The sequence below is a fragment of the Diaminobutyricibacter sp. McL0608 genome, assembly GCF_039613825.1.
Lineage (GTDB): Bacteria > Actinomycetota > Actinomycetes > Actinomycetales > Microbacteriaceae > Diaminobutyricibacter.
Genome location: NZ_CP154826.1, coordinates 740823 through 798493 on the forward strand (window position 1 = coordinate 740823; position 57671 = coordinate 798493).

The following is a 57671-nucleotide window of genomic DNA, read 5'->3' on the forward strand; positions in this document are numbered from 1 at the left end:
CTCGGATTTTGAGCGGATTGCACTGTCCGATGGGACTATTTCCGCTGCGGAGTTCGCAGAAAAATGGAGAACAGATACATCAGCTGCCTCGAGGCTGGTGGCCTAACCTCAACCGGGACGCTCCCGGCATGATGTTTCCCTTTTTTGACCCTGATATGGGCACGAAGGCACTGACGACATGCAAGGCCGATCCCTTCGACTTGCTGACGACAACACCATGAAGGATCAAACCCGTTCGGCTGTTCAAGGATGTGGCAGGAACCAGTCCGCCGACGGGTTCGAGACCTCGGGGAGGCGTCGTTCGCCCTCGGCTGGCGCCGCCCAACGCACGCCATTGGCCAGCACGCGCCTCACCTGCGGGTGGAAGTACACCGGGTACTCCTGGTCGCCCGGGCTGAAGTAGAAGATCCGTCCGCGGCCCCTCGTGAACGTCACCCCGGAGCGGAACACCTCGCCGCCCGTGAATGAACTGATGAACACGAGGTCGTCCGGCGTCGGGATGTCGAAGAACTCCCCGTACATCTCCTGGTGGTCGATCACGATCGGCTGTTCGACTCCCTGGGCGATCGGATGGGCGGGCGCGACCGTCCAGACCACCTCGCGTTCTCCGTCGTTGCGCCAGGCCAGCGAGCAGGTCGTCCCCAGCAGCCGGGTGAAGATCTTCGAGAAATGGCCGGAGTGCAGCACGATGAGGCCCATCCCACCGAGCACATGCCTGCGCACCCGCTCGACCACCTCGTCGTCGACCTGGTCGTGGGCGATGTGCCCCCACCACAGGAGCACGTCGGTGCCCGCGAGCACCTCCTCGCTGAGCCCGTGCTCCGGATCCGCCAGAGTGGCGGTGCGGATGCGCGCCCCGTCGAGCAGGCCGGCCAGACCATCCGCTATCGCACCATGGATCCCGTCGGGGTAGATCGCCGCGATCTCGGGCTGGGTGGTCTCGTGCACGCCTTCGTTCCAGACGGTCACGCTGAGTGCGCTCATCGTTCTTCTCCCTTCGAGGCCGAGGCCGAGTCCGCTGCCGCTGCGGTTGCGGATGTGGCCGGTGCGGAGCCGAGGACGACCTCGGCTCCCGCGGCGGCGGATTCATAGCAGGCGTCGATCACGCGCGCCCGTTCGAGGGCGAGGGACCCGTCGTACTCTGCCCAGTGCTCCGTGTCGCGGACATGCTCTACGAACGTCTCGACGACCGCGCGGTGTCCGCGCCCGGGGTCGGCCTTCACCACGACGTCTTCGCTCGTCTCGTCCTGGCCGGTGAAGATCGTCAGCTCGCCGACCGGCGCGTAGTCGACCACCCGCAGGTCCGCGCCGCCTTCTGTTCCATAGATCGTGATCCCGAATTCGTCGCCCGCAGGCCGGTACGCCGCCCAGCTGGTCTCGATCATCAGTGATCCGCCCCCCTCGAGCCGGAGCAGCACGCTCGCGAGGTCCTCGACCTCATAGGCGGAGCCCACCTGCTGCTTTCCTGCCACAGCGCCGCCGAGCCCGCGCGTTCCGAGCTCGGCGTGCGTCACCGCAGACACCGCGGTGACCCGGGGTTCGCCGAAGAGATGCAGCGCATAGTCGAGAACGTGCACGCCCAGGTCGATCAGCGGGCCGCCGCCGGCCATCTCTCGGTTCGTGAACCAGCTTCCGAGTGCCGGGATGCCCGCGCGGCGCAGCCAGATCGCCCGGCCGTGGTAGGGGCGGCCGATGGTGCCCGCGTCGATCGCCGCCTTGAGGGCTTCGATGTCGCCGCGACGCCGATGATTGAATGCGATCTCGAGCACGCGGCCGGCCGAGCGCGCCGCATCCACCATCGCCTGCGCCTCCGTCGCGCTGCGGGCGATCGGCTTCTCGCAGAGCACGTGAAGCCCCGCTTCGAGTGCACCGATGGTGATCGGGGCGTGCAGGAAGGTCGGGACCGCCACGCTCACGACGTCGAGGTCGCCCTCGGCGACCAGATCCTTCCAGTCCCGGTGGAGCCGTGTCACGCCGAAGCGTTCGCCGAGCTCCTCACGCGCGTCGTCCTCCATGCCCGCGAGCGCGACGAGTTCGACGCCGTCGAGCGAAGCGAACGCATCCATGTGCTGCTGGCCCGCCCATCCGAGCCCCACTACTCCGACGCGGAGCGCCGGCTTCCTGTCCTGCGGCTTCGTGCTCACGACGAATCCTTCCGTGTGCCTGTTGTGTGATCTGTGCCCGCGGGGCGGCCGGAATACGGCTAGCGCCGGACGGGCGTGGAGTGCGCGACCTCGGGGTCGAGAACGTGCTGGATGACCATGATGGCCGCCCCGAGCACGCCGCCGGTCTCGCCGGCCTTCGACTGGGTGATGGTCACATGCTGGGTCGCCAGCGGCGTCGACCGCTGGTAGACGACTTCGCGGACACCGGCGAGCAGCTGTTCGCCGACGCGGGAGATGCTGCCGCCGACGACGACGACAGACGGATTGAGCAGGTTGACACAGGTGGCGACGACCTCGCCGAGGTCGCGACCGGCCTGGCGGATGGCCTGCAGGACGACGGGATTGCCCGTTCGGGCGAGAGTGACCACGTCTTCGCTGGTCGAGGCCGGGATGCCGGCGGCACTGAGCGTCCGCGCGATGGCCGGGCCGCTGGCGAGCGCCTCGAGGTCCGCATCTTTCGCACTGTGACTCGCGGTCTCGGCGGTGAAGGGCACGCGCACGTGCCCGAGGTCGCCCGCCGAGCCCTGTGCGCCTCGCTGGAGGCGGCCGCCGGTGATGATGCCGGCGCCGATTCCGGTGGCGACCTTCACGAAGAGCAGGTCGGACTGGTCGCGCCACGCCGTCGCCTGCTCGCCGAGCGCGAGGAGGTTGACGTCGTTGTCGACGAGTACGGGCACGTCATCGAAGGATGCGCCGACGAAGGCGGGGATGTCGAAACGGTCCCAGCCGGGCATGATCGGGGGATTGATGGGCATCCCGGTCGAATGTTCGACCGGTCCGGGCACCCCGATGCCGATACCGATGAGGTCGTCGACCGGACGGCCGCTCTCGGCGACCAGCCGCTTCGCCGTGGAGAGCGCCCAGCTGAGCACGGGTTCGGGCCCGTCTTCGATCGCGAGCGCGCGTGATTCGCTGTGGAGGATCGTGCCCGCCAGGTCGGCGATGGCGACGACTCCGTGGGTGGCGCCGAGGTCGATGGCCACGACCATACGCGACTGCGGCCGGAACGCGATGCGCGCCGGTGGTCGCCCTCCGGTCGAGACGGCGTCGCCGGCCGGGCTGATCAGGCCGGAGGCCGCAAGCGAGTCGATGCGGGTCGAGATCGTCGAGCGGGCGAGCCCGGTGAGTTCTGCGAGCTGGGCACGGGTGCGCGGCACGCCGTCGCGCAGGATGGCCAGCAGCGACGCGGCTTCGGGCGCCACGAGGGGCCGTTCCCGCACGATGTCGCTCATGGAGTCATTGAATCACATTGTCTTCGCCGGCACAGCAAAAGATGGCGATCTTCAGGCGACTTTTGATTGACAAGCGACAGAAGTCTGCTTGAATGGAGGAACGCGCAGCGCGCATCCAGCAACACTCGACGAGGAGAATCGTGACGCAGTCCAAACTTTCCGTACAGCTCTACACCGTGCGGGAACTTCTACAAGAAGACACGGCCGGAACGCTCAAACGTCTTGCAGACCTCGGTTTCACGCAGGTCGAACCGTTCGCATTCGTCTCCTTCGGTGACGCACTCGCGCAGGGGCTCGCAGACGCCGGGCTCTCCGCGCCGACCACGCACCAGAGCTTCATCGGGAGCGAGACCGCGCCGGTCTTCGAGGCCGCGAAGGCTCTCGGCATCGAGACCGTCATCGACCCGTATGTCGCGCCCGAGCGATGGACGCAGAAGGCAGACATCGACGACACCGCCGCGAAGCTGAACGCCGCTGCCACGGTCGCGGCCGACTACGGCGTGAAGGTCGGCTACCACAACCACGCCCACGAGATCGAGAACACGGTCGACGGAGTCACCGCCCTCGAGTACTTCGCCGGGCAGCTCAGCGACAACGTCGTGCTCGAAGTCGACACCTACTGGGTCGCCGTCGGCGGCCAGGACCCGGTGGCCCTGATCAAGCGACTGGGTGACCGCGTCGTCGCGCTCCACATCAAGGACGGTCCTGCGACCACCGAGACCAAGGACCAGGTCGCCGTCGGCCAGGGCTCGCTGCCCATCGCCGACATCATCGCTGCCGCACCGGATGCCCTCCGCGTCATCGAGCTCGACGACTCGCGCGGCGACCGCTTCCAGGCCATCGCAGACAGCTACACCTTCCTCACCTCGCAGGGACTCGCATGAGTGCGGCGGCCACCGGAACCGTCGGCGTCGGCGTCATCGGCGCCGGCGTCATCAGCAGTGAGTACCTCAAGAACCTGACGACGTTCCCCGACCTCGATGTGCGGTTCATCGCAGACATCGACGAGGGGCGGGCGCGTAGCCAGGCCGCGGCGTTCGGCGTGCCGGGGGCGGGCTCGGTCGACGAGCTGCTCGCCGACGACTCCATCGAGATCGTCGTGAACCTGACGCTTCCCAAGGTGCACGTCGAGGTGGCGCTGAGGGCGCTCGCGGCGGGCAAGCACGTCTGGAGCGAGAAGCCGTTCTCCCTCGACCGCGAGAGCGGACGGGAGCTGCTCGACGCAGCCCACGCCGCGGGGCTACGCGTCGCCACTGCGCCCGACACCTTCCTCGGCGCCGGTGTCCAGTCTGCCCGTCGCCTTATCGAGAGCGGCGCGATCGGCGCACCGCTCACGGCGCTGACGCTCATGCAGAGCCCCGGCCCGGAGTCCTGGCACCCGAACCCCGACTTCCTGTTCCAGGAAGGTGCCGGGCCGCTCTTCGACATCGGCCCGTACTACATCACGACCCTGGTCCAGCTGTTCGGCCCGGTGGCCAAGGTGAGCGCAGCCGTTTCGAAGGCACGCGAGACGCGGATCATCGGCTCCGGTCCCCGCGCGGGCGAGGAATTCACCGTGACCGTTCCCACGCACGTCAGTGCGCTCTACGAATTCGAGAGCGGCCAGACGGCGCAGTGCGTCTTCAGCTTCGACTCGAAACTGTCTCGGACCCAGTTCGAGGTCGCGGGCGCGGAGGGAACACTGGTCGTCCCCGATCCGAACACATTCGACGGTGACCTCCTCATCCACCGCGGGCGCGACGACCTCGAGACGATCCCGGCCCACGGGTCGACGACCACTCGCGGCACCGGTGTGCTCGAACTCGCCCGGGCGATCCGCGCCGGTCGCCCCGAGCGCGCATCCGGCGAACAGGCGTACCACGTGCTCGACGTGATGGTCTCGACGATCGAGGCCGGAACATCCGGAACTCCCGTCGTGATCGAGAGCACCGTCGACGTCGCGCCCAGCCTGCCCGAGGAGTGGGACCCGCGGGCGTCCACGCTCGCGGGAGCCTGACCCTGATGGGAGCCGACCAGCTCGGCATCGCCATCGTCGGCGGCGGGTTCATGGCGACCGTGCACTCCCGGGCGGCCAGGGCCGCCCGGGCACGGCTCGTCGGGGTCGCGTCATCGACGCCGGAGAAGGCGGCGACGGCAGCGGATGCGCTCGGGATCGCGACCGCGTACGCATCCCTCGACGCACTGCTCGACGACGACGCCGTCGACGTCGTCCATGTGACGACGCCCAACGCCCTGCACGCCGAGCAGACCATCGCCGCGCTCGCCGCGGGCAAGCACGTTGTCTGCGAGAAGCCGCTGGCGACCACGGTCGCCGACGCCGAAAGGATGGTCGGGGCCATCGGCACGAACATCGCGACGGTGCCGTTCGTCTACCGGTTCCATCCGATGGTGCGGGAGGCGCGGGCGCGCTTCCGTGACGGCACGGCTGGCACGGTGCTGAGCATCCACGGATCGTACCTGCAGGACTGGCTCCTCGGCGCGGACGACGACAACTGGCGGGTCGACACGGACCAGGGCGGCCGGTCGCGGGCCTTCGCCGACATCGGGTCCCACCTGGTCGACCTCGTCGAATTCGTCAGCGGCGATCGGGTGGCGCGTGTCGCCACGACGAAGAAGACGGTCTTCGCCGACCGTGCCGCGCACCACGGCATCACCACCGAAGACGCGGTCGCCGTCGTCCTCGAAACGGTGTCGGGTGCCATCGGGACCCTTCTCGTCTCGCAGGTCGCGCCGGGGCGCAAGAACCGGCTCCACCTCGAGATCGCGGGAAGCGCGGAAAGCGTCGCGTTCGACCAGGAGCACCCGGAGACGCTGTGGGTCGGCAGAAGGGGCGGCAGCCTGCTCATTCCGCGCGATGCCGACCAACTCCACGACGACGCCGCGCGCCTGTGCGTCGTGCCGGCCGGACATCCACAGGGCTACCAGGACGCGTTCAACGCGTTCGTCGCAGACACCTATGCCGCGATCGGCGGCGACACCCCCGACGGACTGCCGCAGTTCGCAGACGGACTGCGCGCAGTGCGCGTGACGGATGCGGTCATCGACGCGGCCGAATCGGGCTCCTGGATCGAGATCGAGAAAGGATCACGCTCATGACTGAAGGCTCCACCGAACTGAAGTCCACGCATCCGGTCACGCTGTTCACCGGGCAGTGGGCCGACCTGACGCTCGAAGAGGTAGCCAGGCACGCGAGCGAGTGGGGCTACGACGGCCTCGAGATCGCGTGCTCCGGCGAACACCTCGACGTGTGGCGCGCTGCCGAGGACGACGACTACCTGCAGGGCCGGCTCGACATCCTCGACCGCTACGGCCTCAAGGTCTGGGCGATCTCGAACCATCTCAAAGGCCAGGCTGTCTGCGACGACCCGATCGATTTCCGCCACCAGGCGATCGTCGGCTCGAAGGTCTGGGGCGACGGCGATCCGGAAGGGGTGCGGCAGCGTGCGGCCGAAGAGCTGAAGCTGACCGCGAAGGTCGCCCGGCGCCTCGGCGTGGACACGGTCGTCGGCTTCACCGGTTCGAAGATCTGGCCCTACGTCGCGCAGTTCCCGCCGGTGCCCGCCGACGTGATCGACGCCGGCTACCAGGACTTCGCCGACCGCTGGAACCCCATCCTCGACGTGTTCGACGGCGAAGGGGTGCGGTTCGCGCACGAAGTGCACCCGTCGGAGATCGCCTACGACTACTGGTCGAGCGTGCGGTCGCTCGAGGCGATCGACCACCGCGCTGCGTTCGGCTTCAACTGGGACCCCAGCCACATGATGTGGCAGGACATCGACCCGGTCGGATTCATCGTCGACTTCAAGGACCGCATCTACCACGTCGACTGCAAGGACACGCGGCTGCGGCCGAAGAACGGGCGGGCCGGCGTGCTCGGGTCGCACCTGCCGTGGGGCGATCCGCGCCGCGGCTGGGACTTCGTGTCGACCGGGCACGGCGACGTTCCGTGGGAGGACTCGTTCCGCGCGCTCACGTCCATCGGCTACACCGGCCCGATCTCGATCGAGTGGGAGGACGCCGGGATGGACCGCCTGCACGGCGCCGAAGAGGCCGTGGGGTACATCCGCTCCCTCCTGTGGAAGCTGCCCACCGCATCCTTCGACGCCGCCTTCTCGAACCAGGACTGATCGCCGAGCACAGGGTTGTTCCCGTTATGCGGGCCCGATAACGCGAACAACCCTGTGCTCGCGAACGTGATTGGATGGGCGGATGGACGCCCTCAGCGATACGACGATCAGGGGCGCGGACTGGTACGGACGCGACCTCGATCGCGACGAATACACGAAGGTCGCGTTCTTCGACGTCGACATGACCGAGCTGACCAGCACAGCGGCAGTATTCACTGACTGCTCCTTCACGAACGTGCGGTTCAACGTGTCGAAGCACACCGAGAGCGCGTTCATCAACTGCACCTTCAACCGCTGCAACTTCTTCGACGCGTCGTTCGCCCGCTGCAAGTTCACCGGCAGCGTGTTCGAGGGCTGCGCGTTCGACCTGATGGATGTCGCAGGCGGCAATTGGTCGTTCGTCGGGATGTCCGGCGCGAAACTCAGCGGGACGACGTTCCACGGCGTGAGACTGCGCGAGGCCGACCTCAATCGCGCGCGTTGCGACGGCGCGACCTTCGGCGGCTGCGACCTGTCGGGAGCGTGGATGTCCGGGGTCGACTTCACCGGAGCAGACCTGCGCGGAAGTGACCTCAGCGCCCTCGACCCGCTCACCGCTCAGCTGAAGGGCGCGATCGTCGACCCAGCGCAGGCGGCCGTCCTCGTCGAGGCGCTCGGCCTCACTGTTCGGGCGGACTAGCGAACAACCGGCCTGACGAAAGTCGCCAGAAGTGGTGTTCCGTGCGCGAACAGAACACTTCTGGCGACTTTCGTCGAACAGAGCGGCTCAGGCGACGTCCTTCACCTGGCCGTGCTTGATGTGCAGTCGCCGCTGGGCGCGCTTCGCGATCGCCGAGTCGTGCGTGACGACGATGAGGGTGAGCCCGCGGTCCCGCCACAGCCCTTCGAGCAGGTCCATGATCTCGTCGCGGGTCTCCTCATCGAGGTTGCCGGTCGGCTCGTCCGCAAGCAGCACATCCGGGTTCTTCACCAGCGCCCGCGCGATCGCGACACGCTGCTGCTGACCGCCTGACAGCTCGAACGGCAGGTGGGTGCCGCGGTCGCCGAGACCGACCGACGCGAGCGCCTCCGCAGCGCGCCGCTTGCGCTCGGCGCCGCTCACCTTGAGCGGGGCTAATGCCGTCTCGACGTTCTCCTGAGCGGTGAGTGTCGGAATGAGGTTGAAGCCCTGGAACACGAAGCCGATCTCGGTCGCACGGATCTTCGTGAGCTTGCCGTCGCCGAGCTTCGACAGGCTCGACTTCTCGAGCTCGACCGAACCCGATGTCGGCCGGTCGAGAGCGCCGAGCATCTGCAGCAGAGTCGACTTGCCGCCGCCTGTCGGCCCCTGGATGACCACCATCTGGCCGTCCGGGATCTCGAGGGTCACGTTGTTGAGCGCAGTGACGTTGCGGCGGGACTGGGTGTAGGTCTTGGTGACGTTGGTGAGGGTGTACACGAATGCTCCTGACTGGCGTTCGACGGGTGGGCGATCAGTTGACCGAGCGGAGGGCCGCTGCGGGGCGCAGGCGCGAGGCGCGCCATCCGCCGAATGCGCCGGCGAGCAGGCCGCCGAGGACGGCGAGTCCGACGGCGATGACGATCACCCAGACGGTCACCGGAGCGTGGAGTGCGATGTCGGTGGTGGATGCGGCTGCCTGGCGTGCCGCGGCCCCCACACCGCCTGCGCCGAAGCCTCCGCCTCCGCCGAAGCCGCCGCCGGTGCCCGCACCGCCGGTTCCTCCCGTGCCTGTGACGGCGCGGCCGACTCGCCCGGCGGCATCAGCGAAGCCGTTACTGATGCCGCCGGTGAGGGTGGGTGCCATCGCGTTGACGACGGCGATTCCGATCAGGCCGATCACGATGCCGACCACACCGCCGATGAGCCCCTGTACGACCGATTCACCGGTGACCTGGCCGACGACGCGGCGGTTGCTCCAGCCGATCGCCTTCAGCGTTCCGAATTCCCGGGTGCGCCGGGTGACGCCGGAGATCGTGAAGAGGATAGCGATGAGGAAGGCCGCGGCGAGCACGATGATGGACAGCCAGGTGCCGAGGTTGGAGACGAGCTGGCCCGCGGTCCCGAGGGACCCGGAGACGCTGGATGCGAGATCGGCCTGCGTGCTCACGGTCGCCGTGGGCAGCGCCTTGGTGAGGTCGGTCTTGATCTGGTCGATGTCGCTCGCGGACGCAGCCTTCACGTAGACCGAGCTGATCTTGCCGGTCTCGGTGGAGAGCTTCTGTGCGACGTCGAGCGGGATGTACGCGTTCGACGCCGTGGTCGAGTCTGCGCCGGTCGCGGAGACGATTCCGATGACCGTGAAGTTGGTGCCGCCGATGGTGACCGTGTCACCGCTGACCTTGGACGCCGTCTTGGCGTAGGTCGAGTCGAGCACGACGACGTCCTTGCCGATGTCGGCCTTGGTGAAGGTCCGGCCGCTGGTGAGGGTGACCGACGACAGCGGTCCGACGGCGTCGCCAGACGGGTCGAGGCCGAGCACCGAGAACGAGTCGACGGAGAACGAGCTGCCGCCTGCGCCATCCGCTCCACCGGTCGGAGCAGGGGTCGAACCCGCGCCGCCCGCCTGCCCCTGCTGCCGCTGTTCGCGCAGCTGCTGGAAGTTGGGGAGGACCCCGTCGAACGTTGTGTTCGTGAGCGAGAGCACGCCCGCCGCGGCGGCGACGTTGTGCACGCCCTGGGTCGTGGAGACCGCGGTCGCGTCCATCGTGGTCGCGCCACGCGCCGAGGCGAGCCGCGACGTGTGGATCGTGCGGTTGGAGTCGCCGCTGTCCTGCGTACCCGCTCCGGCCCCGAAGTCGAACCGGGGACCGCCTCCACCGGCCTGCGTCGTCGTTGCGGCCTGGGCGGTGGCGGGTTCCGTGATCGTGATGTCGGTGCCGACGCCGTAGACGGACTGAAGGACTGTCGCTTGCGCGTCCTTCACGCCGGCCGAGACCGCATTGACGATGATCACGAGCGCGATCGCGAGAGCCATACCGACAGCGATGATGATCGTCTGCTTACGGCGGTTCACGAGTTCGCGTCGCAGGTAGGTGCCGAACATTGTTCTCCTCGACGGCAGGCACGTTCGGATGCCGCCCATGGCGGACTACGGCCTGATGATGCGACGCTAGGGATGCGCCTTTTGGCCCCCCTATGGCGAGGCTGTGGTTTGGCTGTGCGCTGTGGGCGCAACCTGAGGCTTCTCGCTCACAGGTTGCGCAAAGCTTTCCCATAGGCCAGTTCGAGGAGCCTCATGATAATGGGAGTGTGACGATCAACTCCCGCGCCAACACGAGCGCCTCCACCCAGCCGCGAACCGTCCTGCGTCGTGCCGACGGCAGTTCCATCCGTGTGCTCGTCGTCGATGACGAGTCCACGCTGACCGACCTGCTGTCGATGGCCCTCCACTATGAGGACTGGGAGGTCAAGACAGCCGCGACCGGACAGCAGGCGCTGGCGATCGCACGCGAGTTCCGCCCCGACGTGGTCGTGCTCGACATCATGCTCCCCGACATCGACGGGCTGCAGGTGCTGTCCCGGATGCGCGCAGACGGCAACGAAGCGCCCGTCCTGTTCCTGACGGCGAAGGATTCGCTCGACGACCGGATCGCGGGGCTCACCGCGGGGGGCGACGACTATGTCACCAAGCCGTTCAGCCTCGAAGAGCTCGTCGCGCGCCTGCGCGGTCTGCTCCGCCGTTCCCGCAGCGCTGTCGCCGATGCGAGCGACCCCGTGCTGGTCGTCGGCGACCTCGTTCTCGACGAGGACAGCTATGAGGTGCACCGCGACGGTTCCCCCATCGCGCTGACCGCGACGGAGTTCGAGCTCCTTCGCTTCCTCATGCGCAACCCGCGCCGCGTGCTCAGCAAGACCCAGATCCTCGACCGGGTCTGGAGCTACGACTTCGGCGGTTCGTCGAGTGTCGTCGAACTGTACATCTCCTATCTCCGCAAGAAGATCGACTCCGGCCGCGCCCCGATGATCCACACCGTCCGCGGCGCCGGCTACATGGTCAAGGCTGCGACGTGACCCAGACCGCTCCGGCGGCGGGCGTGCCCGGCACTCCGCAGCGGCGACGCAGGTGGGGGTGGGTGCCGCGCATCCGCCCGTTCCGCTCCTGGACACTGCGAAGCAGGGTCGTCCTGGTCGTCGTAGCGATGCTCGCTGTTCTCGGCGCAGCCATCGGGGCGGTCAGCGTGTTCGCCCTGCAGAGCTATCTGCTCAACCGGCTCGATACCCAGCTCACGAGTGCCGTCGAGCGCGGCCAGCGCGCCGCCGACCTGGTCTACGGATCGTCGCCCACCGGCCCCGACGTGACCCGCATCGTCAACACGCCGGGCCAGCCGGTCGGAACGTTCGGTGTCGTGCGCAGCGGCAACATGCTCATCTACCCGGTCATCCTGGGCAAGCGTCCGAGCGGTTCCGCGCCCGACGGTCCCGTCTCACCGCAGATCGTGCCGGTGCCGACGTCGGAGCTGCTCTCCCTTCCCGCCGACGGCAGGCCGCGCACGGTCAACCTGGGTTCCGAACTCGGAGACTACCGGGTCGCCGCATCCGAACTCGTCAATGGCGACAGCGTCATCATCGGGCTTCCGCTCGACGAGGTGAATGCGACCGTGACCCAGCTCACCCTCGTGATCGCCCTCGTGACGCTCGCAGGCCTCATCTTCGCGTTCCTGATCGCCAGTTTCGTCGTCCGCCTGGCCATGCGCCCGCTCGCCCGCGTGGCAGGCACAGCCCAGGAGGTCGCCGAACTGCCGCTCGATCACGGCGAAGTCGCTCTCTCGGTCCGCGTGCCGGAGAAGGACACCGACCCCCACACCGAGGTCGGCACTGTCGGCGCCGCGCTGAACCGGATGCTCGGCCACATCGGATCCGCGCTGACGGCCCGGCAGGCGAGCGAGAAGAAGGTGCGGCAGTTCGTCGCGGATGCGAGCCACGAGCTCCGGACGCCGCTCGCCTCCATCCGCGGCTATGCCGAGCTCACTCGCCGCAGCCCGCATGAGCTTCCCGAGGATGTCACCCATTCGATCGGACGCATCGAGTCGGAGGCGACGCGGATGACGTCGCTCGTCGAGGACCTGCTGCTGCTGGCGCGTCTCGACGAGGGCCGCGATCTCGAGCGCGAGCCGGTCGACCTGTCGATCCTTCTGGTGGATGCGATCAGCGACGCGCACGCGGCCGGCCCCGATCACCGGTGGAGTCTCGACCTGCCGGACACACCCGTCGAGGTGATCGGTGATGAGGAGCGCCTGCACCAGGTGCTCATGAACCTGCTCGCCAATGCGCGCGTGCACACCCCGGACGGCACGCAGGTGACGGTACGCCTCGGTGTCGACGAAGCGGCTGACCGTGCACGGATCTCGGTGACAGATGACGGACCCGGCATCCCGGAGGAGTTCCAGTCGACGCTGTTCGAGCGTTTCTCTCGCGCCGACAGCTCACGCGCCCGGACGACCGGCAGCACCGGCCTCGGTCTGGCGATCGTGCAGGCCGTCGTCGAAGCGCACGGCGGCGACGTCAGTGTTGTGAGTGTGCCGGGCGAGACGACCTTCAGCGTCTCGCTGCCGCTGGAGCACGGGGTCGCCGGGGCCGAGGTCGCCGCTGCCGACCAGATCGCCGCTGCCGTCCAGGTCGCTCCCGCCGACCAGGTCGCTCCTGTGGAGCCGCTCCGCTGACTGCTGCGTCTCGTCACATCTGCGGTGCGGCGATCGGGGTGCAGGCGTGACGAACAGGCGCAGTCACTGGCCGATGAAGCTCAGCGGGCGGAGAAGGCTCCGCCGGGGCCGAAGACCCGCTCGGCGAAACGGGTCGCCATCAGGGCCTGCACATCGTCGCCGGGGTGCAGGTTGTCGGGCAGCGGCAGAAGCTCTGCGTCGTCCGGTCCGTACAGTTCCAGGCCGTCGAGGTAGCGGATGGCCGGGTCGAGTTGCGCACGCTCCCGCACGATCCGCTCGAGTTCGGCTCGAACGACCCCGAGGCTGAGCTTGCCGGCGTTCACGTCGTCGACGGTCCCCGCGGTGATCGTCCACGGTTCGGTGCGCGCCGGATCCTGGATGGTCGGTCCGGCTGCTACTTCGACCGGACCGCAGAAGATGGGCGACACGACGAGCAGGGGAGTGGTCGGATGACCGTCCCGGATGGTGTCGAGGAACCCGTGGACCGCCGTGCGGAAGATGCGCAGCCGCATCAGGTCGCCGTTCACGATGTTGATGCCGATCTTGACGCTGATCAGGTCGGCAGGCGTATCGCGCATGGTCCGCGCGGTCAGCGGGTCGAGCACGGCGTTGCCGGAGTACGCGACGCTGGTCAGCTCGGCGCCGGTGGCGCGGGCCGTCGCGACCGGCCAGGTCGCACCGATTCCGCTCGCGATGTAGCCGTGGCTGATCGAGCTTCCGTGGTGCAGCCAGGTCCTGCCAGATGCCGCGACCGGGGCCTCGACCGGTGCGTCCGTGCGCAGTCCGAGCAGCTCCACCTGGTCCGTGTACGGCAGCCAGAGTTCGACGTTCTTCGGCCGGGCATCCAGCGCGTCGAACACCAGTGTGTCGGGTTCGCCGTCCACCAGGTAGGCGTTCGGCCGCTCGAACGTGAACACGAACCGGTTCCCGGCGGTGGATGCGCGGCTCTGCACCACGACGCCGTCGACGACGAGTTCGTAGGTCGCGGCCGGCATCGGCGCGGTCTCGCTCTCGATCATCTTCGTCGCAAGAACGGTCAGCTCGATGTGGGTCGCCGCCGAGCGGAACGCCAGCCGGATACCGGCGCTCTGCGACACGGACGCGCGCATGAAGTCGTCGGGGATCTGGCGCCGGGCCGCTTCGCCCAGACGGCGCGGCAGTACACCGCGCGGCGTCCGGTCGACAGCGATCGCCCCGCGGATCTCGACGGGCCCGCCGGCGAGAGGGATCTCGAGGAGCGGGGCGACCGTCATTCGGCGATCACGCTGCCGTCGGCGTGGATGCGGTAGCTGGCGTCCCCGACCCGCACACCGGAGAGGGTCGCGTCCGGGTCGAGGGAGGCGACGCAGCCGTCGTCTGCTGTGATCGTGCCGTCGACGGCGACGCGCATCCCGAAGACGGATTCGAGCACCATCGCGACCCAGGCGCCGGACGACGAGCAGGCCCAGTCGTTGATGTACGGGAGCTGGGGCGGAGCCTTGCGCGCACCGGCGCCGATGGGTGGCATCGCCTCTTCGACGAAGTGCGCCTGACCCGCCGGACCCTGGTTCGTCGAGAGCGCGAGGCCTTGGAGCCAGCCGAGGGCCACATCCTGTGCACCGAGCGCGATCAGCGAGCGTGCCGCATCCGCCGGCCACGCCGGGTATGCGCCGTTCCACTGGTGGTCGGGGCGCACGCTGAAGCTGGCGTCCGGGTCCCAGGGGGACAGGGCGCGCATCCAGTTCGGCGTTTGCAGATCGTGCTGGAAGAACTGCACCATCTCGTCGCGCACCTGCGGGTCGAGGTCGTCTGCGATCGTCGTGCCGACGACGTTGAAGTCGTAGCAGTGCCGCACCGGGATGCGCGTTCCGTCGGGCTGGCCCGCGGCGAAATGCCCGGTTCCGTCGAGGTAGAGGCCGGTGACGTGGGGGAGCAGCTCGTCCGCCCCGGCGCGGAGGCGGGCGGCCTCGTCGGTGTTCCCGAGCAGCTCCTGGTGGGCTGCGGCCGTGCGCATGCTCCAGACGTTCGCTGCGTTGAGACTCGCGACCTCGTGGGTGTACGAGCTCACGCACTCGAGCAGGTTGTCGATCTCGCCGTAGTCGGCCAGGTGCCCGGCGCTGCGGAGCCCCTTCCAGGCCTCCGACCATCCCACGGTGTGGTCGGCGACGGTCTCGCTGTCACGACCGGCGACGCCGATGCGCTCGCCGAGGAATTCGGTGTCGCCGGTGAAACGGACGTAGTCGTTGACCATCCGGGTCATCGCGTAGTCGTTGACCGAATACCACCGGCCGACGGGGCCGCCGGTGAGGGAGGAGGTGCCGAAGTGGGTGTGGATGTCGCTGGCGATCCAGTGGCTCAGCTGGCGCTTCATGACCTGCGGGTCGAGCATCGCATGGACCACGGAGCTGAGGCTGTAGTCCCAGATGAACGTCGTCGTGGACCAGTAGTTCGGCATCAGCGTGTCGTAGCTGCGGCCCAGCACGTTGCCCGCGAATTCGCGGCGGAACCAGATGACGCCGAGCGCACCCCACCAGTAGATGCGACGGAGCGCATCCGACGACGTCTCGAGTGTCGGAAGGTGCCCGGAGTATTCGCTGTTGCCTGGCGTGAAGATCGCTTCGAGCTGGCCGTTCCAGAAGGATTCGGCGGATGCTACGGCGGCGGGCACGTCGGCTGTGACGCGGTCGAAGACGGCCACAGCCTCCTCGCGGGTCGACGCGACCGACTGCACGAAGCCGACGCGCTCGGACCCGCTCGGCTCCACGACGAGTTCGACGGAGAGCTCGCCACCGCGGCCGAGCCCGCCGATGCCGACCTCGAAATCGTCGACCGGTGTGGGGGGCACCGCACTCCGGCGGGCGACGCCGGCGCGGTCGAGTCCCTGGACGCTGAAAGCCGACCCCTCGTCGTCCGAGAAGACGAGCCGGGTGCCCGCCTCGTCGACGACCACCGAGTTGCGGATGCTCGGGGACTCCGCATCCGACCACGAGCCTTCCGCACGGGTCACGCGGGCGTTCGCGGCCAGCGTCAGCGTGACGGTACGGCGCACATCCCCGGTGTTCGTGACCCGGATGTCCACAGCGACCGCCGTCTCGCCCGGCACGCAGACGGTGGTCGTCTCGATCGCGAGCCCGGGGAGTTCCGCCGAACGGACGACGCGGTCAGGGCGCCAGGCGTGCGCGATCGGAACGCCGTACGACTCGAAGACGCGGCCGTCGACGAACAGGACGCCCGTTGCGGCCAGGCCCTGGGAGACCGGCGGGAAAGTGACCGCGTGGAACGCGGTGAGGTCGTGCCCCACCTGCACCGTGCCCAGGAAGTTGGTCAGACCGGACGGGGCGACCAGATCGTCGTAGTGGTGGGTGATGACATCGGCAGCGAGGTCGTCGACGGACGGAATGGTCCGGGGCATGAGGAACTCCAGTGAGTGTGGGTTAGTACTGGCCGAGCGCGAGGCCGCGCGAGAAGAACTTCTGGGTGAAGAGGAACAGCACGACCGTCGGAAGCGAGACGAGGATGCCCGCCGCGAGCACCGTCGACAGCTGCGCGCCGCCGTAGGTGCTCTGCATTCCGGCGAGGGTCGTCACGATCGGCCGCACGCTGTCCGACTGGCTCAGGGTCAGACCGAGCAGCAGGTCGTTCCAGATGAACGTGGCCTGGAGGATGAAGATGGCGATGAGTGCGCTCGACGCCATCGGCAGGTACATCCGGAAGAAGATGCGCACGGTGGATGCGCCGTCCACCACCGAAGCCTCGAAGACGTTGTGCGCGATCCCCGTGAAGAAGTTGCGCATGACGAACGCGGAGAACGGGATGGAGATCGCTGTGTAGACGATGATCATGCCCAGCTGCGTGTCGAACAGGCCGACCCGCGAGTAGCCGTCGAACAGCGGCAGGAGCACCATCTGCAGCGGGAACACCGTTCCGCCGAAGATGAAGACGAACCACCAGAACCCGTGTTTGAGGTTCAGCGCGACGATCGCGAACCCGACCGCTGCGCCGACCACGACCGCGATGAGCGGCGAGACGATGCTGTAGATCAGGGTGCTGACGACGCTGTCGCCGAGGTTGCTGAGCTGCCAGGCCTGCACCATGTTGTCGAACAGGGCCGTACCGTTGGGGATCCACGACTGCTTCGAGTCGTAGTTCGTCGGCGACTTGCTCGCGTTGATGACGAGCAGGTAGACGGGCAGGAGCCAGATGATGCCGAAGAAGACGAGCGCTGTCGTCCGTGCGATGCGTGATGCCATCATCCGCTCCTAGAACTGGTTCTTCCGCGACAACTGCTGGCGCAGATACAGCACGGAGGCAAGGAGCGTGACGACGGTGAGGAACACCGCGATCGCCGACCCGAGGCCGTACTGGCTGTTGACGAAGGTGTCGTTGTACATGGTGAGGGCGAGCGTCTCGGAGACGCGCCCCGGTCCGCCCTTGGTCATTCCGAGGACGATGTCGAAGGTCTTGAGGCTGGCGACGATCGAGAGTCCGATCACCACTGTGGTGAGCGGGCGGAGCATCGGCCAGAGCATGCTGGAGAACATCCGGAACCCGCGCGCGCCGTCGACACGGGCGGCTTCCAGCGGCTCCTTGGGGATGGACTGGAGGCCGATCGTGAAGAGCAGGGCGTTCACGCCGACACCCTGCCACGCCGCCGCGACGATCATCACGATCGTGTTGAGCGGGGCGTCGAGGAGCCAGCGCGGGGTGTCCATGATCCCGAAGAAGTTGAGGGCCTGGTCGAGCGCGCCTCCGTCCTGGAGCACGAACGACCAGATGAGGCCGACGCCGATTCCGGAGATCGCGTAGGGGATGAGGAACGGAAGCCTGAGCCAGACGCCGCCCTTCATGTTGTAGGTCGCAAGCGCGAGGAGCAGACCGAGCCCGACGGGGACGATGAGCGTTCCGACGACCCAGAGGAGGGTGTTGAACAGAGATCCGACGAAGTCGGGATCGTGGAACATGGTGGCGTAGTTCGCCAGCCCTACCCATTTCGGGTCGCCGAGGCCGTTGTAGTCGGTGAAGCTGAGGAACAGGGTCCACAGCAGCGGGAGGTAGAGGAGGACGGCCACCAGGAGGGCGCCCGGGGCGACGAAGCCCCGGGCGGCCCAGCGGTATTGCTCTTTACGTGCGGTCACGTTCTATTTCTGGGTTGCCCAGTATGTGTCAGCCGCGGCCTGGATCTTGGTCAGGTACGGCATCGGGTCACCGGGGTTGGCGGAGAAGGCGCCGAACTCTTCGAGCGCGACGTTCAGGATGGGGGTGGGCGCCGCTTCGAAGTAGCGCGTGACGAGCTGGTACTTGTCACCGGCGATCTCGGTGCCGAGTGTCTTCAGCCCGGCGTCCTTGACGGTGGCCTTCGGGTTGAACGGTACGTCGCCACGTGCGTTGCCCCACGCGGACTGCGCGCCGGCCGTCATCCACCACTTCGAGTAGGCGAGGCCGAGGTCCTTCTGCTTGGAGCTGTTCGCGACACAGAGCGGGCCGGTCTCGACGGGTACCGGGGTCTTGCCCAGGCTCGAGTCGACAGCAGGAATGATGAAGTAGTCGTAGTCCGAGCCGGCCTTCATGCCGACACCGTCGAGCGATGCCCCGAAGAACGTGCCGAAGTTGATCATCGCCGCGTCACCCTGCTTCAGCATCTGCGCGGGGTCGGTCTTGCTTCCAGCGTCGCTGAACCAGCCCTTCTTCTCCTGGTCCTTCCAGGTGTTCATGATCTTCACGATGCGCGGGTCGGTGTACTTGACCGAGCCGTCGCCGAGGCCCTTGTAGAGCGACGGGTCCGTGCCGGCCACCAGGGTCTCGAACCACGGGAAGGTGAAGAGCTGGCTGGTCTGGTAGAACGGCGTGACACCGTTGGACTTGAGCTTCGCGGCGTCGGCCATCAGCTCGTCCCAGCTGGTCGGCTTGTCGATGCCGTACTTGTCGAAGATCTTCTTGTTGTAGTACATGACCCAGTAGGCGATGTTCATCGGGACGCAGTACTGCTTGCCGTTGAACGTGTAGTACTTCTCGAGGTCCTTGCTGACGTTGCCCGAGGCGACGGCCTGCGACCAGATGTCGGAGGTGTCGGCGACGAGCTTCTGGTCGACGAGCTGCTTGAGCGAGTCGCCGGTCGACCAGGTGAACAGGCCGGGGCTCTGCTGGGTGCGGAACGACTGCTTGACGAACGCCTGGTACTGGTTCTCGTCCGAGTAGCCCGTGGTGTTCAGGCTGATCTTCTCGTCCTTCTGCGACGTCGCGTTGAGCGACTGGAACTGCGGCTTCCAGGCTGCCTTGTCCGTGTAGAACTTCAGCGTTCCGGTCGTAGCGTTGCTCGCTCCGCCGCCGGCGCAGCCGGCGAGGAGGAGGCTGGCCGCGAGGAGAGGAGCGACCATCCCGATCATGCGTTTCTTATTCAAAGTTGAACTCCCTTGTTCGTGTGCAGAGTGTTGTTTTTCCCGGCACAACGGTGGTGCGCCCCGGTTTTTGGCCTCGGCCATAGTACGTTGTTTTCCCGACACTATTGGTATCGTTACCAACGCCACAGGCAAAGTTAGCAGGAATGCATTCGACCTGCAAGGCGGGGCGGTGCTGCTGTGTGTTTTCTCAGTTGTCTCGTTCGCGGGTGCCGCGGACGTATGCCTTCACCGTCGCGAAGCGTTCGCTCTGCGACTCCGCCGTGCGGCGGATGATGTACGGCCCGACTGCGGCCGGCACGATGAAGGTCTCTGCGTAGTGGATGCGATAGGGGGCGAAAGCCCCCGTCGGGCTCGCGATCTCCACTTCGTCGCCCTCCACGAGGTTGAGCACGTTGACCGTGCCCTCGGTGTCGTGGTGGACGTCGTCTGTGAACCAGTGGCGCCGGACCTCGATGAACTCGAGTTCGTGCAGGCCGGTGCGCTCCTCGCGCACGCCCTCGCGCTCGGCGACGACCTCGACCTGGCCGAGCAGGTTGCTCTCGACCCAGGCGGTGTCCCGGTCCCACTGGATGTTCCTGGCGCCGTGGTCGACGTGGATCGGGCGCGGGATGCCGTCGATCCCCACTCGCCCCCAGTCCCACAGCTTGAAGGTGAAGATGAACGGCGTCGCCGAGATCTCGAGCACCATCGAGTTGGCGCCGGAGGCGTGCACGGTGCCGGCCGGGATGGCGAAGTGGTCGTGTTTGCGGGCCGGGATGCGGTTGACGTACTTCTCCGCATCGAACGGATGCTCCCCATCCGTCGCCGCCTGGAGGTCCGCGATCATCGCGGCCGGGTCGATGCCCATCTTCAGGCCGAGGTAGACGACCGCATCCTCGTCCGCGTCGAGCAGGTAATAGGACTCGTCCTGCGTGTAATGCATGCCGAACGTGTTCTGGATGTAGTCGGTCAGCGGATGCACCTGGAGCGACAGATTGCCGCCGCCCATCGTGTCGAGGAAGTCGAACCGGATGGGGAACTCGGCCCCGAAGCGCGCGAACGTCTTCTCGCCGAGCAGCTCGCGTGGCCGGCTGAGCACGAGGTCCATCGCGGGGATCTCCACGACACGGCCGTCGGCCTCGAGCAGCAGCGAGTTCTCCTCCGGCACGCAGTCGAAGCACCAGGCGTAGTTCTTGGCCGTGCGGTCGAGGTCGAGGCGGTCCTTCATCCACTGGCCACCCCAGACCCCCGGGTCGAAGAACGGCACGACGCGCAGCGGCGCCGCCGACGCATTCGCCAGGGCGGTGCGGAACGCCTCGCCCGTGATGAGCCCGGCGTCGCGGATGCTCGTGTTCGTGTCGAGCAGGAAGTCGATCCGGTCGAAGAGGTCGCGCTTGTGACGGTCGGCGACGCGCCATTCGACGAAGAAGCCGCGCTTGTATTTGCGGAGATTGTCGTCGTCCGCGTTGTCGGTGCGCCAGTTCGTCGCCCCACGCCGCTGGCGCAGCTGGATCTCCCAGCGGGCCAGGTCGGCGAGCACCAGCACGTCCGGCGTCACCGGCGTCAGGGCCGCTCCCCAGCCGATGAGGATGACCGGGCGAGCGGTGTCGGCGACGGCCGCAGCGAGGGAGGCGAGCTTCCCGGCGTCATAGAACTCGTCGAGCGTGAAGTGGCCCATGACGCCGAACACGCGGTCGTCGGTCAGGTTGCGGCCGATGAGTGCGTCGATCTCCTCGATCGGCCTGGCGGCGGCCTCCTCCACGTCGATCACGGCGTAGTCGGGCAGGCTCGAACCCAGTTCGGCGATCAGGGCCGGAAGGTCGACTCCGGGATACGTGTCGATCGCGATGACCGGGCGGCGGTCTGCGGCAGCGGCGCGGGCGGCCGCGTCGAGCTGGCTCCAGGCCTCGGCGCCGGACCGGATGACACTGCCCGGCGGCAGCGCGACCGACGGCTGTTTGTCGTAGGTCGTGTGCGAGTGCGTGTGGTGATCGGCGAGCGTCACGAAGCGTCCTTTCGGTGGGTGGCGGCGCGTTCGCCGGCGTGCCCTGCGAGTGCCGAGAGGCCGAGCAGGACCGAGAATTCGGGGGCGGAGGGAGTTGCGAAGGCGGGGCGGTGCGATGACGACCAGAGGTGCGCATCCACGTACTCCTCCAGCGACGGGAGGATGACGTCGGCGGAGCGCATGACGCCGCCGGAGACGACGACGATGTCGGGGTCGTAGGCGTGGCAGAGGGTGACGATCGCGGCGCCCCAGGCGCGCAGGTACCGGTCGAAGAGGGGACGCACCTCGGGTGTGTCGCGGGTCTCGACCAGATCCCGGAGGCCGATGGGGCCCCGTGCGGCGCGTTCGCCGAGGGGGGATGCGGCCAGGTGCGGATCGGAGGCGACGTCGCGCTGGAGGGCCCAGGTGCTCGCAACCGCCTCCGCGCATCCCACATTGCCGCAGTTGCAGAGCGGGCCGTCGAGGTCGACCGTCACGTGTCCGCCGAGGATCCCGGCGTGGTCGTGGACGCCGCGCAGGAGTTGTCCGTCGATGAGCGCGGCGGTGCCGATGCCCGTGCCGAGCGTGACGAGCACGGCGTCGCGTGCTCCTGCGGCCACGCCGTAGGTGGCTTCGCCGACCAGGGCCGCGCGCGCGTCGTTCTCGACGACCGCCGGCACTCCGAAGGCCTGCAGAGCCCACTCGCGCAGGTCGCGGCCGTGGGCGTAGTCGTACTTGTCGTGTGCGGCGACGAGGGTGCCGCCCTCGCGGTCGACGACGCCGGGGAGCGCGATACCGACGGCGCTGAAGTCGCTGCGGCCGGCGGAAAGGGTCAGCTCGTCGAGCGCCTCGCGCACCCGGTCGAGGTCGGCATCGGTGCCCGCGTTCGGGCGCGTGGTCGTCGCGAGGATGCGCGGCCCGTCGAGGATGCCGAGCTTGATCTCGGTCCCGCCGAAATCGATGCACAGTGTCGGCATGATTTCTCCTTTCGAACGGCGGACGAGATGCTCGGTGTGGTGCTTGGTATCGTTACCATAGCGCACCATCGAGCACTAATCCAATCGGACTTCGCGCGAGTCAGGCGCGGACGACCCGCACATGGGTGGGCATCTCGATCTCGCGGGCGGGACCGAGCTCCTTGTCGCCGACCAGTCGTGAGAAGAGCAGGCGGGCCGTCTCCCGACCGAGCTCGCGGGCATCGTGGTCCACCACCGTCACGGGGACCGGCATCATCTCCGCCAGCTCGAAGTCGTCGAAGCTGACGATCGCCGGTAGGGCGGCGGACTGCTTCTTAGAACGGGAATTGAGGCGTGCCCCGATCTCCTTGAGCGCGCCGATCGTGTTGCGGTTGTTCGCGCTGAACACGGCGGTCGGAGGGTCGGCGAGGTCGAGGAGCTCACGCATCGCGATCGAGGCCGTCTCGACATCCTGCTGGCCCCGGCGGACGAGCTCGGGGTCCACCTCGACACCGGCCTCCTCGAGCGCGCGGACGTAGCCGTCGTACCGGCGTTGCCCGGTGAAGACGCTGGTCACGTTTCCGAGGTAGGCGATCCTGCGATGACCGGCATCCAGCAGGGTCTTCGTGCCGCGATACGCGCCGCCGACGTCGTCGAGCACCACCGCATCCGCCGAGACGCCGTTCACGCTCCGGGAAGCGAGCACGAGGGGAGTGCCGCGGAGGCTCGCCGGCTGCAGGTGTGCGGCGTAGTCGCCCGATGGGACGACGATGAGTCCTTCGACCTGGCGACCGATGAAGTCGGCGATCAGCTGTCGTTCGCGGCCCGTGTCCTCACCCGTGTTGCCGAGGACGATCCGCCGGCCGTACTGGGCTGCGACCTCCTCGACGCCGAGGGCGAAGTTGCCGTAGTAGGGGTTGCCGAGGTTGGTGATCGCGACTCCGACCAGCCCGCTCGCCTGCCCGGGGCGGATGCTCCGGGCGTTCTCGTTGCGGTAGTAGCCGAGTTCGTTGACGGCCTCGAGCACGCGGTCCTGCACTTCGGGACGCACGTTCTTGCCGCCTGCGAGAGTGCGGGAGACGGTCATCGGGCTGACCCCGGCGAGCTTTGCGACCTCTTTGACCGTCGGCTGCCGCATCGGGCCGGCCTGAGCGGCTGAATCCATGGTCGCTCCTCGGGCTGAGTTTCGTCGCTGGTGATCGACATCAACCTACTACCCGGCCCCTCGATCTGCGCGGATTGCTGTACTCGGGGCCGTGACGATGGTATCGTCGGCGTTTTGGTAACGATACCAGAAATGATATGAATGGAGAATCCATGAGGTTACAGAGTCGTACCCGCCTGGGTGGCGTGGTCGCCGCCGCGCTCGGGGTCGCTCTCGTCGGCGCGGCGGTGCCCTCCGCTGCCCTCGCCGGCGACTGCGCTGTCAGCCACGCGCCGACCGCCGTCACGGCGAGCGCAGCTCCGGCCGAGACGATCACCACCACGGCATCGGTCGACGCTCCGCTGACCCAGCTCTTCGGTCACTACGGTGACACGGCCGGGCGCTGGACCGGAGCGGATTCTGCCTACAGCGTCGCCCTCCCCGGCGGCAAGACGGCCTGGCTCTACTCGGACACCTTCCTCGGTGCCGTGAACGCCGACCACTCGCGGCCCCAGGACGCGCCGTTCATCCACAATTCGATCATCGTCGCCGACCACGGCAAGCTCTCGACCTACACCGGTGGCACGGCCGCTGCGCCTGCATCCCTCGTGGCCGTCCCCGGCGGCGACGAGAACCAGAAGTGGTTCTGGTTCGGCGACGGCACAGTCGAAGGATCGCACCTGCGCGTGACCCTCCTCGAATTCGCCAAGACCGGTACCGGGCAGTGGGACTTCGCATTCGACCACACGGCCGTCGCATCCTTCTCGCTGCCGAGCATGCGTCTCGAGGGCATCACGGACCGGCCCGCCGGCACGGTGGAATGGGGATCCGCGATCTACGAGGATCACGGCTACACCTACATCTACGGCGTGGAAGACCTGGGTGCGACGAAGTACCTCCACCTCGCGCGCGTGAAGGCCGGAAAGCTGACGACCGGCGCCTGGCAGTTCCTCGGCGATGCGGGCTGGAGCGGTGACGAAGCCGCGTCGAAGCGGATCATGGACGGGGTCGCGAACGAGTTCAGCGTGAGCCGGTTCGAGGGCAAGTACACGCTGGTGACGAGTGATGCCACCGAGCCACTGAGCACGAAGATCGTCATGTACCGCAGCGATTCGCTGGAGGGTCCATTCACGAACAAGACGGTGCTCTACACCACGCCCGAGACCTCGGGCAATGTGTTCACCTACAACGCGAAAGCGCACCCCGAACTCGGCTCAGACGGCCGGCTGCTGATCACCTACAACGTGAACAGTTTCGACACGGCCGACGTCTACAAGAATGTGGACAACTACCGCCCGAGATACGTCGATGTGAAAGTGGACATCGCGCGATCGGGCTACCACTGCGCGCCGAGCGGTCACTGAAGCGCTGAGTCGCTGACCTGACGATGTTCACGGGGCGCGCGGATTTGCATCCGAGTCCGCGCGTCCCGTAACCTGTACGAAGCCAAAGACCGCCGGTTATCGGCGTGCGAGCAATCGCACCCGATCGAAGGCTCACCCAGGTGAGGGCCCGCGCAGGTGTATGAAGATGATTTCGCTACCGTGTTTCGACACAGGCAGTGTTTCCAGCTCCGTGCCTCTGCGCCGGAGCTTTTTTCTTTGTGAGCACGAGCATCCGGTGTTCGAGGCGCACACCGCCTCCGCGGTGTGCGACGTAAACATTTAGGAGTAGGCCATGGCGAACAAGGAAGCCGCGGTTGCCGAGCTCACGGAACTTTTCGAGAGCTCGACCGCCGTTCTGCTGACCGAGTACCGCGGGCTCACCGTTGCTCAGCTCAAGACGCTGCGCACATCCATCAGTGAGCACGCAACGTACGCCGTGGTGAAGAACACGCTGACCAAGATCGCGGCCAACAACGCAGGCATCTCGTCGTTCGACGAGGAGCTCGTTGGTCCGTCCGCTATCGCTTTCGTGACCGGTGACCCCGTCGCCGTCGCGAAATCCCTGCGCGACTTCGCCAAGGCAAACCCTCTCCTCGTGGTCAAGGGCGGTTACTTCGACGGTAACCCGCTGACCGCAGAAGAGGTAGGCAAGCTCGCCGACCTCGAGTCCCGTGAGGTACTGCTGGCCAAGCTGGCCGGCGCCTTCAAGGCCTCGCTGTTCGGAGCCGCATATCTGTTCAACGCACCGCTGTCGAAGGCCGTTCGCACGGTCGACGCGCTGCGTGAGAAGCAGGAGTCCGCGAGCTAGTCATCCGTTTCTACGGATGCGTGCAACCGCGGTGAGTAACTAAGAAAACTAAGGAGAAAATCATGGCAAAGCTGTCGACTGACGAACTGCTCGACGCGTTCAAGGAGCTCACGCTCATTGAGCTGAGCGAGTTCGTGAAGAAGTTTGAAGAGACCTTCGAGGTCACCGCCGCTGCTCCGGTTGCTGTCGCAGCCGCCGGCGCCGGCGCCGCAGCCCCCGTTGAAGAGGTCGAGGAGAAGGATTCCTTCGACGTCGTCCTCGAGGCTGCAGGTGAGAAGAAGATCCAGGTCATCAAGGAGGTGCGCGCACTCACCAGCCTCGGCCTGGGTGAGGCGAAGGCACTCGTTGACGGCGCTCCGAGCAACGTGCTCGAGGGCGTCAACAAGGAGACCGCAGAGAAGGCAAAGGCTCAGCTCGAAGAAGCTGGCGCCACCGTCAACCTCAAGTAGTCTGCGCCCCGGCATCGGGGCACTTTCCACTGGCTGACCGGCGCTCGTCTCGAGCCGCCAGACGCTTGCAACGCGGATTCTCCTCACCGAGCATCCCGCGTTTCGAGGGCGTCGCCCCCGCAACGGGGCGGCGCCTTCGTGCGTTTAACGAGCATCCGCCCGTTCGACGCGCGAGGTCGCGGATGCCCGGCACCCACGCACGCGTCTTCAGCGTGCGTTCGCCCAGCAATCGCTACCGGAAAGTACCACGATGAATACCACGAGTAGGTGGCGATCTTTCGCCACGCATGTGCGGCAGGTCTTCCATGCCGCGTTGTCCCGGGGTTCGGGTGTCGCGCACGCCGCGCACCCGCCGGATCTGTACCGCAGTACGCCCCAGCATGGGCCGATCCTGCGGTAGACCCGAACCCTTCGGTTCGCCAGCGATGGCGCTGCCGAACGCACTCGTGCCCCCGACCGCTGTTGCGGGAGGGGGCACGAGTCGTGGGGGCCGCGTTCCACGATCTATCGCGGCCGCCGATCCGGTCAGGCCCGGCGGTGCCTGAGCTGATACGCGAGACTGCCGAGGAGTGCGATCAGGCCTGCGACGACCAGTCCGACGCTCACCACCTGGAGGCCTCCGTCCGCCTGGCCAGTGTTCGCCAGCGCCTTCGCCTGGAACTGCGCGGCATCGGTCACGGCGCGCTCATCGCGGGCGACGGCCGCATTCGCGACCATGTTGCTGGTGTGGTCCGAAGCCGGCACATCGATGGGAGTGTCGACGCCCGACGAAGCGGCGCTGGCGTTCGCCGTGGCCTCGGCGGCCGCGCTGACACCGGCACCCGCCGAGCCTTCGATCGCTGCATTGGCAATCGCGTTTTCCGAACCTTCCGCGGACGCCGACCCGCTCGAAGAGGCCGTTGCATTCGCGGCCGCTTCTGCGCCGGCGTTGCTGGACGAGTTCATCGTCGCCGCTGCCTCAGCGCCGCCCCAATCGAAGCCGGGCACGTAGACACCCGGAGTGACGAACTTCAACATCGGGGTCCCGGTGAAACTGCCGTCGGAGCAGCTGTACATGACGCCAACCGCGTAGTGAGTGCCGGGCTTGATGTTTTCGCCGATCGCCTCGGTGAACGGGAAATCGCCTACGGTCCGCACGTATTGGCCGAGTCCATCCAGGTAGTAGTCGACGTACTCCGGGTGGTTGTCGGGGAGCGTCCACCGGAGCTTGAACCCTGTTTCGGTCAGATCGTAGACCTCGAAATTTTCGAGGAGCGCGGCGCATTCCTTCTCTGTGGGCTCTGCGCCCTCAGTGGCCGCCGAGTCCTGAGCGCCGACGGGACTCTCGTTCGCGGTGCTCGCGCCGTCGTCGACAGCGGCGGCGGCTGCGGCGGCATCGGAACCATTGCCGGCGGTCGACGCTGCCGCATTTCCGCTCGCAGATGCGTCGACAAGACCGTCGACCGACGTGGCGCTGTTCGGGGCGGCCTGTGCGGACAGCGCGCCGGCGCTCGTCACGCCACCGATGCTGAGCGCGATCAGGCCTGCGGTGAGCAGGACACGGCTGTAGGGTCTGGACATTCGAATTGCCTTTCGTTGTGGTTATCTCGTGGAAGCTGCGAAGAACTCGACGCCCGTGACGTACGGGGAGGACATCCTGAAGTCGCTGGTGTCGATGACGCGACCGGCCGCGTCGAGTCGGAATCCGACAGTGTTGCCGTTCGGAACCCGGTATCCGATCACAGGTTTGCCGTCAGTGAAGCCGTCGAGCACGAAGACCTGGTCCTTCGAACTCCAGTAGGACATCGAGGTCAGTTCCTGGCCGGCCGAAGCGAACGGGCTGACAGGCGATCCGGTGCCCCACCACGCCCAGGGGCGACCCGTGCCGGGATGCCGCAAAACCAGGTCGGGCCGTCCGTCGCTGTTCAGGTCAGCGACCCCGACGAGGCGCATGCCTGCGGCGTCCTTCGCGCCCATCAGAGTGCCGGCCTCGCCGAGTGTCGTGCCTTGCTCCGTCTTCGCCCGGATGATGATCGATCCATCTGTGGTCTGGGCCAGGATCGCGGCAATGGTGCCGGGGATGCCGCGTGCATAAGCGAGGGCGACCACGTCGGTCGCCGCGTCTTCGGCGATCACCGTCGGGCCATCGAGCGTGTTCGTCCGGTCGTCGAACTGGCTGTAGAAGATGTCCCGTCCCCGAACGCCGATCAGGCCGTTGGTGCCCATCATGCCGAAATCGTGAACGGCGACAGTTTTGCTGCGGTCTCTCCAACCGGGTGAGAGGTACCGCCCGGCCGAAAGGTCGATCACGCCGCTCTTCGTGGGATACATCGCGACGGTGTTCTTGTCGGCGGCGAGTATCAGCCATTCGGGATGCGCGTCGCCGTCCCAGTCGTGAGCAGGGCGCGCTCCGCGGTCGTTGAGCGCATCGCCAAGCCGGATGCGCGGCGCGACGGTGGCGTGATTGCCCGCGCGAGTATCGGCCACCAGTACTCCGGTACGGCGAAGCCGCCCCAGCAGCTGATCGACGGATGCGTCGGGATATCGAGACCGGAGGACTGCGAACGCTCCCGCGACCTGTGGTGCAGCGAACGAGGTTCCGTGCAGCGGTCCCGTCGTCGGGAGGCCGTTCGGGGTCATCCAGCCACCCCAGATGGCATCAGGGTTGTCGAGCGCGCCGCCCGCTCCGACAGGGGCGAGGAGGTCGACCCGGGCCGATGCATTCGAGTAGTCGGTCAGCGCGCTCTTATCCGTGACACTGGTCGCGCCCACTGCGATGGTCTCGTCTGCGCATGCCCACGACCCGATCGCATCCGTGGCGCCGTCATTGCCGGCGGCGACGACCACAGCGATGCCGGCCGCACGCAGTTGTGCAGCGGGCTCGGCAAACCCCTTGCCTTCTGCCGTCGGACACTCCTCGCCGTCGTGAACCAGTGTGTTCGACGCAGAGATGTTGACAGCGGCGACGTGGTACTTCTTCGCCAGCACGGTGAGTGTGTAGTCCAGTGCTGCGACCACGCCCTCATAGGCCCAACCGTTGCGGTTCCCGACTTTCAACAGGGCCAGTTGCGCCTTCTGCGCTACGCCGGCGGCTGTGACCGCCACCTGGCCGTTGCTCACTGTGCGCGGGGTCCCTGCTGCGATCGATGCGGTCACCGTGCCGTGAGTCTCATGGCAGGTCTGACCGGGACCGGCCACGCACTCCCTGCTGTACTGCGACGTGCCGGGACCGATCGTTCGCACATAAGGAATGCCGGGTGTCGTCTTTGCTGACGACCCGCAGAGATGTCGGTCCCGGGGGTCGACTCCCACGACCTCCCCGAGACCGAAGCACGCTTCTTCGACCACCCGGCCGGCGAGCATCGGATGAGACGTGTCGAACGCTCCATCGATGACGACGATCATCTGCCCGGCCCCGGAGTATGTCTTTCCGTCGTTGCCGAGAAATGTCCCGTCATCGCCGCCGCCGAGGTTCGCGTTCACGGAGGCGACGGCCGCCCAGCCCGCCGCGGCTGCGGTGGTGGCCCCGCTCAGCACGATGAACGCGGTCACCAGAACGCCGGCCGTGAGGCCGAGCCGTCGTCTCTGCCCCGCACCGCGAGATGACGGTGCAATGCGTGGTCGTGTAGCCGGCTGATGCATATAAGACATCTAAGCACAGGGTACATACGCATGAAAACGCTTGCAATTGAATCCGGGCATAATGATCGATGCGAACGTGTTATATAGCTTGGCTCTTGAATTAGATAGTTGAGCTATATATAATGAGAAGGTACCCATGGACACTGCACTGAACATCCCAGCCACACAGAAGGCCACACTCACCATGACGACCGACGCGGAACTCCAGAGAATCCTCGTCGACCTCGTCGTCACCAGTCATCGCCTCGCCCGTCTCGCCGCGCGCGTCACGGGCAGCACGGAGTCGCCGGCCATCTGGCGCACGCTGAGCGTGCTCACCTCGAGTGGCCCCCTGCGTCTCGGCGAACTCGCCTCGCACAGCCGCGTCTCCCAGCCGACGATGACCAAGATCGTCCGCAACCTGGTCGAGACCGAATGGGTCAAGCGCATTGCCGACAGCGACGATGCGCGGGCCTGGCAGATCGCCATCACTGCGAAGGGCGCGGGGGCGCTCGAGGACTGGCGCGACCAGATGTCGAAGGCTCTCCTGCCGATGTTCGCCGACCTCTCCGACGACGAGGTCGATTCACTGCGGCACGCTGTCGAGATCATCGGCTCACGCGTCGAACTGACGGATGCCGCTTCCGCCGCACTACGAGGGAACACGAACTAAACACATGACACACGACAAACCCGCAAGCATCCTCTCCCAGCCCACCGCCGTCTGGGCCGTGGCGTTCGCCTCCGTGATCGCATTCATGGGCATCGGCCTCGTCGACCCGATCCTGCCCGCGATCGCGCACAGCCTCCAGGCCAGCCCGACGCAGACGGAGATGCTGTTCACCAGCTATCTCCTCATCACCGGCGTGGCCATGTTCTTCACGAGCTGGCTGTCCAGCCGCATCGGCGCCAAGCGCACCCTCCTGATCGGACTCGCGCTGATCGTCGTCTTCGCGCTCGCTGCCGGCCTCTCCCAGAACGTCGAATCGATCATCGGATTCCGCGCCGGCTGGGGACTCGGCAACGCGCTCTTCATCTCGACAGCGCTCGCGACGATCGTCGGCGCAGCGTCCGGCGGAACCTCGTCGGCGATCATCCTCTACGAGGCGGCCCTCGGCCTCGGCATCGCGATCGGGCCACTGCTCGGCGGCCTCCTCGGCAGCTGGAGCTGGCGCGGACCCTTCTTCGGCACCGCGACGCTCATGGCGATCGGCTTCATCGCGATCGCGACCCTGCTGCGCAAGGACCCGGAGGGCAAGCTCACTCCGACGCCGGTCTCCGCACCGTTCCGGGCGCTCGCGATCCCGTCGCTCGGCTTCCTCGCCGCGGCCGCCCTCTTCTACAACATCGGCTTCTTCGTGCTGCTCGCCTACACGCCGTTCGCCCTCGTGCCGCTCGGCGTCTCGAGCGCGATCAGCCTGGGCTTCATCTTCTTCGGCTGGGGTGTCTCGCTCGCGGTCACCTCCGTGTGGGTCGCTCCGCTGCTCACCCGATGGCTGCCCCGCACCCGCGTGCTGTGGATCATCATGCCGCTCCTCGCCGTCGACCTGGCCGCCGCGGGCCTCGCCATCCACTCGGTGGTCGGGCTGATCGTCTGCGTCATCGTCGGCGGCCTGCTGCTGGGCATCCTGAACACGGTGCTCACCGAGTCCGTCATGGAGGCGACGGATCTGCCCCGTGCCGTCGCATCCAGTGCCTATTCCGGCGTGCGGTTCCTCGGCGGAGCGATCGCGCCACCCGCTGCGACGATCCTGGCCGCGACCTTCACCGCCGCGACTCCGTTCTACGCTGCGGCCATCTCGGTCCTCGTGGCGACCGCTCTCATCATGATCGGTCACCGCTACCTCAAGCGCGTCGACGGCGTCGACGAGTCGCTCCTCGAAGAGGCCGAGGCGCTCACCGCCGCGAACTGAGGCACGAACAACCGAGCACAGGAAAAAGCTCCCCAAACGACGCGTTTGAGCAGCTTTTTCCTGTGCTCGGCAGGCTCTAGCGCGGGGGAGCGGTGCTCGTGCGCTCGATCAGCGTCACGGGCATCTTGAGGGAGCGGGCGCGCGGCTCACCGCCGTTCAGCTCGTCCAGCAGGATGCGCGCAGCCGCCGCGCCCTGCTCGAACGGGTCCTGCGCCATCGTCGTCAGTCCGAACGACTCGCTGAAGTCGTGATTGTCGATCCCGATCACCGACAGGTCGTCCGGCACGCGCAGTCCGTGGTCCATCGCGGCGAGGATCGCGCCCATCGCCATCTCGTCGGAGCCGGCGAAAACCGCGCTCGGACGTGGACCCGGCCGATCGAGCAGGCTGTTCATCGACGCCCGGCTCACCGGGAGCGAGAAGCCACCCGGGATGATCCAGTCGCGACGAACCGGAATCCCCGCATCCCGCAACGCGTCCTGGAATCCGTGCATCCTCCCGATCGGAACCTGACGGTTGAGTCCCTCCTCGTCCTCGCCGCCGAGATGGGCGATGTCCCGGTGCCCGAGCGCGATCAGGTGCTCGGTGGCGCGCCGGGCGGTTCCGCGCTCATCGATCCCGACACTGCGGAGGCCGCGGACCGGGCCGCCGACGACGATGGTGGGGTGCCCGGTGGAGGCGAGCTGGTGGCGCTCGTCCGACGTGAAGTCCAGGCACAGCGCGAGCAGCGCATCCGTGCGCTTCCGCAGGATCGTGCGATGGAACACCCGCTCACGGTCGCCGCGATGCCCGCCGAGGTTGAACAGGATCATGTCGTAGCTGGCCGAGCGCAGTTCCGCGTCGACGCCCTCGAGCACGGACGTGTAGAACCAGCGGCTCACCGACGGGACGACCACGCCCATCGCGAGCGTGCGACCGCTGGCGAGGCCCGACGCGCTCGACGACGCGACGTAACCGAGTTCATCCGCTGCCCTCCGCACGCGTGCGCGGGTGTTGTCGGAGACGTTCGGAAGCCCGCGAAGAGCGCGTGACACCGTCGCCGTGGACACGCCCGTCGCTCGCGCGACCTCGTCGATGCCAGCCACTGTGAGTCACCACTCCGTCGTCAGGAACCCTTGGAGGGCCGGTCCTGAGCCTGCAGGGCGGCGTCGCGCATGCGGATGCGCGCCCGCCACAGCAGACCGAGGGTGATGACGAGAACGAGCAGCGTCAACGCCCAGCCAAGGGCATCGGTGCCCGTGAGCTCGCTCACGATCGTAACGATAAGGAACACGAAGGCGAAGAACCCGACGAGGCCGATGCCCACATCCACGTAGTAGCGCGGATCCCTGCGCATCGGTTATCCCTTCACGCCCCCGGCGGTGAGGCCGGCGACGATCCGTCGCTGGAAGACCAGCACCAGGATGATGATCGGGATCGTCACGATGGTGCCCGCCGCCATGATCGTCGTGTACGGCTCCTCGTGGGGCTGGCTGCCGGTGAAGCTCGCGATCGCGACCGTCACCGGTTGCGTCGCGTCGCTGGACAGTTGGCTCGAGATGAGGAACTCGTTCCAGGAGGAGATGAACGCGAGGATCGCCGTCGTGAAGACGGCCGGCGCGGCCAGCGGAAGGATGATCTTCCGGAACGCCTGGGCCTGGGTGCACCCGTCGATCCTCGCCGACTCCTCGAGGTCCCACGGCATCTCGCGGAAGAACGAGGTGAGGGTGAAGACCGTCAGGGGCAGGACGAACGAGATCTCGGGGATGATCAGGGCCTGGTAGGTTCCGATCCAGCCGATGTTCGTGAACAGCTGGAACAGCGGCGTGATGAGGGCGACGCCCGGGAACATCGAGGCGCCGAGGACGATGCCGAGAACGATCCCCTTGGCGAGGAAGTCGAGCCTGGCGAGCGCGTACGAGGCGAAGATACCGACTACGAGGCCGACGACCGTCACGCAGACACCGATGATGAGGCTGTTGATGATCGCCTGGACGAGGTGGTTGCCTCCGCTGGTGGACAGCGCAGTCGCGTAGTTGTCCCAGGTGAAATGCGTCGGACCGGGTGTCGTCTCGAACGTGTACCCGACCTCGCGGAACGAGGTCACGATCATCCAGTAGAACGGGATGATGCACCAGAGCACGATGATCAGAGCGCTGACGCTGGTGCGGATGCCCTGGTTGCGGTTGCGCCGGCGGAACTTCTTCTTCGCCTCGACGTCGAGCGTGTGCGAGGGGCCTTTGCCCGAGGTGGCCGTTGAGGGGCTGGCTACGGTAGTCATTCTGCTTTCACACCCTTCTGCTGGTTCTCGGTCGTTCGCACGACGTTCGCTCCGAGGAAGCGTACGAAGATGAATGCGACGAGGAAGATGATGAGGAACGTGATCGTCGACAGGGCTGAAGCACTGTTGAAGCCCTGCCTGATCTGTTTCACGACCAGGATCGAGAGGGTGGTCGTCGCATTACCGGTGCCACCACCGCCACCGGTGAGGATCTGAGGCAGATCGTAGATGCGGAGCGCGTCGAGCGTGCGGAACAGGATCGCGACCAGCAGGGCCGGCTTCACTAGGGGAAGCGTGATCTTCATGAACCTCTGGTAGGTCGTCGCCCCGTCCATCTTCGCGGCTTCGTACACCTCTTCGGGGATGATCTGCAGACCGGCCAGGATCAGGAGCGCCATGAACGGCGTGGTCTTCCACGTGTCGGCGATGATCACCGCGAAGCGGGAGGCCCACTCGTCACTCGTCCAGAGGATCTGAGTGTTGAGCATCACGTTCGCGATGCCGGCGGTCGAGAAGATGAAGAACCAGAGCTTGGCGGTCACCGCGGTGGGGATGGCCCACGGAACCAGGATCGCCGCGCGGACGAGGCCACGGCCCCGGAAGGTGCGGTTCATGATCAGCGCGAACCAGATGCCGAGGATGGTCTCGAGGATGACCGTGGTGACCGTGAAGAAGAAGGTCACGAACACGGCGCCCCAGAACTGCGAGCCGAGGCTACCCGGCGGACAGGAGATGGTGGTGCCGTTGGGACCTGAGCACTGCTGGAACAGCCAGTGCGTGTAGTTCTGGAAGCCGGCGAAGCCTCCCTGGACGAACAGTCCGGTCGCCGGGTCGAGCCCGGCGTCCTTCTGGAACGACATGATCACGGCGCTGACGACCGGGTAGCCGATGACGATGGCCAGCATGACCAACGTCGGTGCGATCAGGTATATCGCCCACCGAGCCTCGCGGCCCCTGGCCTTCTTGGCGCCCGCGCGGAGAGCCGGCTTCTTGGTGGGTGTCTCAGGTGGAGCGGCGACTTTCGAGGTAGACATCGGTGTCTCCTAGAGGTGGGGGAGCAAGTGGTTGGGAGGTGACCCGGGCGGTGGAGGGTTGAGACTCCACCGCCCGGGATCGACCGGTTCCCTGGATCAGCCGCCGGCTGTCGCCGTCTGAATCGCGGCCGCCATGTCCTTCAGCGCCTGGTCAACAGTCTTGTCACCCTTCAGGGCGGCGTAGGTGTTGTCCTGAACGGCGGTGGTGATGGCCGGGTAGAACGGCGAGACCGGACGCGGGACCGCGTTCGCGATCGACGTCTTCAGGGTGGACAGGTACGGCAGCTGCGTGTTCAGCGTCGCGTCGTCGTACAGGGCGGAGAGCACCGGTGCCAGCGAACCCTGGGTCACGAAGAACTTCTGGGTCTCTTCGCTCTGCAGGAACTTCAGGAACTCGAATGCGGTCGCCTTGTGCTTGGAGTACACGCTGATCGCGGCGTTGTGGCCACCCAGGCTGGAGACACCAGGACCGCTCACACCCGGGAGGGGTGCGATGCCGAAGGTGTTCTTGACCGTCGAGCTGCCGTCGGTCTTGGCCAGGTTGTAGACGTACGGCCAGTTGCGCAGGAACAGGAGCTTTCCGGCTTCGAAAGCCATGCGGCCCTGCTCCTCCTGGAAGGTGATGGCGTCCTTGGGAATGTCACCGTTCTTGAACGCATCGGTCAGGCGGGTGAGCCCGGCCTTCGCTTCGGGGCTGTTGACCGTGACGGTCTTGCCGTCGTCGCCGACGACGGTGCCGCCGTTGGTGTTGATCGCCTCAGCCGCATTGACCGTCAGGCCTTCGTACTTGAAGAACTGGCCGGCGTAGCATCCGATGTTGTGCGCCTTGGCGGTCGCGCAGTCCTTGAGCATGTCGTCCCAGGTCGCGGGCGGCGTGGGTACCAGGTCTTTGCGGTAGTAGAGGATGCCTCCATCCGTGGTCTGTGGTGCTGCGTATTGGGTGCCGTTGTACGTGCCGGCCTTGACGGTCGGAGCGAGGACCGCGGAGTTGTCCATCTTCAAACTGCCGGTCAGGGGTTGCAGCCAGCCCTTCGCGGCGAACTCGGCCGTCCACACCACGTCGACATCGACGACGTCGTAATTGGGGTCCTTCGCCTGGAAGTGCTGCACGAGGTCGTCGTGCTGCTGGTCCGCCTGGTCGGTCTGCTCCTTGAACGTGACCTTCTCGCTGGGATGTGCTGTATTCCATTTCTCGATGAGCGGGCGCACGACATTGCTGTTGTCCTTGCCCTGGACGTAGGTGATCGGACCCTTGCCCGTGAGGTTTGCGCCGGCGTCTCCGCCGGACGATCCACCAGATGACCCCCCGCCGGTACATCCGGCGAGTGCGATACCGAGGACGGCGACTCCGGCTATGACGGAGAGACGTGCTGCTTTCATTTCACTCCTCGTTGAGCTGCTTGGTGCAGGCGCGGTTGCGTCTTGGTTCGTCACGCTATACCGTGACCCGGGGATGTGCAAGCGTTTTACGTAAGCGCTTGCATCACGATTTGGAGCCGATGTGACCGAAAAACCAGACGCGCCGTCCTCTCCCCGGATGGGGGTGGCCGAACCGACCGACTGGTGGCGGGATGCGGTCATCTATCAGATCTACCCGCGGTCGTTCGCGGACTCCGACGGTGACGGCATCGGCGACCTCCGCGGCGTCGCCGGGCATCTCGGCTACCTGTCCGAGCTGGGCATCGACGCACTCTGGTTCTCCCCCTTCTATGTGTCGCCGCAGGCCGACGCCGGTTACGACGTCGCCGACTATCGCGACATCGACCCGTTGTTCGGCACGCTGGCCGACTTCGACGCTCTTCTCGCGAATGCGCACGGCCGGGGCCTCAGGGTGATCGTCGACCTCGTGCCGAACCACACCTCGAAGGAGCATGCGTGGTTCCGGGAGGCTGTCGCTGCGGAACCGGGCAGCGCGGCCAGGGAGCGCTACCTGTTCCGCGACGGTCTCGGGAGACACGGCGAGCTCGCGCCGAACAACTGGACGTCCGTGTTCGGCGGCTCCGCCTGGACGCAGGTCGACGATGGCCGCGAGGCTCCCCAGTGGTATCTCCACCTGTTCGACCCGGCCCAGCCCGATCTGAACTGGCGCAACCCGGAGGTGATCGCCGAGTTCAAGGACATCCTGCGGTTCTGGCTTGACCGCGGTGTCGACGGGTTCCGCATCGATGTCGCGCACGGGCTCGTCAAGCAGGCCGGCCTTCCTGACTGGCACATCAAGTCGGCCGAGCTCGAGGGCGGCGGCAACCGCGGCCCGATGTGGGACCAGGACGATGTGCACGACATCTATCGCGGCTGGAACGCGGTGCTCGCGGAGTACGCGGGCGACCGCATCCTGGTGGCCGAGGCCTGGGTCGCACCCGCCGAACGACTGAGCCGCTACGTGCGCAGCGACGAGATGCAGCAGGCCTTCAACTTCGACTTCATGACGGTCGGCTGGGACCCCGTCGGCATGAAGGAGTCGATCGATCGGGCGCTGACCACCAACGCCGCGGTCGGCGCGACGACGACGTGGGTCCTGTCGAACCACGATGTCGTGCGCCATGCCTCCCGGTTCGGACTCAAGGATGCGACGAGCTGGCCACGCGGGATCGGCGCGCATGAAGAGCAGCCGGATGCGGCCCTCGGGCTGAGCCGCGCACGGGCGGCGACGCTCTTCGTACTCGCACTCCCGGGCTCCGCGTACATCTATGAAGGGGAGGAGCTGGGTCTCCCGGAGCACACGACGCTCCCCGACGACGTGCGTCAGGACCCGAGCTTCGCGCGTACGGGCGGCGCCGAGACCGGTCGCGACGGCGCCAGGGTGCCGATCCCCTGGGTGGCGGATGCTCCGGCGTACGGCTTCAGCCCGACCGGCGCGACCTGGCTGCCGCAGCCTCCCGCCTTCGCCGCGCTCGCCGCCGACCGGCAGGAGGGCGTCGAGGGCTCGACGCTCGAGTTGTACCGCGCGGCACTCCGGCTGCGCCGTGAGCACGGTCTCGGGCGCGGTGCGCTCGAGTGGACGGGGGCGGATGCGGCACACCTGTCGTTCGCGAACCGCGGCGTGCGGGTGCTGACGAACTTCGGGGCGCGACCCCTCCCGCTGCCCGTCGGCGCGCGCATCCTTCTCGCCAGCGAACCGGATGCGGTGGTCGACGGGGCTCTCGCCCCCGACCGGACGGTGTGGTTCGCCCAGTAAAGACTGTCGCCCGCTGCGCGTAGGCTCAATCCGTGAGTGGAATGCGTGGGCCCGCCGTCGGACGTGGTGGCCGGGTGAGCGGCGGAGACGTCGCTGCACAGAAGGCGTTGAACGCGACCGCGCCGAAGATCCAGCACCTGATGCGGCGCATCAGCGGCCTGTTCACCCCCCACAAGGGCGCGTTGGTCATGACCGTCATCCTCGTGCTGGTCGGGGCCGCACTGTCGGTGGTGCCTCCGCTGCTGACCCAGCGTGCTTTCGACGACGGGCTCTTCCCGAAGAGCGGGGTGCCCGACATGCCGGTGCTCATCTCGATCGTGGTCGTGATGATCGTCGTCTTCGTCACGTCGGCACTTCTCGGCGTCTGGCAGACATATCTGACCGCATCCGTCGGCAACAAGGTGATGGGCGCGCTCCGCGTGCGCCTGTTCAGTCACCTCCAGTCGATGGAGCTCAGCTTCTTCACCAAGACCAAGACCGGCATCATCCAGTCGCGACTGCAGAACGACGTCGGCGGCGTTGCGAGCGTGCTGACCAACACCGTCTCCAGCGTTCTCGGCAACACCGTGACCGTGATCGCCGCCTTCGTCGCCATGCTCCTGCTCAACTGGCAGCTGACCGTCATCGCCGTCATACTCATGCCGATCCTCGTGATCGCCCAGCGACGGGTCGGGCAGGTCCGGGCCCGCATCGCCACGAAGACGCAGGAATCGCTGTCCGACATGACGGCGATCACGCAGGAGACACTGAGCGTCTCCGGCATCCTGCTGTCGAAGAGCTTCAACCGCCAGGCGACCGAGGTCGGCCGGTACGACGACGAGAACCAGAACCAGATCCGCCTCCAGGTCAGCCAGTCGATGAGCGGCCAGTGGTTCTTCGCGATGGTCAACGTCTTCCTGTCGAGCATCCCGGCCATCGTCTACCTGGTCGCCGGCTGGCTCATCCTCGGCGGGGCGAACGACATCAGCGCCGGAACGATCGTGGCTTTCACCACCGTGCAGGCCCGGCTGCTGTTCCCGCTCCTCGGCCTCATGCGCGTCGCGCTCGACCTCCAGACGTCAGGGGCGCTCTTCGCGCGCATCTTCGAATACCTCGACCTGAAGCCGGCCATCGCCGACCGGCCGGGCGCTGTCCCCGTCGACACCTCGCATGACCTCGGCCGGGTCGAATTCGACCACGTGACCTTCCGGTATCCGGATGCGCGACCCGGCGAGCGCGCGACGCTCGACGACGTTTCGTTCGTCATCGAGCCGGGGGAGTTCGCGGCGTTCGTCGGCCCCTCGGGTGCGGGGAAGACCACGGTGTCCTACCTGATCCCTCGGTTCTACGACGCGACCGCCGGCCGGATCGTCTTCGGCGACACCGAACTGCGCGACCTCGAGCAGGAGTCGCTCGTCTCGCATATCGGCGTGGTCAGCCAGGAGACCTATCTATTCCACGCGACGATCGCAGAGAATCTCCGGTACGCGAAGCCGGATGCGACCCAGGAACAGATCGAGACGGCGGCGAAGCTGGCGAACATCCACGAGACCATCGCCGGGTTCCCCGATGGCTACGAGACGATCGTCGGCGAACGCGGCTACCGCCTGTCGGGCGGCGAGAAGCAGCGCATCGCAATCGCCCGGGTGCTGCTGAAGAACCCCGAGGTGCTCATCCTCGACGAGGCCACCAGCGCGCTCGACTCGATCTCGGAGCGGGTGGTGCAGGCTGCGCTCGACACGGCGTCCAGAGGTCGCACGACGATCGCGATCGCTCATCGGCTGTCGACGATCGTGGCCGCAGACGTGATCTTCGTGATCGACCACGGCCGGGTGGTCGAGCGGGGCACCCACCGGGAGCTCATGGATCGCGGCGGCGTGTACGCGCGCCTGTACGCGGAGCAGACCGAGGGTGCGTCGTCGGCTGTGCTCGACTGACGCAGATCCGATCTTCGGATGCGCGAGCACCGATGTTAGGCTGGTCTAACATCGGTGCCAGTGGTGGGGAGCGGCATGTCAGTCGACGTCGCGGGCCGCACCGGGCGTCGTTCGCCCGGTCGTCGAAGGTCGCGCGCCCGCGTGCTGCTGCTGCTCGGCCCGGCGTTCGTCGCGGCGATCGCCTACGTCGACCCCGGTAACGTCGCAGCGAACCTGACCGCAGGCGCAGAATACGGCTACCTGCTCGTCTGGGTCCTCGTCGCCGCCAACGCGATCGCCGTCTTCGTGCAATACCAGTCCGCGAAGCTCGGAATCGTCACCGGCTCCAGCCTCCCCGAACTGCTCGGTCAGCGGCTGTCGACCGGGCCACGCAGGGCGTTCTGGGTGCAGGCCGAACTGGTCGCCGCCGCCACGGACCTGGCCGAGGTCATCGGTGGCGCAGTCGCACTCAACCTGCTGTTCGGCGTACCGTTGCCACTCGGCGGGCTGATCGTCGGCGTCGTCGCGATCGGCATCCTCGCCGTGCAGTCCCGACGCGGGCAGCGCTCGTTCGAGGTCGTCATCGTCGGGCTGCTCGCCGTGATCGCGATCGGGTTCCTCGCGGGTCTATTCGTGAGCCCGGTCGACTGGCGTGCCGCCGCCGGTGGCCTCGTCCCGCGCTTCGACGGCGCACCGACCGTGCTCCTCGCCGCCAGCATGCTCGGTGCCACTGTCATGCCGCACGCCATCTACCTCCACTCCTCCCTCGCACGCGATCGCCACGGCCACCAGCTCGACGAGAAGGTCGTCTCCCGGCTGCTGCGCGTGACACGCCTCGATGTTTTCGGTGCGCTCGCAGTCGCCGGTGCGGTCAACATCGCGATGCTCCTGCTCGCGGCCGCCAGCCTCGGCGGCCAGAGCGGAACGAACACCATCGAGGGCGCCCACGCGGCGATCACCGCGACCCTGGGTCCCGTCATCGGGGCGGTGTTCGCGATCGGACTCCTCGCATCCGGGTTCGCGTCGGCATCCGTCGGCAGCTATGCGGGCGCGACGATCATGTCCGGGCTGCTGACGGTGCGCGTGCCACTGCTGCTGCGCCGGGTCGTCACTCTCATCCCCGCGATCGCGATCCTCGCGGCGGGCGTCGAGCCGACGTGGGCGCTGGTGATCAGCCAGGTCTTCCTGAGCCTCGGCATCCCGTTCGCGCTGGTGCCGCTCATCCGGCTGACCTCGAACAAAGCGGTGATGGGCGACCGCGCCGACGGCCGCGGGATGCGCATCCTGGGCTGGCTCATCGCAACTCTCGTTGTCGTGCTGAACGCTGCACTCGTCGTCCTCACGATCGTCGGCCTCACATAGCCGCCGTGGCCGTCGCCATCCGGCCGTGGCCGAACCTCGTTTGGTTGCCACAAGGTGCGAGAACCAAGCGATTGGTCGCCAAAAGATCGGCAACCAATCAACCGACGAGCGCCGTCGGACGGGCGCTCAGAATGGTTGCCAAAAGATTGGCGTGCGGGTCGATAGGTTGCCAAAACATTGGCGACCAATCGGGAGAGACTGGCCGGGATGCGCGTGGAGACGGATGCGCGTGAGACGAAGGCGCGGCAGCGCCTACGACCGTGGGGTCACCCAGACGGCGGAAGCGGCGGTCTCGCCGAGGTCGACGGCCGCAGCCGAACCATCCAGGGAGACGGTCGCGTCACCCGCGAAGCCGCGCTGCTCCGTCACGGTCAGCACGGTGTCCAGGTGGATGCCCCGGTCGGCGAGGTAGCGGAGGACGGCCGGGTCCGCATCCGAGATGCGCGTGACCACGAGCGCGACGCCGACCTGCGCCTCGACGAGGGGGAGCGCATCCGGCCGGTGCGGAGTCCCGTCGGGCGTCGGGATGGGGTCACCGTGCGGGTCGCGTGAGGGGTAGCCGAGCCGGCGGTCGATGCGGTCGATGAGCGTGTCCGAGACGGCATGCTCCAGCACCTCGGCCTCGTCGTGCACTTCGTCCCACCCGTAGCCGAGCACCTCGACGAGGAACGTCTCGAGCAGGCGATGCCGTCGCACCATCGCCACCGCATTCGCGCGACCGGCGTCGGTGAGCTCGATGCTTCCGTACGGCTCGTGCACGAGGAGGCCCTGCTCGGCGAGCCGACGGATGCCGTCCGAGACGGTGGCCGCCCGCACGCCCATCCGTTCCGCCAGCTGTTTGACGGTGATGGGGGTCGCCGACCACTCGGTCGCCGCCCAGATCACTTTGAGGTAATCCTGCGCGGTGGTCGACAGGTCGGACACGGGCATGGCCACCATCCTAGAAGGCACACGATCCGGACCTCGCGACGGGCATGGGATGCGGCGGCCGCCCCTGTTAGGTTGTGAGGGTGAAGTATGCGGAGACCGTCCTCGAGCTGGTCGGAAACACGCCCCTCGTCAAGCTCCACAAAGTCGCTGAGGGGACCGCGGCGACGGTGCTCGTCAAAGTCGAGTACCTGAACCCGGGAGGTTCTTCGAAGGACCGGATCGCGTCGCGCATCATCGATGCTGCCGAGCGCGACGGGCTCCTGAAACCGGGCGGGACCATCGTCGAGCCGACGAGCGGGAACACCGGCGTCGGCCTCGCCCTGGTGGCGCAGCAGCGCGGGTATCGGTGCGTCTTCGTGCTGCCCGACAAGGTGGGCGAAGACAAGAGGAACGTGCTCACCGCGTACGGCGCCGAGATCGTCGTGACGCCGACGTCGGTGCCCCCTGAGCATCCTGACTCCTATTACAGTGTCTCCGACCGGCTGGCGGCAGAGATCCCCGGTGCCTTCAAACCGAACCAGTACGCCAACCCGAACGGCCCGCTCAGCCACTATGAGACGACGGGCCCGGAGATCTGGCGGGACACCGACGGCCGGGTCACCCACGTCGTCGCCGGCGTCGGCACGGGCGGGACGATCAGCGGTGTCGGCCGCTACCTCAAAGAGGTGTCGGAGGGCCGCGTGCGCATCGTCGGCGCCGACCCCGAGGGCTCCGTGTACTCCGGCGGCTCGGGCCGCCCCTACCTTGTCGAAGGCGTCGGCGAGGACTTCTGGCCGGCCGCCTACGATCCGAGTGTCGTGGATGTGGTCATCCCCGTCTCCGACGCCGATTCGTTCGCAATGACGCGACGTCTCGCCCGCGAGGAGGGCCTCCTCGTCGGCGGTTCGAGCGGCATGGCGGTGGTCGCCGCGTTGCACGCCGCCGCCGACCTCGGCCCCGACGACATCGTGGTGGTGATCCTGCCGGACGGGGGCCGCGGCTATCTGGGCAAGATCTTCAACGACAAGTGGATGCGGTCCTACGGTTTCAGCGACGTCCCGCACGAGGCGACGGTGCACGACATCATCGGCACCAAGAGTCGTGACCTTCCCGACCTCGTGCACGTGCATCCGAGCGACACCGTGCGGGACGCCATCCAGATCATGGCCCAGTACGGGGTCTCGCAGCTGCCGGTGCTCACTGCGGAGCCGCCGGTCGTCATCGGAGAGGTGGCCGGGGCCATCGACGAGACGGCGCTCCTCGATGCCGTCTTCACCGGGCGTGCACAGATGAACGACGACATCGGCGCGTTCACGGGGGAACCGCTGGGCCTGATCGGTGCGAACGAGCCGGTCTCGGCCGCACGGACGGCTCTCGGCACGGCAAGTGCCCTGCTCGTCACCGACGAGGGCAAGCCGGTCGCCGTGCTCACCCGGCAAGACCTGCTGAACTTCCTGAGCGCCTGACGGCCTCGGGCGAACCGACGTAAGGACACCACTATGGCTGACACCCGCCAGGGCTTCGACACGCGCGCCATCCACGACGGCCAGGAGTCGGATCCGGCCACCGGTGCGATCATCCCGCCGATCTACCAGACCGCGACCTTCGTGCAGGACGGCATCGGGGTGCTGCGCGGCGGGTTCGAGTACGGCCGGTCGGGCAACCCGACCCGCGCCTCCCTCGAGACGCTCGTCGCCTCGCTCGAGGGCGGCAGGCGCGGCTTCTCGTTCGCCTCGGGCCTCGCCGCCGAGGATGCCCTGCTGCGCGCGGTGCTCTCGCCGGGCGACCATGTCGTGCTCGGCAACGATGTCTACGGCGGAACGCACCGCCTCATCAATCGGGTGCACGGCGCCTGGGGCGTGCGCAACACGACCGTCGACCTCGGCGACCTGGGTGCGGTGAAGACGGCGCTCGGCACCGAGGGCACGCGCATCCTCTGGATCGAGACGCCGAGCAACCCGCTGATGAAGATCAGCGACATCGCGGCGCTCGCAGAGTTCGGCCATGGGGCCGGCGCGCTCGTCGTCGTCGACAACACGTTCGCCTCGCCCGCTCTCCAGCAGCCGCTCGCCCTCGGGGCCGACGTGATCGTGCACTCCACGACGAAATACCTCGGTGGCCACTCCGACGTCATCGGGGGCGCGCTCATCATCGACGATGAAGAACTCGCCGAGAAGGTCGGTTTCATCCAGTTCGCCGCAGGAGCGGTGTCGTCACCGATGGATGCGTGGCTCACCGTGCGGGGGATCAAGACGCTGGGGGTGCGGATGGCCCGCCACTCCGCGAACGCGCAGGCGATCGCCGAGGCTCTGGTCGACCATCCCGCGATCGAGGCGGTGTACTATCCGGGCCTGCCGACGCATCCGGGTCACGCGCTCGCCGCGCACCAGATGAGCGCATTCGGCGGGATGCTCTCCGTCGCGCTCGCAGGGGGAGCATCCGCAGCGCGCCGCTTCGCCGAATCGACCACCGTCTTCCAGCTGGCGGAATCTCTTGGCGGGGTCGAGTCGCTGATCGGCTACCCGTCGGAGATGACGCACGCTTCGGTCCGCGGAACGGCGCTCGAAGTGCCGGACAACGTCGTCAGGCTGTCCGTCGGGATCGAGGATGCGGCCGACCTGCTCGCCGACATCGAGGCGGCACTCTCCCGCTGAGGGGCGCTGCGGCGCCGCGTTGAAACGACTTAAGGGCCTCATAGCAACGCCACAGGGCCGAGGTAGGTAGCTCACCGAGAGTGTGGGCATGTCGAACACCTCCCTCCCTCTCGCTCTCGACATCGTCGTGCCCGTGTACAACGAGCAGGCGACGCTCGACACCAGCATCCGCCGGCTCCACGACTACCTCACCGGGCAGATCGACGTCGCCTGGCGCATCACGATCGCCGACAACGCGAGCACGGATGCGACGGGCGTGATCGCCGAGCGGCTCGTGACCGAGCTGTCCGGCGTGATGGCGGTGCATCTGGCCGAGAAGGGACGCGGACGCGCGCTCAAACAGGTGTGGGGCAGCTCGCCGGCGGAGGTGCTCGTCTACCTCGACGAAGACCTCTCGACCGACCTGGCAGCCCTTCCGCCGCTGGTGGCGCCACTCCTGTCCGGCCACTCCGATCTCGCGATCGGCACCCGTCTCGGGCGCAGCGCACGGGTCACCCGCGGAGGCAGACGTGAGTTCATCTCGCGCAGCTACAACCTGCTCCTGCGCCGCACGATGGCCGTCGGGTTCACGGACGCGCAGTGCGGCTTCAAGGCGATCCGCCGCGACGTCGCAGACCGGCTCCTTCCGCTCGTCGAAGACAACGCGTGGTTCTTCGACACCGAGCTGCTGATCCTCGCCGAGCGGGCCGGGATGCGCATCCACGAGATCCCGGTCGACTGGGTCGACGACCCCGACAGCTCGGTCGACATCGTGTCGACGGCGGTCGAGGACATCCGTGGGATGCTGCGGGTCGGCTCCAACATCGCGCGGGGCCGCATCCCGCTCGAAGCGATCTACGCAGAGTTCGGGCGAAGGCCGTTCGAGCCGCCGAGGCCACCGGGGTTCTTCGGCCAGGTCGTGCGTTTCGGGGCGGTCGGATTGCTCTCCACGGCGGCATTCGCGCTCCTCTATCTCATGCTGCAGACCGTGATGGCGGCGCAGGCTGCGAATTTCGTCGCGCTGCTGCTCACGACCGTGGCGAACACCTGGGCCAACCGGCGCTTCACCTTCGGCGTGCGGGGGAGGCCCGGGGCGGTCAGGCACCAGTTCCAGGGACTGATCGTGTTCGGCATCGCGTGGGCGATGACGAGCGGATCCCTTCTGCTGCTGAACGTCACCGCACCGAACGCCTCCGCCGAGGTCGAGCTGATCGTCCTGACCGTGGCGAACCTGCTCGCGACGCTGGTCCGGTTCGCGCTGCTCCGGCTCTGGGTGTTCAGAGCGCAGACGCGGCGCGGCGGGCGGACGTCGGCTCCGATCGAGCGGCCGGCTCAGGCCGGCGGACCGGATGCGAAAGCCGCCCACCAGCCGCATCACCGCGGACAGCCCGCCCACGTTCCCACACCATCCGATCTCAACACGGCCGTCGCGGACGGCCTCCGACAGGAAGCGAATCCCTCATGAGCGCACCGACATCGACGCCTGCGGGCGCGACTGCAACCCTCCCCGTGCCGGCTCCAGGTCCGGCTCCGGTTCCGGCTCCCGCTGGGCCACGGGGTCCGGGAGCCGACGACAGGCGGGCGACCAGTGCGGCCGGCCGCCTCGTCGGAGCCGGTGGTGTCGGCCACCGCATCCGCTCCGCCGGGCGCCGGCTGATCCGCGGCCGAGCCGAGTCGGCGGCCTGGGAGCGCCCAGCGCTCCTCGGCCTGCTCGCCCTCACCGCCGTCCTCTATCTCTGGGATCTCGGCGCGAGCGGCTGGGCGAACTCGTTCTACTCCGCCGCGGTGCAGGCCGGGTCGGTCGACTGGGAGGCCTTCTTCTACGGTTCCAGTGACGCGGCCAACTCGATCACCGTCGACAAGCCGCCCGCGAGCCTGTGGATCATGGCGCTCTCGGTCCGGATCTTCGGTCTCAGCTCGTGGAGCATCCTCGTTCCTGAAGCCCTCATGGGCGTCGCCACGGTCGCCATCGTGTACTGCATCGTGCGACGCAACTTCTCGGCGAAGACCGCACTTCTGGCGGGCGGAGTGCTGGCGATCACCCCGGTCGCCGCGCTGATGTTCCGGTTCAACAACCCGGATGCGCTGCTCGTCCTGCTGCTCGCCGCGGCGACCTATTTCACCCTGCGGGGCATCGAATCCGGGCGTCTGCGCTGGGTGATCTGGGCCGGCGTCGCCGTCGGGTTCGGGTTCCTCACCAAGCAGTTGCAGGCCTTCCTCATCCTCCCGGCGCTGGCCGGGGTTTACCTCGCAGTCGCACCCGTCTCCCTGCGCACACGGTTCGGGCACCTGTTCGCCGCACTCGGCGCGGTGGTCGTCTCGGCCGGATGGTGGGTCGCAGTCGTCGAGCTCGTCCCGGCGACGCTGCGCCCGTACATCGGCGGATCCCAGACCAACAGCTTCCTCGAGCTCACCTTCGGCTACAACGGACTCGGACGCCTGACCGGCAATGAGACCGGCAGCGTCACCGGCGGCGGCGGAACCGCGGCCGGCGGAGGAGCAGGGATGTGGGGTGCCACCGGCATCTTCCGGCTCTTCGAGAACGAGGTCGGCGGGCAGATCGCGTGGCTGTTGCCGGCATCCATCGTGCTCTTCGTCGCGGCGTTGGTGCTCGGCAGACGGGCGAAGCGAACGGATGCGCGCCGAGCGACGCTCCTCCTGTTCGGCGGCTGGTTGATCGTCACCGCCGTCGCGTTCAGCTTCATGGCGGGCATCTTCCACGCCTACTACACGGTGGCGCTCGCCCCGGCGCTCGCCGGTGTCGTCGCAATCGGCGCTGGAGCCGTCTGGGCCGTGCGCGAGCGGCTGTGGGTGCGCATCCTGGCCGCCGCGACGGTGCTCGGGACTGCAGTGTGGGCATACGTGCTGCTGGCCCGGGCTGAAACCTGGCTTCCCTGGCTGAAGTTCCTGGTCGTTGCGCTCGCGCTCGTCGCGGCGGTGCTGCTCCTGCTGCCGCGTCGGGGGCGGATGCTCGCAGCCGCCACGATCGCCGTCGCGCTCTCGAGCACGCTGCTCGCGCCCGCCGCCTATTCGCTCGAGACCGTCTCGACGCCGCACTCCGGGTCGATCGTGACAGCAGGTCCGACCGTGAGCGGGGCGATGGGCGGCTTCGGCGGACGTCCCGGTGGTGGCGCCGGTGGGGCGCCGGGTGGCGCTGGCGGGGCTGGCGGCCCGGGTGCGAACGGCGGGTTCGGCGGCAACGTGGGTGCTGCCCCGGGCCAGCCGCCCGCGCAGGGTACGACCGGTGGTGCGACGACCCAGGGTGGTGCGACGACAGGTGGCGGGACGGCGGCGCAGCCCGGAGGCGGCGGCGCGGGCGGCCTGCTCGACTCGGGTTCGGTGAGTGCGAGCGTGAAAGCCCTGCTGCTGAAGAACGCCGACGCGTACAAGTGGGTCGCGGCAGCCGTGGGGTCGAACAGTGCCGCCGGCTACCAGTTGGCGACAGGCAAGGCTGTGATGCCGATCGGCGGCTTCAACGGAAGCGATCCGTCGCCGACACTGGCCGAGTTCAAGGCCGATGTCGCTGCGGGCACGATCCACTACTTCATCGCGGGCGGTGTCGGTGGGCAGGCGAATGGGGGAAGCAACTCCTCGAGCAGCATCGCGAGCTGGGTGGAGCAGAACTTCACCGCGAGCACGGTCGGAGGCGTGACCCTCTACGATCTGTCGAGCGGCTCTGCGCAGTGAACCGGAGCCCGACGACCGCGTAGCACGATGCGCCGAATGTCGGTGGACCCCACCATGATGGAGACATGACGGAAAACGGGCCACCGACATTCGGCGTGCCGTCTGGTGTGCCGTCTGGCGCATCCCCGACGGCCACGGCCACTCCACCGCACGGCCATCTGGGTCTGGCCGGGGGCACGGCGCTGTACGTGGCCGCGGTGCTCGGCACGGGCATTCTGGTACTCCCCGCGCTCGCCGCCGCTGCCGCGGGACCGGGCGCCATCCTCGCCGTCGCCGCGCTCGCGATCATCTCGATCCCACTCGCGGCGACCTTCGCCGCGCTTGCTCGCCGCTATCCGGATGCGGGCGGGGTTGCCACGTTCGCCCGTCGTGCGTTCGGTCCGACGGCGGCCCGCGTGATCAGTTACTGGTTCTTCTTCGGCACGCCGATCGGCGCCCCGATCGCCGCCCTGATGACCGCCGAGTACGTCGTCGCGGTCATCGGCGGCACCCGCACCACGACCGTGGTGATCGCGATCGCGCTCATCGCGATCCCGGTCGTCGTGACAGCCTTCGGCGTCCGCTTCGCCGGGTGGCTGCAGCTTGTGCTCTCCGCCGCGCTGGTCGCAGTGCTCGTCTTCGTACTGGCTTCCGCCCTCCCGCACGCGGACGCGGCGAATCTCACACCGTTCCTGCCGCACGGCCTCACCGGGGTCGGCGCTGCGATGAGCCTCTACATCTGGGCGTTCGCCGGGTGGGAGGCCGTCGCGGGCATCGGCGGCGAGTTCCGCCATCCGAATCGCGACATCCCGAGAGCGACAGCGCTCGCGCTCGTGATCGTCTCGGTCGCCTACCTCGCCGTCCAGACCACGACGGTCGCCGTGCTCGGTGGCAAGGCCGCCACCAGCGCCGTGCCGCTGCTCGACCTCGTCCTCGTCTCGAGCGGGCGGAGCGGTGGGGTCGTCGTCGCCGCAATCGCCGCGATCGTCGTCACGGGGGTGTTCAACGCCTACCTCGCCGCGTTCAGCAAGCTGGGTGCGGCGATGGGACGCGATGGCGACCTTCCGCGCTGGTTCGGCCGTGGTGTCGAGAACGGCGGAGTGGCCAGGCGCGGCCTGCTCCTGTCGGCCGTGATCATGGCGATCTACTCCGTCTTCGTCATGTCGATCGGCGAACTGCAGCCGGTCATCCTCATCCACACCAGCATCGCCGCCTCCGTCTACGGGGTCGGCGTCGCGTCGGCGCTCGTGCTGCTTCCCCGGTGGTCGATGGGGTGGTGGATGGCCGCAGCCTCCTCGCTGTTCGCGGCCGGGCTCCTTGCGCTGGCAGGTCCGAACCTCGTCTGGCCGTTCGGGATCGCGCTCGTCGCCGTGCTGGTGGGTGTGATCCTGCGCCGACGCGCCCGGTCACGCGAGCGCGTGGCCGGTGTCTCGCATCCTGAGCCCGAAGCGGCGAGCTCGATTGCCGGGCCGACGGCGGAGTCCTGCGAAGCTGCTGATCATGCAGCCGGCGCGCTGTCCGTCGAGCGTCCGTAGCGCCGCAGCGCATTGATACACCGGTTCGAGACTACGGACTCGCCGACGTATGCCGTCGAGCACAGGAAAACGCACCCCGAATCGCAGGATCGGACAGCCTTTTCCTGTGCTCGCGACCTGTGGTCTGCATAATGGAACCCGTCCCAGCCGACCGGCGCTGGTGCGAACGCCGATCGATCGGATTGACCGCGTGACCGAAGAGACGCCGAAAGGCCGCGCGCCGAGCATGCGCGACGTCGCTCGGATCGCAGGGGTGTCGCACCAGACGGTGTCGCGGGTGATCAACCATCACCCGAGCATCCGGGAATCCACCAAGCAGCGGGTTCTCGCCGTCATGGACGAACTGCAGTACCGGCCGAATCGGGCCGCCCGCGCCCTCGTCACCAGCCGGTCCAACACGATCGGGGTTCTCGCGGCCTCGGCGGCGTCGCTCTACGGACCCGCCAGCAGTATCAGCGCGATCGAGGATGCGGCTCGCGACGCGGGCTACTACGTCACCGTTGCGCATCTCGGCAGCCTCGACCACGACGACATCGTCGCAGCGATCGACCACCTGATGGCACAGGCGGTCGAAGGGGTCGTGGTCGTCGCGCCCCAAGCACCCGTGCTGGAAGCGATCTCCGCCGTCTCGATCGGGGTTCCCTACGTCACCATGCAGACGGCCGGTGTCCTCGAAGGCCACGAACTCTCCGTCGACCAGATCGCCGGCGCGCGCAAGGCCACGCGCCACCTGATCGAACTGGGTCACCGGAACATCGTCCATCTCGCGGGCCCCCAGGACTGGCTCGAGGCCAGGGCGAGGATGAAGGGCTTCTACGACGAGCTCGACGTCGCTGGACTGCCGCGCACGGAGGCGATCCTCGGCGACTGGACGGCGGACTTCGGGTTCGAAGCGGGCCACGCACTCTTTGCGGACTCGAGCGTGACGGCGGTGTTCTCGTCGAACGACCAGATGGCCCTGGGCCTGCTTCACGCGATCCGCGATGCCGGACTCGACGTTCCGGGCGACGTCAGCGTGGTCGGGTTCGACGACATCCCCGAGGCGGCCCACTTCTGGCCGCCCCTGACGACGGTCCGTCAGGACTTCGGCGAGCTTGGCCGGCGATGCATAGCGCTGCTTCTCGCGGACATCGACGGAATCACTTCGCCGGTCGACGAGGTCGTGCAGCCCCAGCTCATCGTGCGCGCGTCGACCGCGCGGCTCAACCTGTCCCGTTCATAAAACAGGAGTTCGTGTGACTGGCGTGACTGTTGCGCATCCGGATGCCCGGTTCGGGCCTCGTCTGTCGCGTCTGTCACACGAACTCCTGTTTTGTGAACACGACTGACCGGTGGCGCAGGCTCCGGCCACCCCGCCGCAGCTTGACAGCCTGCCGGAGCCCGCGTGTACCATGGACCACAATGTTACCGTTCACATTAACGAGCGGACCAGCAATCCGACGCGACCTCCGGCCGCGCGACAAAGGAGTCATCGTGACGAACACTGAGCCGGCCGGCGCATCCCCGGATCGCTACGTCATCGGCGTCGACTACGGCACCCTCTCCGGGCGCGCGGTCGTCGTGCGCGTCTCCGACGGCGCCGAACTCGGCTCGGCCGTGCTCGACTATCCGCACGCCGTCATGGACGCGACGCTCGCCTCGACCGGCGCGACGCTCCCGCCGGACTGGGCGCTGCAGGTCCCTGCCGACTACGTCGAGGTCCTCCGCACCGCCGTCCCGGCCGCAGTCACGGCGGCCGGCATCGACCCGGCGCAGGTGATCGGTATCGGAACCGACTTCACCGCCTGCACCGTTCTCCCCCTCACCGCCGACGGCATCCCGCTCAGTGAGCTTGCCGAGTTCGCCGACCGCCCGCACGCCTACGTGAAGCTCTGGAAGCACCACGCGGCGCAGCCGCAGGCCGACCGCATCAACACCCTGGCGGCCGAGCGGGGCGAAAGCTGGCTGCCGCGCTACGGGGGACTGATCTCGAGCGAGTGGGAGTTCGCCAAGGGCCTTCAGCTCCTCGAAGAGGACCCGGAGATCTACGACCGCATGGACCACTGGGTCGAGGCGGCGGACTGGATCATCTGGCAGTTGACCGGCCGTTACGTCCGCAACGCCTGCACCGCGGGCTACAAGGGGATCCTCCAGGACGGCCAGTATCCGAGCCGCGACTTCCTCGCCGCGCTCAACCCCGAGTTCGCAGGTTTCGCCGACGACAAGGTCGCCCACGAGATCGGTCGGCTGGGTGATGCTGCCGGAACCTTGTCCGCGCAGGCCGCTGCATGGACCGGCCTGCCCGAGGGCATCGCGGTCGCTGTCGGAAACGTGGATGCGCACGTCACCGCCCCCGCCGCCCAGGCGGTCGAGCCCGGGCAGATGGTCGCGATCATGGGAACATCCACCTGCCACGTGATGAACGGCGACATCCTGACCGAGGTCCCAGGGATGTGCGGCGTGGTGGACGGCGGCATCGTCTCGGGCCTCTACGGCTACGAGGCCGGCCAGTCGGGCGTCGGCGACATCTTCGCCTGGTATGTCGAGAACCAGGTTCCGGGCGCGTACACCGAGGCTGCGCTCGCGGCCGGGGTGAGCATCCACCAGTACCTCACGTCGCTCATCGAGGACCAGCCGGTCGGCGGGCACGGACTCGTCGCCCTCGACTGGCAGTCGGGCAACCGCTCCGTGCTCGTCGACCACGAACTGTCGGGAGTCGTCCTCGGCACCACACTCTCCACCCGGCCGGAGGAGGTCTACCGTGCACTTCTCGAGGCCACCGCGTTCGGAACGCGCACGATCGTCGAGACCTTTGCGGCGAGCGGCGTTCCGGTGAACGAATTCATCGTCGCCGGCGGCCTGCTGAAGAACGCGTTCCTCATGCAGGTGTACAGCGACGTCCTCCGGCTGCCGATCTCGACGATCGCCAGCGAGCAGGGTCCGGCCCTCGGCTCGGCGATCCACGCCGCTGTCGCTGCGGGCGCCTACCCGGATGTGCGGGCCGCCGGGTCCGCGATGGGCAAGCTCGATCGCGCCGTCTACACGCCGAACGAGGCTTCGGCGGCCGCCTACGATCGCCTGTATGCCGAGTACCGCGAGCTCCACGACTACTTCGGTCGAGGCGGCAACGATGTGATGCATCGACTGCGCGCGCTCCGGCGCGACGCCCTCGCGGGGCGTGGGTCGGATGCGGCGAGCGGCCCCGTGCCGCGCGCGCCCGGCCGACACTCGGCTGAGACGGCCGTCGTCTCCTCAGACACCGAGACCCCTGCCGTCGAAGGGGTCGCCCTGTGAGCGCGCCGGCGTTCACCGCGCAGATCGAGCAGGCGATCGACCGCACCCGCGCCGACGTCTCCGCCCTCCACGCGCAACTCGTCTCGAACGGGCTCGTCGTCTGGACCGGCGGCAACGTCTCCGGCCGCGTCCCCGGAGCAGACCTCTTCGTCATCAAGCCGAGCGGCGTCGACTACGGCGATCTCGCCCCGCACACCATGATCCTGTGCGACCTCGACGGTGCCGTCATCCCCGGCACGCCCGGCAGCGACCGTTCACCCTCGAGCGACACCGCCGCGCACGCCTACGTGTATCGCAACATGCCCGAGGTCGGCGGGGTCGTGCACACGCACTCCACGTACGCGACCGCGTGGGCCGCGCGCGGCGAGCCGATCCCGTGCGTGATCACGGCGATGGCCGATGAGTTCGGCGGCGACATCCCGGTCGGCCCGTTCGCGATCATCGGCGACGATTCGATCGGGCGCGGCATCGTCGCCACCCTGAGCGGCCACCGTTCCCGCGCCGTCCTCATGCAGAACCACGGCCCGTTCGCGATCGGAAGCGACGCGCGCGACGCGGTGAAGGCCGCTGTGATGCTCGAAGACGTCGCGCGAACCGTGCACATCGCGCGCCAGGGCGGTCCACTCATCCCTCTTCCGCAGGATGCGATCGATGCGCTCTTCCACCGTTACCAGAACGTGTATGGCCAGACCACTGAAAAGGAAACCGACTGATGCCGAAGCCCGCGACCACACTCGACCACTACGAAGTCTGGTTCCTGACCGGCAGTCAGCACCTGTACGGCGAGGAGACGCTGCGGCAGGTCGCTGACCAGTCCCGCGCGATCGCCGACACCCTGGGTGCCGCGGCCGACGTGCCGGTGCGCATCGTCTGGAAGCCCGTCCTGACCGACGCCGACTCCATCCGCCGGGCAGCTCTCGACGCGAACGCGGACGACACCGTGATCGGACTGATCGCGTGGATGCACACCTTCAGCCCGGCAAAGATGTGGATCGCCGGCCTCGACGCCCTGCGCAAGCCTCTGTTGCACCTGCACACCCAGGCGAACGTCGAACTGCCGTGGGCGGACATCGACTTCGACTTCATGAACCTCAACCAGGCGGCGCACGGCGACCGTGAGTTCGGGTACATCCAGACGCGGCTCGGCGTCGACCGCACGACGGTCGTCGGGCACGTCTCGGATCCGCGCGTCACAAGCCGCGTCGGCACGTGGATGCGCGCAGCTGCCGGGTGGGCGGCGACCCGTTCGCTGAAACTCGCCCGGTTCGGCGACAACATGCGGTATGTCGCGGTGACCGAGGGCGACAAGACCGAGGCCGAGCTGCGGTTCGGGGTGCAGGTGAACACCTGGGGCGTGAACGAGCTGGTGGATGCTGTCGACGCGGCCACCGCATCCGACATCGACGCACTCGTCGCCGAGTACGAAGAGCTGTACGACGTCGTCCCCGAACTGCGGCGGGGTGGCGACCGCCACCAGTCGCTGCGCGACGGTGCGGCGATCGAGCTCGGGCTGCGGTCGTTCCTCGAAGCCGGCGACTTCGGGGCGTTCACGACGAGTTTCGAGGATCTGGGCGGTCTCAGGCAGCTTCCCGGTCTGGCCGTGCAACGGCTCATGGCCGACGGGTACGGCTTCGGCGCCGAAGGCGACTGGAAGACCGCCGTGCTCGTGCGCGCCGCGAAGGTGATGGGCGCTGGGCTGCCGGGTGGCGCATCACTGATGGAGGACTACACGTACGACCTGACGCCGGGAGCCGAGAAGATCCTCGGCGCGCACATGCTCGAAGTGTGCCCGACGCTGTCGAGCGCGCGGCCGACCCTCGAAGTGCACCCGCTGGGCATCGGCGGCAAGGATGACCCGGTGCGCCTGGTCTTCACGGCCGATTCGGGTCCCGGCATCGTGGTCGCGCTGTCGGACATGCGCGACCGGTTCCGTCTCGTCGCCAATGTCGTCGATGTGGTCCAGCCGACCGCGCCGCTGCCCAAGCTCCCTGTCGGGCGGGCGGTCTGGGAGCCCCGACCCGACTTCGTGACCAGCGCATCGGCGTGGCTGCAGGCCGGCGGGGCCCACCACACGGTGATGTCCACCGCCGTCGGCCTGGAGGCGTTCGACGACTTCGCACGCATGGCCCGCACCGAACTGCTGGTGATCGACGAGACGACCTCGCTGCGCGAATTCACCAAAGAGGTGCGATGGAACGCGGCCTACTACCGCCTTGCGGGAGGGATCTGACACTCGGCCGCGCAGGTTCCTGTGGCTCGCGCCAGACCCCGGCCGGAGTCCTAGGCTTGAGTGCATGAGTGTCGAACCGGATGAGAGCGAACGCGGCGGGTCTTGGCCCGCCGATGCATCCGCCACGTCGACCGGCGGGGTAGCCGCGGCGACCCGGGCCACGCTCGGAGAGATCCCCTCCGGAGGCGTTCTCAGCCCCCGCTACCGCTGGATCAGCATCGGGATGTGTGCGCTGATCATGCTGACGGCGTTCGAGGCGCTCGCCGTGACGACGATCATGCCGACCATCAGCAGGGAGCTGGACGGCGCATCCCTCTACGCGTTCGCCTTCGCGGGTCCGCTCGCCGTCAGCGTGGTGGGGATGGTGCTGGCCGGGGCATGGTCGGATCGCGGCAACCCGCGCAACGCGCTGTTCGCATCCGTCGCCCTGTTCGCCGCCGGACTGCTCATCGCGGGGCTCGCACCGACGATGGGGATCTTCGTGGTCGGTCGCCTCGTGCACGGCTTCGGCGGCGGCGCGATGACCGTCGTGTTCTACGTGATCGTCGCGCGCGTCTACCCTCCGGTGCTGCACCCGCGGATCTTCGCCGGCTTCGCCGCCGCGTGGGTCATCCCGTCGCTGATCGGTCCGTTCATCGCGGGAATCGTCGCCGAGTCGGTCGGCTGGCGCTGGGTGTTCCTCGGCGTCATCGCACTGGTGCTGCTGGCGATGCTGATGGTGGTGCCAGTGATGCGCAAGATGCATGCGCCGAGCGGCAACACGGATCGGCCGCCGTGGAACATCCGCCGGATCGTATGGGCGGTGCTGGCCGCCGTCGCGGTTCTGGCCATCAACCTGTCGGCGGAAGCGCGCGGTCCGGTGCAGTGGATCGTCCCGATCGTCGCCGTTGTGATCGCGGGCTTCGCGCTGCGGCCGCTCCTTCCGCCGCACACGTTGAGCGCCGGGCGGGGGCTGCCGAGCGTGATCCTGTTGCGTGGCCTCGTGGCCGCGACGTTCTTCGGAACCGAGGTCTACGTCCCTTACCTGCTGACCAGCCAGTTCGGCCTCTCACCGGCGATCGCGGGGCTCGCTCTGACGGCGGCAGGGATCACGTGGTCGACCGCGTCATGGGTGCAGGGACGGTTCCCTTCGATCAGTCACCTCGCCAGCATCCGGATCGGCATCGGGTTGGTCGCGATCGCGATCGCGCTGTCGCTGTCGACGGCGCTGCTCGCACTGAATCCCGTCGTGCAGATCGTCGGATGGGCGATCGCGGGCGCTGGAATGGGCCTCATGTACCCGAGGCTCACCGTGATGACACTCGAGTATTCGACGACGGCAGACCAGGGTTTCAACAGTTCGGCGTTGTCGATCGCGGACTCGATCGGATCGGCGATCGCGCTCGCCGCGACGGCGATCGCCTTCGCTGCGCTCCAGCCGGTGGGCGGTGCGTGGCCGTTTGCGGGGTCGTTCGCGGTGACCGGGGTGATCTGCCTCGTAGCCCTGGTGCTCGGCGGCCGGGTGATTGCCGGCCGCGTGATCGCGCCCGGGGCTGCCGCGCTGGTGGCCGACCCGTCGCACTAACTGCTCGCCGGCGGCCGGGCCGGTCGTCGCACTAGCTGCGTCTCACCGCACTGAGTAGACGTAGTGCGGTGAGACGAAACTAGTGCGCCGGGCACCCGGCCGTTTCTGCCACGCTGGACCCATGACGGGATCCTTCACGGTGGTGGTCGCGCCCGACTCGTTCAAGGGGTCGGCGACCGCCGCTGCCATCGCGACGGCGATCGCCGATGGCTGGATGTCCGTGCGTCCCGGCGACGTCGTCCTGCCAACGCCGATGGCCGACGGCGGCGAAGGCACGCTGGATGCGTTCGAGCTCGCGGTTCCCGGAGCCACCCGGATCCCCGTCATGGTGCAGGGCCCCGCCGGCGGAACCGTGT

At 67.7% G+C, this 57671-nt stretch carries 47 protein-coding genes (1 of these 47 only partly in view); 26 read left to right on the forward strand and 21 right to left on the reverse strand.

Annotated features, from left to right (window positions below; genetic code table 11):
* Positions 1–243: 243 nt before the first annotated feature.
* The 3 genes from AAYO93_RS03485 to AAYO93_RS03495 are packed head-to-tail and all read right to left on the reverse strand — an operon-like array spanning position 244 to position 3397.
* Positions 244–984: a ThuA domain-containing protein gene (locus AAYO93_RS03485; RefSeq protein WP_345763628.1), complete on the reverse strand. Its 741-nt coding sequence runs from the start codon at positions 982–984 to the stop codon at positions 244–246.
* The gene (locus tag AAYO93_RS03490) at positions 981–2144 is read right to left on the reverse strand and encodes a Gfo/Idh/MocA family protein (protein WP_434056666.1); all 1164 of its coding nucleotides are present in this window, start codon (positions 2142–2144) and stop codon (positions 981–983) included. Before AAYO93_RS03490 ends, AAYO93_RS03485 begins: the two co-directional genes overlap by 4 nt.
* Before the next feature lie 59 nt (positions 2145–2203).
* Positions 2204–3397 carry an ROK family transcriptional regulator gene (locus AAYO93_RS03495; RefSeq protein WP_345763629.1) on the reverse strand — a complete coding sequence of 398 codons (1194 nt, stop codon included), beginning with the start codon at positions 3395–3397 and terminating at the stop codon, positions 2204–2206.
* Positions 3398–3537: 140 nt separating this feature from the next.
* Here AAYO93_RS03495 and AAYO93_RS03500 point away from each other — a divergent pair, with 140 nt between their 5' ends.
* The 5 genes from AAYO93_RS03500 (at position 3538) to AAYO93_RS03520 (ending at position 8203) form a co-directional block, all read left to right on the forward strand.
* Positions 3538–4281, forward strand: a complete 744-nt coding sequence (locus AAYO93_RS03500) for a sugar phosphate isomerase/epimerase family protein (protein ID WP_345763630.1) — start codon at positions 3538–3540, stop codon at positions 4279–4281.
* Entirely contained in the window at positions 4278–5393 is a 1116-nt protein-coding gene (locus tag AAYO93_RS03505; protein WP_345763631.1) for a Gfo/Idh/MocA family protein, read from the forward strand. The genes AAYO93_RS03500 and AAYO93_RS03505 overlap by 4 nt, the downstream gene beginning before the upstream one ends.
* 5 nt (positions 5394–5398) lie before the next feature.
* A complete protein-coding gene (locus AAYO93_RS03510) occupies positions 5399–6493 on the forward strand; it encodes a Gfo/Idh/MocA family protein (protein ID WP_345763632.1) in 1095 nt (364 codons plus the stop codon).
* Positions 6490–7524 carry a sugar phosphate isomerase/epimerase family protein gene (locus AAYO93_RS03515; RefSeq protein ID WP_345763633.1) on the forward strand — a complete coding sequence of 345 codons (1035 nt, stop codon included), beginning with the start codon at positions 6490–6492 and terminating at the stop codon, positions 7522–7524. The genes AAYO93_RS03510 and AAYO93_RS03515 overlap by 4 nt, the downstream gene beginning before the upstream one ends.
* An 82-nt stretch (positions 7525–7606) precedes the next feature.
* Complete coding sequence (locus tag AAYO93_RS03520) at positions 7607–8203, forward strand: pentapeptide repeat-containing protein (protein ID WP_345763634.1); 597 nt, start codon at positions 7607–7609, stop codon at positions 8201–8203.
* A gap of 87 nt (positions 8204–8290) precedes the next feature.
* On the opposite strand, the gene AAYO93_RS03525 is transcribed toward AAYO93_RS03520, so the two are convergent.
* Together AAYO93_RS03525 and AAYO93_RS03530 are read right to left on the reverse strand one after the other, a co-directional pair.
* A complete protein-coding gene (locus tag AAYO93_RS03525) occupies positions 8291–8962 on the reverse strand; it encodes an ABC transporter ATP-binding protein (RefSeq protein WP_345763635.1) in 672 nt (223 codons plus the stop codon).
* 34 nt (positions 8963–8996) lie between these two features.
* The gene (locus AAYO93_RS03530) at positions 8997–10568 is read right to left on the reverse strand and encodes an ABC transporter permease (protein ID WP_345763636.1); all 1572 of its coding nucleotides are present in this window, start codon (positions 10566–10568) and stop codon (positions 8997–8999) included.
* A 206-nt stretch (positions 10569–10774) separates the two neighbouring features.
* Between AAYO93_RS03530 and AAYO93_RS03535 the strand changes: the two genes are divergently transcribed.
* Both AAYO93_RS03535 and AAYO93_RS03540 read left to right on the forward strand, forming a co-directional pair.
* Positions 10775–11536, forward strand: a complete 762-nt coding sequence (locus tag AAYO93_RS03535) for a response regulator transcription factor (protein WP_345763637.1) — start codon at positions 10775–10777, stop codon at positions 11534–11536.
* Positions 11533–13185: a sensor histidine kinase gene (locus AAYO93_RS03540; RefSeq protein WP_345763638.1), complete on the forward strand. Its 1653-nt coding sequence runs from the start codon at positions 11533–11535 to the stop codon at positions 13183–13185. The genes AAYO93_RS03535 and AAYO93_RS03540 overlap by 4 nt, the downstream gene beginning before the upstream one ends.
* A gap of 80 nt (positions 13186–13265) precedes the next feature.
* Here the strand turns inward: AAYO93_RS03540 and AAYO93_RS03545 are convergent, their stop codons facing one another.
* The 8 genes from AAYO93_RS03545 to AAYO93_RS03580 form a co-directional block, all read right to left on the reverse strand.
* Positions 13266–14438 carry an SGNH/GDSL hydrolase family protein gene (locus tag AAYO93_RS03545; protein WP_345763639.1) on the reverse strand — a complete coding sequence of 391 codons (1173 nt, stop codon included), beginning with the start codon at positions 14436–14438 and terminating at the stop codon, positions 13266–13268.
* A complete protein-coding gene (locus AAYO93_RS03550) occupies positions 14435–16576 on the reverse strand; it encodes a hypothetical protein (protein ID WP_345763640.1) in 2142 nt (713 codons plus the stop codon). The genes AAYO93_RS03545 and AAYO93_RS03550 overlap by 4 nt, the downstream gene beginning before the upstream one ends.
* Before the next feature lie 22 nt (positions 16577–16598).
* A complete protein-coding gene (locus AAYO93_RS03555; RefSeq protein WP_345763641.1) occupies positions 16599–17414 on the reverse strand; it encodes a carbohydrate ABC transporter permease in 816 nt (271 codons plus the stop codon).
* A gap of 9 nt (positions 17415–17423) precedes the next feature.
* On the reverse strand, positions 17424–18299 hold the full coding sequence (locus AAYO93_RS03560) for a carbohydrate ABC transporter permease (RefSeq protein ID WP_345763642.1): 876 nt from the start codon (positions 18297–18299) through the stop codon (positions 17424–17426).
* Between the two features lie 3 nt (positions 18300–18302).
* Complete coding sequence (locus AAYO93_RS03565; RefSeq protein WP_345763643.1) at positions 18303–19562, reverse strand: ABC transporter substrate-binding protein; 1260 nt, start codon at positions 19560–19562, stop codon at positions 18303–18305.
* Positions 19563–19749: 187 nt separating this feature from the next.
* A complete protein-coding gene (locus AAYO93_RS03570) occupies positions 19750–21546 on the reverse strand; it encodes a class I mannose-6-phosphate isomerase (RefSeq protein ID WP_345763644.1) in 1797 nt (598 codons plus the stop codon).
* Positions 21543–22502 (reverse strand): ROK family protein, encoded by a 960-nt coding sequence (locus tag AAYO93_RS03575; protein ID WP_345763645.1) that lies wholly within the window; start codon positions 22500–22502, stop codon positions 21543–21545. Before AAYO93_RS03575 ends, AAYO93_RS03570 begins: the two co-directional genes overlap by 4 nt.
* A gap of 100 nt (positions 22503–22602) precedes the next feature.
* Positions 22603–23646: a LacI family DNA-binding transcriptional regulator gene (locus AAYO93_RS03580; protein ID WP_345763646.1), complete on the reverse strand. Its 1044-nt coding sequence runs from the start codon at positions 23644–23646 to the stop codon at positions 22603–22605.
* A gap of 152 nt (positions 23647–23798) precedes the next feature.
* On the opposite strand from AAYO93_RS03580, the gene AAYO93_RS03585 reads away from it, so the two are divergent.
* From AAYO93_RS03585 to rplL, 3 genes are all read left to right on the forward strand, one after another.
* The gene (locus AAYO93_RS03585) at positions 23799–24989 is read left to right on the forward strand and encodes a DUF4185 domain-containing protein (protein WP_345763647.1); all 1191 of its coding nucleotides are present in this window, start codon (positions 23799–23801) and stop codon (positions 24987–24989) included.
* A 313-nt stretch (positions 24990–25302) separates the two neighbouring features.
* Positions 25303–25818, forward strand: a complete 516-nt coding sequence (gene rplJ / locus AAYO93_RS03590) for a 50S ribosomal protein L10 (RefSeq protein WP_345763648.1) — start codon at positions 25303–25305, stop codon at positions 25816–25818.
* Between the two features lie 62 nt (positions 25819–25880).
* Positions 25881–26267, forward strand: coding sequence for a 50S ribosomal protein L7/L12 (rplL, locus tag AAYO93_RS03595; RefSeq protein WP_345763649.1), 387 nt, complete (start codon positions 25881–25883; stop codon positions 26265–26267).
* A gap of 525 nt (positions 26268–26792) precedes the next feature.
* Here the strand turns inward: rplL and AAYO93_RS03600 are convergent.
* Together AAYO93_RS03600 and AAYO93_RS03605 are read right to left on the reverse strand one after the other, a co-directional pair.
* Positions 26793–27827, reverse strand: coding sequence for a fibronectin type III domain-containing protein (locus AAYO93_RS03600; RefSeq protein WP_345763650.1), 1035 nt, complete (start codon positions 27825–27827; stop codon positions 26793–26795).
* Positions 27828–27848: 21 nt separating this feature from the next.
* On the reverse strand, positions 27849–29798 hold the full coding sequence (locus AAYO93_RS03605) for a S8/S53 family peptidase (RefSeq protein WP_345763651.1): 1950 nt from the start codon (positions 29796–29798) through the stop codon (positions 27849–27851).
* Positions 29799–30024: 226 nt separating this feature from the next.
* Between AAYO93_RS03605 and AAYO93_RS03610 the strand changes: the two genes are divergently transcribed.
* Complete coding sequence (locus tag AAYO93_RS03610; protein WP_345763652.1) at positions 30025–30540, forward strand: MarR family winged helix-turn-helix transcriptional regulator; 516 nt, start codon at positions 30025–30027, stop codon at positions 30538–30540.
* A gap of 4 nt (positions 30541–30544) precedes the next feature.
* Positions 30545–31780: an MFS transporter gene (locus AAYO93_RS03615; RefSeq protein WP_345763653.1), complete on the forward strand. Its 1236-nt coding sequence runs from the start codon at positions 30545–30547 to the stop codon at positions 31778–31780.
* A gap of 76 nt (positions 31781–31856) precedes the next feature.
* Here the strand turns inward: AAYO93_RS03615 and AAYO93_RS03620 are convergent, their stop codons facing one another.
* The 5 genes from AAYO93_RS03620 to AAYO93_RS03640 all read right to left on the reverse strand — a co-directional run bounded on the left by AAYO93_RS03620 (position 31857) and on the right by AAYO93_RS03640 (position 36453).
* The gene (locus tag AAYO93_RS03620; protein ID WP_345763654.1) at positions 31857–32864 is read right to left on the reverse strand and encodes a LacI family DNA-binding transcriptional regulator; all 1008 of its coding nucleotides are present in this window, start codon (positions 32862–32864) and stop codon (positions 31857–31859) included.
* A gap of 20 nt (positions 32865–32884) precedes the next feature.
* Positions 32885–33115 (reverse strand): hypothetical protein, encoded by a 231-nt coding sequence (locus AAYO93_RS03625; RefSeq protein WP_345763655.1) that lies wholly within the window; start codon positions 33113–33115, stop codon positions 32885–32887.
* A 3-nt stretch (positions 33116–33118) separates the two neighbouring features.
* Positions 33119–34039: a carbohydrate ABC transporter permease gene (locus AAYO93_RS03630; protein ID WP_345763656.1), complete on the reverse strand. Its 921-nt coding sequence runs from the start codon at positions 34037–34039 to the stop codon at positions 33119–33121.
* Positions 34036–35073 carry a carbohydrate ABC transporter permease gene (locus AAYO93_RS03635; RefSeq protein ID WP_345763657.1) on the reverse strand — a complete coding sequence of 346 codons (1038 nt, stop codon included), beginning with the start codon at positions 35071–35073 and terminating at the stop codon, positions 34036–34038. The genes AAYO93_RS03630 and AAYO93_RS03635 overlap by 4 nt, the downstream gene beginning before the upstream one ends.
* Before the next feature lie 96 nt (positions 35074–35169).
* Positions 35170–36453, reverse strand: a complete 1284-nt coding sequence (locus AAYO93_RS03640; protein ID WP_345763658.1) for an ABC transporter substrate-binding protein — start codon at positions 36451–36453, stop codon at positions 35170–35172.
* 157 nt (positions 36454–36610) lie between these two features.
* On the opposite strand from AAYO93_RS03640, the gene AAYO93_RS03645 reads away from it, so the two are divergent.
* The 3 genes from AAYO93_RS03645 to AAYO93_RS03655 all read left to right on the forward strand — a co-directional run bounded on the left by AAYO93_RS03645 (position 36611) and on the right by AAYO93_RS03655 (position 41505).
* A complete protein-coding gene (locus AAYO93_RS03645) occupies positions 36611–38248 on the forward strand; it encodes a glycoside hydrolase family 13 protein (protein ID WP_345764956.1) in 1638 nt (545 codons plus the stop codon).
* A 41-nt stretch (positions 38249–38289) separates the two neighbouring features.
* The gene (locus AAYO93_RS03650; RefSeq protein WP_345764957.1) at positions 38290–40164 is read left to right on the forward strand and encodes an ABC transporter ATP-binding protein; all 1875 of its coding nucleotides are present in this window, start codon (positions 38290–38292) and stop codon (positions 40162–40164) included.
* A gap of 75 nt (positions 40165–40239) precedes the next feature.
* A complete protein-coding gene (locus AAYO93_RS03655) occupies positions 40240–41505 on the forward strand; it encodes an Nramp family divalent metal transporter (RefSeq protein WP_345763659.1) in 1266 nt (421 codons plus the stop codon).
* A gap of 252 nt (positions 41506–41757) precedes the next feature.
* Here AAYO93_RS03655 and AAYO93_RS03660 read toward each other — a convergent pair whose 3' ends face one another.
* Positions 41758–42435, reverse strand: coding sequence for a metal-dependent transcriptional regulator (locus AAYO93_RS03660; protein WP_345763660.1), 678 nt, complete (start codon positions 42433–42435; stop codon positions 41758–41760).
* An 80-nt stretch (positions 42436–42515) separates the two neighbouring features.
* Between AAYO93_RS03660 and AAYO93_RS03665 the strand changes: the two genes are divergently transcribed.
* The 11 genes from AAYO93_RS03665 to AAYO93_RS03715 all read left to right on the forward strand — a co-directional run.
* Positions 42516–43880 (forward strand): cystathionine beta-synthase, encoded by a 1365-nt coding sequence (locus AAYO93_RS03665; protein WP_345763661.1) that lies wholly within the window; start codon positions 42516–42518, stop codon positions 43878–43880.
* A gap of 33 nt (positions 43881–43913) precedes the next feature.
* Positions 43914–45068, forward strand: coding sequence for a cystathionine gamma-synthase (locus tag AAYO93_RS03670; RefSeq protein WP_345763662.1), 1155 nt, complete (start codon positions 43914–43916; stop codon positions 45066–45068).
* Positions 45069–45156: 88 nt separating this feature from the next.
* On the forward strand, positions 45157–46512 hold the full coding sequence (locus AAYO93_RS03675) for a glycosyltransferase (RefSeq protein ID WP_345763663.1): 1356 nt from the start codon (positions 45157–45159) through the stop codon (positions 46510–46512).
* A complete protein-coding gene (locus AAYO93_RS03680; protein WP_345763664.1) occupies positions 46509–48734 on the forward strand; it encodes a glycosyltransferase family 39 protein in 2226 nt (741 codons plus the stop codon). The genes AAYO93_RS03675 and AAYO93_RS03680 overlap by 4 nt, the downstream gene beginning before the upstream one ends.
* Positions 48735–48799: 65 nt before the next feature.
* Positions 48800–50248, forward strand: a complete 1449-nt coding sequence (locus AAYO93_RS03685; RefSeq protein ID WP_345763665.1) for an APC family permease — start codon at positions 48800–48802, stop codon at positions 50246–50248.
* A 226-nt stretch (positions 50249–50474) separates the two neighbouring features.
* Positions 50475–51470 (forward strand): LacI family DNA-binding transcriptional regulator, encoded by a 996-nt coding sequence (locus AAYO93_RS03690; RefSeq protein ID WP_345764958.1) that lies wholly within the window; start codon positions 50475–50477, stop codon positions 51468–51470.
* 251 nt (positions 51471–51721) lie between these two features.
* Positions 51722–53521, forward strand: a complete 1800-nt coding sequence (gene araB / locus AAYO93_RS03695; protein ID WP_345763666.1) for a ribulokinase — start codon at positions 51722–51724, stop codon at positions 53519–53521.
* On the forward strand, positions 53518–54234 hold the full coding sequence (locus AAYO93_RS03700; RefSeq protein ID WP_345763667.1) for an L-ribulose-5-phosphate 4-epimerase: 717 nt from the start codon (positions 53518–53520) through the stop codon (positions 54232–54234). The genes araB and AAYO93_RS03700 overlap by 4 nt, the downstream gene beginning before the upstream one ends.
* Positions 54234–55751: an L-arabinose isomerase gene (gene araA / locus AAYO93_RS03705; RefSeq protein WP_345763668.1), complete on the forward strand. Its 1518-nt coding sequence runs from the start codon at positions 54234–54236 to the stop codon at positions 55749–55751. Before AAYO93_RS03700 ends, araA begins: the two co-directional genes overlap by 1 nt.
* Positions 55752–55815: 64 nt before the next feature.
* On the forward strand, positions 55816–57315 hold the full coding sequence (locus AAYO93_RS03710; RefSeq protein WP_345763669.1) for an MFS transporter: 1500 nt from the start codon (positions 55816–55818) through the stop codon (positions 57313–57315).
* A gap of 121 nt (positions 57316–57436) precedes the next feature.
* Positions 57437–57671 carry the beginning of a glycerate kinase gene (locus tag AAYO93_RS03715; RefSeq protein WP_345763670.1) on the forward strand. 893 nt of this gene lie beyond the right edge of the window, so the window shows 235 of its 1128 coding nt (coding positions 1–235); the start codon lies at positions 57437–57439; its stop codon lies off the right edge, out of view.

Bases quoted from the DNA above. Each gene is read 5' to 3' on its own strand.
- AAYO93_RS03485 (WP_345763628.1), bottom strand. From the start codon at position 984: ATGAGCGCACTCAGCGTGACCGTCTGGAACGAAGGCGTGCACGAGACC.
- AAYO93_RS03495 (WP_345763629.1), bottom strand. From the start codon at position 3,397: ATGAGCGACATCGTGCGGGAACGGCCCCTCGTGGCGCCCGAAGCCGCG.
- AAYO93_RS03505 (WP_345763631.1), top strand. From the start codon at position 4,278: ATGAGTGCGGCGGCCACCGGAACCGTCGGCGTCGGCGTCATCGGCGCC.
- AAYO93_RS03510 (WP_345763632.1), top strand. From the start codon at position 5,399: ATGGGAGCCGACCAGCTCGGCATCGCCATCGTCGGCGGCGGGTTCATG.
- AAYO93_RS03515 (WP_345763633.1), top strand. From the start codon at position 6,490: ATGACTGAAGGCTCCACCGAACTGAAGTCCACGCATCCGGTCACGCTG.
- AAYO93_RS03520 (WP_345763634.1), top strand. From the start codon at position 7,607: ATGGACGCCCTCAGCGATACGACGATCAGGGGCGCGGACTGGTACGGA.
- AAYO93_RS03530 (WP_345763636.1), bottom strand. From the start codon at position 10,568: ATGTTCGGCACCTACCTGCGACGCGAACTCGTGAACCGCCGTAAGCAG.
- AAYO93_RS03545 (WP_345763639.1), bottom strand. From the start codon at position 14,438: ATGACGGTCGCCCCGCTCCTCGAGATCCCTCTCGCCGGCGGGCCCGTC.
- AAYO93_RS03550 (WP_345763640.1), bottom strand. From the start codon at position 16,576: ATGCCCCGGACCATTCCGTCCGTCGACGACCTCGCTGCCGATGTCATC.
- AAYO93_RS03555 (WP_345763641.1), bottom strand. From the start codon at position 17,414: ATGGCATCACGCATCGCACGGACGACAGCGCTCGTCTTCTTCGGCATC.
- AAYO93_RS03575 (WP_345763645.1), bottom strand. From the start codon at position 22,502: ATGCCGACACTGTGCATCGATTTCGGCGGGACCGAGATCAAGCTCGGC.
- AAYO93_RS03580 (WP_345763646.1), bottom strand. From the start codon at position 23,646: ATGGATTCAGCCGCTCAGGCCGGCCCGATGCGGCAGCCGACGGTCAAA.
- AAYO93_RS03585 (WP_345763647.1), top strand. From the start codon at position 23,799: ATGAGGTTACAGAGTCGTACCCGCCTGGGTGGCGTGGTCGCCGCCGCG.
- rplJ (WP_345763648.1), top strand. From the start codon at position 25,303: ATGGCGAACAAGGAAGCCGCGGTTGCCGAGCTCACGGAACTTTTCGAG.
- rplL (WP_345763649.1), top strand. From the start codon at position 25,881: ATGGCAAAGCTGTCGACTGACGAACTGCTCGACGCGTTCAAGGAGCTC.
- AAYO93_RS03600 (WP_345763650.1), bottom strand. From the start codon at position 27,827: ATGTCCAGACCCTACAGCCGTGTCCTGCTCACCGCAGGCCTGATCGCG.
- AAYO93_RS03610 (WP_345763652.1), top strand. From the start codon at position 30,025: ATGGACACTGCACTGAACATCCCAGCCACACAGAAGGCCACACTCACC.
- AAYO93_RS03615 (WP_345763653.1), top strand. From the start codon at position 30,545: ATGACACACGACAAACCCGCAAGCATCCTCTCCCAGCCCACCGCCGTC.
- AAYO93_RS03625 (WP_345763655.1), bottom strand. From the start codon at position 33,115: ATGCGCAGGGATCCGCGCTACTACGTGGATGTGGGCATCGGCCTCGTC.
- AAYO93_RS03630 (WP_345763656.1), bottom strand. From the start codon at position 34,039: ATGACTACCGTAGCCAGCCCCTCAACGGCCACCTCGGGCAAAGGCCCC.
- AAYO93_RS03635 (WP_345763657.1), bottom strand. From the start codon at position 35,073: ATGTCTACCTCGAAAGTCGCCGCTCCACCTGAGACACCCACCAAGAAG.
- AAYO93_RS03640 (WP_345763658.1), bottom strand. From the start codon at position 36,453: ATGAAAGCAGCACGTCTCTCCGTCATAGCCGGAGTCGCCGTCCTCGGT.
- AAYO93_RS03645 (WP_345764956.1), top strand. From the start codon at position 36,611: ATGGGGGTGGCCGAACCGACCGACTGGTGGCGGGATGCGGTCATCTAT.
- AAYO93_RS03650 (WP_345764957.1), top strand. From the start codon at position 38,290: ATGCGTGGGCCCGCCGTCGGACGTGGTGGCCGGGTGAGCGGCGGAGAC.
- AAYO93_RS03655 (WP_345763659.1), top strand. From the start codon at position 40,240: ATGTCAGTCGACGTCGCGGGCCGCACCGGGCGTCGTTCGCCCGGTCGT.
- AAYO93_RS03660 (WP_345763660.1), bottom strand. From the start codon at position 42,435: ATGCCCGTGTCCGACCTGTCGACCACCGCGCAGGATTACCTCAAAGTG.
- AAYO93_RS03670 (WP_345763662.1), top strand. From the start codon at position 43,914: ATGGCTGACACCCGCCAGGGCTTCGACACGCGCGCCATCCACGACGGC.
- AAYO93_RS03675 (WP_345763663.1), top strand. From the start codon at position 45,157: ATGTCGAACACCTCCCTCCCTCTCGCTCTCGACATCGTCGTGCCCGTG.
- AAYO93_RS03680 (WP_345763664.1), top strand. From the start codon at position 46,509: ATGAGCGCACCGACATCGACGCCTGCGGGCGCGACTGCAACCCTCCCC.
- AAYO93_RS03685 (WP_345763665.1), top strand. From the start codon at position 48,800: ATGACGGAAAACGGGCCACCGACATTCGGCGTGCCGTCTGGTGTGCCG.
- AAYO93_RS03690 (WP_345764958.1), top strand. From the start codon at position 50,475: ATGCGCGACGTCGCTCGGATCGCAGGGGTGTCGCACCAGACGGTGTCG.
- araA (WP_345763668.1), top strand. From the start codon at position 54,234: ATGCCGAAGCCCGCGACCACACTCGACCACTACGAAGTCTGGTTCCTG.
- AAYO93_RS03710 (WP_345763669.1), top strand. From the start codon at position 55,816: ATGAGTGTCGAACCGGATGAGAGCGAACGCGGCGGGTCTTGGCCCGCC.